50 protein-coding genes, 3 tRNA genes and 1 other RNA gene are annotated in these 54,155 nt (G+C 39.7%); 36 read left to right on the top strand and 18 right to left on the bottom strand.

All coding sequences use genetic code 11. The annotated features are described in order from the left end of the window. Nucleotides 1–259: 259 nt before the first annotated feature. From B3Y13_RS08130 to B3Y13_RS08115, 4 genes are all read right to left on the bottom strand, one after another. Nucleotides 260–607: a hypothetical protein gene (locus B3Y13_RS08130; protein ID WP_296666691.1), complete on the bottom strand. Its 348-nt coding sequence runs from the start codon at nt 605–607 to the stop codon at nt 260–262. A gap of 11 nt (nt 608–618) precedes the next feature. Then, nucleotides 619–957, bottom strand: coding sequence for a hypothetical protein (locus tag B3Y13_RS08125; protein ID WP_296693859.1), 339 nt, complete (start codon nt 955–957; stop codon nt 619–621). Then, nucleotides 944–1,699: a DUF4417 domain-containing protein gene (locus B3Y13_RS08120; RefSeq protein WP_296693856.1), complete on the bottom strand. Its 756-nt coding sequence runs from the start codon at nt 1,697–1,699 to the stop codon at nt 944–946. Before B3Y13_RS08120 ends, B3Y13_RS08125 begins: the two co-directional genes overlap by 14 nt. An 80-nt stretch (nt 1,700–1,779) precedes the next feature. After that, a complete protein-coding gene (locus B3Y13_RS08115; RefSeq protein WP_296666698.1) occupies nt 1,780–2,529 on the bottom strand; it encodes a DUF4469 domain-containing protein in 750 nt (249 codons plus the stop codon). A gap of 174 nt (nt 2,530–2,703) precedes the next feature. Between B3Y13_RS08115 and B3Y13_RS08110 the strand changes: the two genes are divergently transcribed. The 3 genes from B3Y13_RS08110 to B3Y13_RS08100 are packed head-to-tail and all read left to right on the top strand — an operon-like array spanning nt 2,704 to nt 5,728. Further along, nucleotides 2,704–3,858 carry an ABC-three component system protein gene (locus B3Y13_RS08110; RefSeq protein ID WP_296693852.1) on the top strand — a complete coding sequence of 385 codons (1,155 nt, stop codon included), beginning with the start codon at nt 2,704–2,706 and terminating at the stop codon, nt 3,856–3,858. Next, nucleotides 3,855–4,079, top strand: coding sequence for an ABC-three component system middle component 7 (locus B3Y13_RS08105; protein ID WP_296666701.1), 225 nt, complete (start codon nt 3,855–3,857; stop codon nt 4,077–4,079). The genes B3Y13_RS08110 and B3Y13_RS08105 overlap by 4 nt, the downstream gene beginning before the upstream one ends. Continuing rightward, nucleotides 4,073–5,728: a DUF2326 domain-containing protein gene (locus B3Y13_RS08100; RefSeq protein WP_296666703.1), complete on the top strand. Its 1,656-nt coding sequence runs from the start codon at nt 4,073–4,075 to the stop codon at nt 5,726–5,728. Before B3Y13_RS08105 ends, B3Y13_RS08100 begins: the two co-directional genes overlap by 7 nt. 121 nt (nt 5,729–5,849) lie before the next feature. Here B3Y13_RS08100 and B3Y13_RS08095 read toward each other — a convergent pair whose 3' ends face one another. Continuing rightward, the gene (locus tag B3Y13_RS08095; protein ID WP_296018885.1) at nt 5,850–6,173 is read right to left on the bottom strand and encodes a helix-turn-helix domain-containing protein; all 324 of its coding nucleotides are present in this window, start codon (nt 6,171–6,173) and stop codon (nt 5,850–5,852) included. 159 nt (nt 6,174–6,332) lie between these two features. Here B3Y13_RS08095 and B3Y13_RS08090 point away from each other — a divergent pair, with 159 nt between their 5' ends. The 7 genes from B3Y13_RS08090 to B3Y13_RS08060 all read left to right on the top strand — a co-directional run bounded on the left by B3Y13_RS08090 (nt 6,333) and on the right by B3Y13_RS08060 (nt 16,049). Continuing rightward, nucleotides 6,333–8,363, top strand: coding sequence for a site-specific DNA-methyltransferase (locus B3Y13_RS08090; RefSeq protein WP_296666706.1), 2,031 nt, complete (start codon nt 6,333–6,335; stop codon nt 8,361–8,363). A gap of 33 nt (nt 8,364–8,396) precedes the next feature. Further along, a complete protein-coding gene (locus tag B3Y13_RS08085; protein ID WP_296666709.1) occupies nt 8,397–8,636 on the top strand; it encodes a hypothetical protein in 240 nt (79 codons plus the stop codon). Then, nucleotides 8,636–9,031, top strand: a complete 396-nt coding sequence (locus B3Y13_RS08080; RefSeq protein ID WP_296666712.1) for a PIN domain-containing protein — start codon at nt 8,636–8,638, stop codon at nt 9,029–9,031. Before B3Y13_RS08085 ends, B3Y13_RS08080 begins: the two co-directional genes overlap by 1 nt. Nucleotides 9,032–9,034: 3 nt before the next feature. Beyond that, nucleotides 9,035–11,845: a DEAD/DEAH box helicase family protein gene (locus B3Y13_RS08075; RefSeq protein ID WP_296693848.1), complete on the top strand. Its 2,811-nt coding sequence runs from the start codon at nt 9,035–9,037 to the stop codon at nt 11,843–11,845. Nucleotides 11,846–11,924: 79 nt separating this feature from the next. After that, nucleotides 11,925–13,424, top strand: a complete 1,500-nt coding sequence (locus tag B3Y13_RS08070) for a flotillin family protein (RefSeq protein WP_296668068.1) — start codon at nt 11,925–11,927, stop codon at nt 13,422–13,424. A 581-nt stretch (nt 13,425–14,005) separates the two neighbouring features. Further along, nucleotides 14,006–14,470 (top strand): hypothetical protein, encoded by a 465-nt coding sequence (locus B3Y13_RS08065; RefSeq protein WP_296668066.1) that lies wholly within the window; start codon nt 14,006–14,008, stop codon nt 14,468–14,470. A 10-nt stretch (nt 14,471–14,480) separates the two neighbouring features. Further along, complete coding sequence (locus B3Y13_RS08060; RefSeq protein ID WP_296668070.1) at nt 14,481–16,049, top strand: Eco57I restriction-modification methylase domain-containing protein; 1,569 nt, start codon at nt 14,481–14,483, stop codon at nt 16,047–16,049. A 90-nt stretch (nt 16,050–16,139) separates the two neighbouring features. Here B3Y13_RS08060 and B3Y13_RS08055 read toward each other — a convergent pair whose 3' ends face one another. Further along, nucleotides 16,140–16,403: a hypothetical protein gene (locus tag B3Y13_RS08055; protein WP_296018804.1), complete on the bottom strand. Its 264-nt coding sequence runs from the start codon at nt 16,401–16,403 to the stop codon at nt 16,140–16,142. Between the two features lie 24 nt (nt 16,404–16,427). Then, the gene (locus tag B3Y13_RS08050) at nt 16,428–16,829 is read right to left on the bottom strand and encodes a hypothetical protein (protein ID WP_296668064.1); all 402 of its coding nucleotides are present in this window, start codon (nt 16,827–16,829) and stop codon (nt 16,428–16,430) included. Between the two features lie 300 nt (nt 16,830–17,129). On the opposite strand from B3Y13_RS08050, the gene B3Y13_RS08045 reads away from it, so the two are divergent. Next, nucleotides 17,130–17,717: a hypothetical protein gene (locus B3Y13_RS08045; RefSeq protein WP_296668062.1), complete on the top strand. Its 588-nt coding sequence runs from the start codon at nt 17,130–17,132 to the stop codon at nt 17,715–17,717. Nucleotides 17,718–17,867: 150 nt separating this feature from the next. Here the strand turns inward: B3Y13_RS08045 and B3Y13_RS08040 are convergent, their stop codons facing one another. The 5 genes from B3Y13_RS08040 to B3Y13_RS08020 all read right to left on the bottom strand — a co-directional run bounded on the left by B3Y13_RS08040 (nt 17,868) and on the right by B3Y13_RS08020 (nt 23,363). Beyond that, the gene (locus tag B3Y13_RS08040; RefSeq protein WP_296693845.1) at nt 17,868–19,283 is read right to left on the bottom strand and encodes an Ig-like domain-containing protein; all 1,416 of its coding nucleotides are present in this window, start codon (nt 19,281–19,283) and stop codon (nt 17,868–17,870) included. Nucleotides 19,284–19,447: 164 nt separating this feature from the next. Beyond that, the gene (locus tag B3Y13_RS08035; RefSeq protein WP_422664332.1) at nt 19,448–20,158 is read right to left on the bottom strand and encodes a pectinesterase family protein; all 711 of its coding nucleotides are present in this window, start codon (nt 20,156–20,158) and stop codon (nt 19,448–19,450) included. Nucleotides 20,159–20,218: 60 nt separating this feature from the next. After that, nucleotides 20,219–21,790, bottom strand: a complete 1,572-nt coding sequence (locus B3Y13_RS08030) for a tripartite tricarboxylate transporter permease (protein WP_296693838.1) — start codon at nt 21,788–21,790, stop codon at nt 20,219–20,221. 11 nt (nt 21,791–21,801) lie between these two features. Next, on the bottom strand, nt 21,802–22,269 hold the full coding sequence (locus tag B3Y13_RS08025; protein ID WP_296667772.1) for a tripartite tricarboxylate transporter TctB family protein: 468 nt from the start codon (nt 22,267–22,269) through the stop codon (nt 21,802–21,804). Nucleotides 22,270–22,403: 134 nt separating this feature from the next. Beyond that, nucleotides 22,404–23,363 carry a tripartite tricarboxylate transporter substrate binding protein gene (locus tag B3Y13_RS08020; protein ID WP_296667770.1) on the bottom strand — a complete coding sequence of 320 codons (960 nt, stop codon included), beginning with the start codon at nt 23,361–23,363 and terminating at the stop codon, nt 22,404–22,406. 376 nt (nt 23,364–23,739) lie between these two features. Here B3Y13_RS08020 and B3Y13_RS08015 point away from each other — a divergent pair, with 376 nt between their 5' ends. From B3Y13_RS08015 to B3Y13_RS08000, 4 genes are all read left to right on the top strand, one after another. Beyond that, nucleotides 23,740–23,874: a hypothetical protein gene (locus tag B3Y13_RS08015; protein ID WP_296018766.1), complete on the top strand. Its 135-nt coding sequence runs from the start codon at nt 23,740–23,742 to the stop codon at nt 23,872–23,874. Between the two features lie 158 nt (nt 23,875–24,032). Further along, nucleotides 24,033–24,953, top strand: coding sequence for an aspartate carbamoyltransferase (gene pyrB, locus B3Y13_RS08010; protein ID WP_296667768.1), 921 nt, complete (start codon nt 24,033–24,035; stop codon nt 24,951–24,953). Then, complete coding sequence (locus tag B3Y13_RS08005) at nt 24,953–25,387, top strand: aspartate carbamoyltransferase regulatory subunit (protein WP_296693835.1); 435 nt, start codon at nt 24,953–24,955, stop codon at nt 25,385–25,387. Before pyrB ends, B3Y13_RS08005 begins: the two co-directional genes overlap by 1 nt. A gap of 20 nt (nt 25,388–25,407) precedes the next feature. Further along, nucleotides 25,408–26,835: a dihydroorotase gene (locus tag B3Y13_RS08000; protein WP_296693832.1), complete on the top strand. Its 1,428-nt coding sequence runs from the start codon at nt 25,408–25,410 to the stop codon at nt 26,833–26,835. 71 nt (nt 26,836–26,906) lie between these two features. Here the strand turns inward: B3Y13_RS08000 and ffs are convergent. After that, an RNA gene (gene ffs, locus B3Y13_RS07995) (signal recognition particle sRNA small type) lies at nt 26,907–27,002 on the bottom strand. 189 nt (nt 27,003–27,191) lie between these two features. Here ffs and B3Y13_RS07990 point away from each other — a divergent pair. Beyond that, entirely contained in the window at nt 27,192–28,178 is a 987-nt protein-coding gene (locus tag B3Y13_RS07990) for a TRAP transporter substrate-binding protein (protein WP_296018730.1), read from the top strand. 89 nt (nt 28,179–28,267) lie between these two features. Here B3Y13_RS07990 and B3Y13_RS07985 read toward each other — a convergent pair whose 3' ends face one another. After that, entirely contained in the window at nt 28,268–30,340 is a 2,073-nt protein-coding gene (locus B3Y13_RS07985; RefSeq protein WP_296693829.1) for a methyl-accepting chemotaxis protein, read from the bottom strand. 190 nt (nt 30,341–30,530) lie between these two features. Between B3Y13_RS07985 and B3Y13_RS07980 the strand changes: the two genes are divergently transcribed. Genes B3Y13_RS07980 through B3Y13_RS07970 form a run of 3 tightly spaced genes read left to right on the top strand, consistent with a single transcriptional unit; the run spans nt 30,531 to nt 34,130 of the window. Further along, nucleotides 30,531–31,601: a DUF2804 domain-containing protein gene (locus B3Y13_RS07980; protein ID WP_296693827.1), complete on the top strand. Its 1,071-nt coding sequence runs from the start codon at nt 30,531–30,533 to the stop codon at nt 31,599–31,601. A gap of 2 nt (nt 31,602–31,603) precedes the next feature. Next, nucleotides 31,604–33,673 (top strand): hypothetical protein, encoded by a 2,070-nt coding sequence (locus tag B3Y13_RS07975; protein WP_296693825.1) that lies wholly within the window; start codon nt 31,604–31,606, stop codon nt 33,671–33,673. Between the two features lie 43 nt (nt 33,674–33,716). Continuing rightward, nucleotides 33,717–34,130 carry an EamA family transporter gene (locus B3Y13_RS07970; RefSeq protein ID WP_296018703.1) on the top strand — a complete coding sequence of 138 codons (414 nt, stop codon included), beginning with the start codon at nt 33,717–33,719 and terminating at the stop codon, nt 34,128–34,130. A gap of 108 nt (nt 34,131–34,238) precedes the next feature. Here B3Y13_RS07970 and B3Y13_RS07965 read toward each other — a convergent pair whose 3' ends face one another. After that, nucleotides 34,239–34,844 carry a DUF308 domain-containing protein gene (locus B3Y13_RS07965; protein ID WP_296667761.1) on the bottom strand — a complete coding sequence of 202 codons (606 nt, stop codon included), beginning with the start codon at nt 34,842–34,844 and terminating at the stop codon, nt 34,239–34,241. A 211-nt stretch (nt 34,845–35,055) separates the two neighbouring features. Between B3Y13_RS07965 and B3Y13_RS07960 the strand changes: the two genes are divergently transcribed. The 6 genes from B3Y13_RS07960 (at nt 35,056) to B3Y13_RS07935 (ending at nt 38,027) form a co-directional block, all read left to right on the top strand. Continuing rightward, nucleotides 35,056–35,140, top strand: a tRNA-Ser gene (locus B3Y13_RS07960). 18 nt (nt 35,141–35,158) lie between these two features. Further along, a tRNA-Ser gene (locus B3Y13_RS07955) sits at nt 35,159–35,243 on the top strand. A 39-nt stretch (nt 35,244–35,282) separates the two neighbouring features. Beyond that, a tRNA-Arg gene (locus B3Y13_RS07950) sits at nt 35,283–35,357 on the top strand. A gap of 150 nt (nt 35,358–35,507) precedes the next feature. Beyond that, entirely contained in the window at nt 35,508–36,209 is a 702-nt protein-coding gene (locus tag B3Y13_RS07945; RefSeq protein WP_296667759.1) for a YkgJ family cysteine cluster protein, read from the top strand. A gap of 157 nt (nt 36,210–36,366) precedes the next feature. After that, nucleotides 36,367–36,609 carry a DUF5348 domain-containing protein gene (locus B3Y13_RS07940; protein ID WP_296018682.1) on the top strand — a complete coding sequence of 81 codons (243 nt, stop codon included), beginning with the start codon at nt 36,367–36,369 and terminating at the stop codon, nt 36,607–36,609. A gap of 35 nt (nt 36,610–36,644) precedes the next feature. Next, complete coding sequence (locus B3Y13_RS07935) at nt 36,645–38,027, top strand: MATE family efflux transporter (RefSeq protein WP_296018672.1); 1,383 nt, start codon at nt 36,645–36,647, stop codon at nt 38,025–38,027. 1 nt (nt 38,028) lies between these two features. On the opposite strand, the gene B3Y13_RS07930 is transcribed toward B3Y13_RS07935, so the two are convergent. After that, complete coding sequence (locus B3Y13_RS07930) at nt 38,029–38,370, bottom strand: phenylpyruvate tautomerase MIF-related protein (RefSeq protein WP_273066361.1); 342 nt, start codon at nt 38,368–38,370, stop codon at nt 38,029–38,031. Between the two features lie 134 nt (nt 38,371–38,504). Between B3Y13_RS07930 and udp the strand changes: the two genes are divergently transcribed. From udp to B3Y13_RS07915, 3 genes are all read left to right on the top strand, one after another. Next, on the top strand, nt 38,505–39,293 hold the full coding sequence (gene udp / locus B3Y13_RS07925; RefSeq protein WP_296667757.1) for a uridine phosphorylase: 789 nt from the start codon (nt 38,505–38,507) through the stop codon (nt 39,291–39,293). Next, nucleotides 39,294–40,085: a tRNA1(Val) (adenine(37)-N6)-methyltransferase gene (locus B3Y13_RS07920; protein WP_296667755.1), complete on the top strand. Its 792-nt coding sequence runs from the start codon at nt 39,294–39,296 to the stop codon at nt 40,083–40,085. A gap of 154 nt (nt 40,086–40,239) precedes the next feature. Further along, complete coding sequence (locus B3Y13_RS07915; RefSeq protein ID WP_296667753.1) at nt 40,240–41,961, top strand: GGDEF domain-containing phosphodiesterase; 1,722 nt, start codon at nt 40,240–40,242, stop codon at nt 41,959–41,961. A gap of 69 nt (nt 41,962–42,030) precedes the next feature. Here B3Y13_RS07915 and B3Y13_RS07910 read toward each other — a convergent pair whose 3' ends face one another. Continuing rightward, the gene (locus tag B3Y13_RS07910; RefSeq protein ID WP_296693823.1) at nt 42,031–43,260 is read right to left on the bottom strand and encodes a dicarboxylate/amino acid:cation symporter; all 1,230 of its coding nucleotides are present in this window, start codon (nt 43,258–43,260) and stop codon (nt 42,031–42,033) included. A 70-nt stretch (nt 43,261–43,330) separates the two neighbouring features. Between B3Y13_RS07910 and B3Y13_RS07905 the strand changes: the two genes are divergently transcribed. The 7 genes from B3Y13_RS07905 to B3Y13_RS07875 all read left to right on the top strand — a co-directional run bounded on the left by B3Y13_RS07905 (nt 43,331) and on the right by B3Y13_RS07875 (nt 52,056). Further along, nucleotides 43,331–44,086, top strand: coding sequence for a hypothetical protein (locus B3Y13_RS07905; RefSeq protein WP_296667749.1), 756 nt, complete (start codon nt 43,331–43,333; stop codon nt 44,084–44,086). 43 nt (nt 44,087–44,129) lie between these two features. Beyond that, entirely contained in the window at nt 44,130–44,792 is a 663-nt protein-coding gene (locus tag B3Y13_RS07900) for an MgtC/SapB family protein (RefSeq protein WP_296667748.1), read from the top strand. Nucleotides 44,793–44,858: 66 nt separating this feature from the next. Further along, complete coding sequence (locus tag B3Y13_RS07895; protein WP_296667746.1) at nt 44,859–46,676, top strand: DNA repair helicase XPB; 1,818 nt, start codon at nt 44,859–44,861, stop codon at nt 46,674–46,676. A gap of 77 nt (nt 46,677–46,753) precedes the next feature. Then, entirely contained in the window at nt 46,754–48,958 is a 2,205-nt protein-coding gene (locus B3Y13_RS07890) for a helicase-associated domain-containing protein (RefSeq protein WP_296693820.1), read from the top strand. Between the two features lie 238 nt (nt 48,959–49,196). Continuing rightward, on the top strand, nt 49,197–50,102 hold the full coding sequence (locus tag B3Y13_RS07885) for an ABC transporter permease (protein ID WP_296693816.1): 906 nt from the start codon (nt 49,197–49,199) through the stop codon (nt 50,100–50,102). Nucleotides 50,103–50,165: 63 nt separating this feature from the next. Beyond that, entirely contained in the window at nt 50,166–50,960 is a 795-nt protein-coding gene (locus tag B3Y13_RS07880; protein ID WP_296018595.1) for an ABC transporter ATP-binding protein, read from the top strand. Between the two features lie 91 nt (nt 50,961–51,051). Further along, complete coding sequence (locus B3Y13_RS07875; RefSeq protein WP_296018586.1) at nt 51,052–52,056, top strand: ABC transporter substrate-binding protein; 1,005 nt, start codon at nt 51,052–51,054, stop codon at nt 52,054–52,056. 182 nt (nt 52,057–52,238) lie between these two features. On the opposite strand, the gene B3Y13_RS07870 is transcribed toward B3Y13_RS07875, so the two are convergent. Further along, a complete protein-coding gene (locus tag B3Y13_RS07870) occupies nt 52,239–53,501 on the bottom strand; it encodes a class I SAM-dependent methyltransferase (RefSeq protein WP_296667054.1) in 1,263 nt (420 codons plus the stop codon). Between the two features lie 198 nt (nt 53,502–53,699). Between B3Y13_RS07870 and B3Y13_RS07865 the strand changes: the two genes are divergently transcribed. Continuing rightward, a partial coding sequence (locus B3Y13_RS07865) for a ParA family protein (protein WP_296693814.1) occupies nt 53,700–54,155 on the top strand: 456 nt, incomplete at its 3' end.

The raw sequence follows: 54,155 nt of genomic DNA, 5'->3' as shown, positions 1-54,155 counted from the left end.
AGGGAAAACTCGGTAAGCAAGACGCAAAGCGGATTGCGACACTTGCATATCACGATTTTCTGACCCGGAAAAATAAAATGTTATAAAACAAAGGGGCTGGCTAATAAGTTCTAAATGTCATTGCCGTACTTGATACTGCGATGTTTCTGAAAAAAACTTGATTAGCAATCTGTTGAAAATTTTCAATAGATTATCGGGGCAAGCCCGATAATGACATAAAAGTTTCTTTTTGGTCATCTCCTTTGTTTTGGAGGAAGAATTAGTTTTTTCCGCCTTTGTGCGGTTCGGAAAGATATTTTTTTGCAATTTTTATAAAATCATCTTTTGAAGTCATTAAAAAATATTTTTCCAAACTTGAATAATACCCATCATTTGTCTTTATGAATTGTGCAATTAAAGAATAGCCAAAATCGTCGCCAATTTTTTTATTTTTCATAAAATCATTGAATTCTGAAAAATATGCCGGATCAGCAGAATCTTCTGTTTTCCAAATAAAGGGATTTAAATCACTCACATAATCTGTAAGCAATTCATTTGCCCTGCCGTGTCTTTCGTTTTCTTTGTCTAATATAATGTACATCAATGTAAATAATTCAAAATTTGTCATTTTTATCTTCCTTATTTTTTGTTAGGATTTTTACATAATCCTGTTGTTTCATCCCATTCTTTAGGAGAGCGGTTATATCCGCCGTTGCTTAAATTGCCGTTTTTTACTTTTGCCCAATATTGAGCGCCATTTTTCGCAATTTTTATATACCATTTACAGCCGTCTTTATCTGTTCCCGCATAACAAGACTCGTCATTTATCAAGTCTAGCAAAGTTTTCCTGTTTTTTAAATTGTCTGTAAGATGTCCTTTGCTTTTTCTGAAAATATGCTTTATCTGCGCAGGATTTTTTGGAAGCCTGTTTCTGCCTCCCCGTGTTCCGCTGTACAGTCCGCTTCTACCGCTTCCCATTTTTCACCTCCGGTTTCTTATGCTGGGATTTAGTCCAGTTGTCATATTGGAAAAACTGGACTCCGCAATTTTTGAACTCATCAAAAATTTTTCCCGGCATTGCTCCGTAAACAAGAATGATTTTTGGCTCAATTTCCTTTATAAAAGAGCGCAGTCCTTCTTTTAAATGAAATTTGTATTCAGAAGATTTGCAGCAGCCGTAAGTTCCTATTGAATAAATTCCGTGTTTTTCAAGCCCCAAAAAGGCGAATGGCGGTTCGTCAGGAATAATGCGTTTGTATGTGCGCTCATCGCCAAAACGAACATTTGGAATTACATAAATTCCTTGCTCTTGAAGGTAATGACCGATTTGATGATTCAGGTAAAGATTTGTCATCTGCAGAACAAGCGGCATATCGTAATAAAGAGAGCAGTCGGGAGATATGGCTCCGGAAAATTTCTTGATTTTTTCAAGATTTTCTTTTGTTGAAGTCAAAATGTCTCGGAATTTTAAATCGTTTTCATAGAAGCAGACAAATTCGTTGAGAGTTTCACTTCTGTTCATTTTGCTGAACGGAATCATCGTCTTTGGAATTAAAATTTCTTTAGGATTTCTGATAAGCGGAATCTCAAGCAAGCCGTCAAAAATTGCATTTTTAACAAGTTCAGCATTGAATCCGTCATCAATCAGATTTTTCTTTAGCTTTTCTTTTTTGCAAAAGTCCAAATCATCGAATAGATATGGTTGAAAAATATTCTCCATCTTATTATTCCTTTCAAAAATCAGTCTTCCGCGCCGATTATCTTTTTAGAAAAACCGACACGGAAAACTGAATGGATTTCTTATTCAGCGACTTTCAGGTTTTCACTGAATCCGACTGAATATGTGCCGTCTGCCGTAGGCCTTGTTTTTATGGCAACCGCATACTTTTCACCGGGCGTAAGATTATCTGGAACGTAGGCTTCCAGTGTTTTTGGAAGATTCCTTGTTAAAACGCACTTGAGCCATTTTGTCTCATCCGCCTCTGCTTCGCCGTCTTCATCGACAGGGCAGAAATATAAGCCGCATTCCGCACCTTCAAGCTTTAGCCTGCTTCCTGTAATGCTCACAAGTTTTCCGGGCTTTACAGCTTTTTCTTCAACTCCGTCCCAAAGACACTTTACACTGCTTATAAGTGGAGCTGAATCTGTATAAACAATTTTATCTATCTCGATTTTTCCTACAGATTCAGTCAAAGTTTTTGAAGGTGTAAATTTCACTGTAAGAGAAGAAATCTCGCTTGCTGTCTTTGGGGCGATTTTCATTCCGCCTGAAAGCGCGATGTAAAGCGTTCCCAAGTCCAGCAGGTTTACAGATTTTGCGTTTGACAGATTTGAAAGAATTCCTGCTTTTAAATCCTTTGCGAATTTTTTAAGCTCATACTCATTGTAGGCGGGATTTCTTTCGCAAATCTCCATTATAAGATTGTCAATGTTCACTGTATTCCGTGAAACACGACCCACGAATGTTTCAGTTTCCTCATAGACAAGCTTGCGGATTGAAACACTGATTTTGTTTGTGGAGTTCTTGAACTCCGAAGCAATAGTAGCCATAGCCACCTCACAAACCACACTTTCTAATAAAGTTCAAAAAAGTATGGTATAATTATTAAAAAGACTGCAACGCAGCCTGCAAGACATTTTGTGTTTGTCTTACAGGAACTAAGATACAGTCCATTTGAAAAAGAAGTTGGCCGTCACTGGCCGTCGTTGTCCACCATTGGCCAAATGAATGAAAAAGGGGAGCAGTTGGAATTTTCTGATTTTTCTAGAATTTTATATTCTTATATTGGTTTAGGAGATGAGCATCCTAAATTTGTGCTGGAGCTTTTGAGTCTTGTGTATTTGGGTGATGATGGATTTTTTTGCAATCAAAATAATCCATTCTTGAAAATGAACACAAGTACATTAAATGGATATTTTCGCGGTTCGAAAAAAATAAGCGAGAAAAACGCAGTCTTTATAAAGTCAAATTTTGATTCAACAGAATTTATCGACAAGATAGATTCCTTGTCAGTTGACCTGAAAACAAATTTGGCAAATGAGCTAGGAGTTGAAGACACTGATATAAAAGCGCTTCCTGAAAAATGTGCGGATGTATTTCTTCAAATCATCTCAGATATTGCATCAGGAAAAAAACAGGAGAAAGTTTTATTAAATACAAACTCCGGGCAAAAAGACTTGGAGCAAAAATACGGACTGAGCCTTTTGCAGGAATGCAACAGTTTGTGTCCGCTGCCGGAGTGCTCAAAGCCTCTCTATGTCAAAAAAGAGGAAGACAAGCAGCCGTATTTTCAGATAATCCAGATAAATCCGCAGAAACCTTACGACAGGATTTATAATTTGCTTGCAGTCTGTCCGGAATGTGCCGCAAAGCTCAATATGCAAAAAACGGAGCATGATATTTTAAGGCTTTGTGAAATCAAGAGGCGTATGCAGAAAAATGAAGAGGTTTCGGAATTTGCAGCTGAAGAAAAAATAGAGCAGGACATAACAGCTTTAATAGAGAAAATCACAAATGCCGATGGTTCAGAACTCAGCGAACTCAATTACAGCCCGGTTGAGCTTAAGAAAAAATTTCTTCCGTCAGAACATTTTTTGGAAGATGAGATAAAGCCGCGCGTTGTAAAGTATTTTAACTTCATAAACGGACTTCTAAAGCAGAAAGTTGAAAAAGAAAATTTCAATGAAGCAAAATTCCGAAAGTCAGTAAAGCATATCTATGAAAACCTGGAAGCTGAAAAAATTGAAAAAACTCAAATCTTTGAGGCGATTTCAGGACGTTTTCATAATATGTCAAAAACCAGCTATATCGCCAGCCAGATTCTTGCAAGCTATTTTGTCCAGTCCTGCGAAATTTTCAGGGAGGCGGCGCAACAATGAAACTTCCTTCAAAAATATTCACATATAAAGAAAGCTGCCTTTCAAAACTTGCGCCGGTTCTAAAATTCTTAGAAGAAAAGGATTGCAGCCCAGCTGAAGTTTACAAGGCAAACAAAAAGATATTTAAAAATACAAGCGATTTTGCAGACTGCCTCACGGTTCTTTTTGCGCTTGGAAAAATAAAATTTGACCAAAAATCGGAGAGAATAGAATTATGCTGAAATTCATTGAATGTGAAAAATTTATAGAAAACGGAAGTCCGCGCGGAAAGATTGAATTTTTCCCGGGACTGAATATTTGTCTTGGCGAGGACAATGCGGAAAATTCAATCGGAAAAAGCACTTTTCTGTTTGCTGTTGATTTTTGCTTCGGCGGAGACAGTTATTGTTCTCAAAAGGAGCTGCTAGAAGAAGTCGGAAACCATAAAATAAATTTCTGCCTTGAATTTGACAACGAGACATATTATTTTTCACGCTCAACAGAAAATCCTAAAGAAGTTGCAGTCTGCGATGAGCATTTTAATATAACGAAAAAAATAAGCGATGTTGACTTTAAGAAATTCCTGCTTGAAAAATATAATCTAGCAGAAACAGGCTTGTCGTTCAGGCAGGCCGTAACATCATCTGTTCGGATTTTTGGAAAGGATTCCAGCGAAATCAAAAATATAGTCGGCGTTGAAAATCATAACGGCGGAAAAACAGGAATCTTGCGGAATCTTATAAAACTGTTTGAAGAATATGATGAAATAAAAACTCTTGAAGAAAAATCAGCTGCAATTCAATCAGAAAAAGAAGAGTTTTCCTCTGTTGAAAAATCAAAAATCGTAAAAAACGGAAAGATAAAAAGTCTCTCCCAGCTGAAAGAGTCAGAAATCAGGCTTGACCAGTTAAATGAAGAGCTAGCACAAATTGCAGAGTCAAACAAAATTCAGACAGAAACTGTTGATGCAAAGCGGGCGGCACAGGCGGCAGAGCTTGAAAAGCAAATCACGGTTTTAAGAAGAAATAGGACAAGACTTCTGAATGAAAAATCAATTATGGAAGCTAATCTTGGTTCTGGAACAAAAATTCAAAAAGAAAATTTTGAAGAGCTAAAATCATTTTTCCCTTATGTAAATATTCCGCATCTTGAAGAAATTCAGAATTTCCATAAGCAGATTACAAAAATCCTAAAAGAAGAAACAGAGGAAGAGCTTTTAAAACTTGAAGACAAAATATCCGGAAACGAAAAGAATTTAATAGAAGCAACGCAAAAACTTACTGAGCTTAGCGTTCCTGTTTCAATTCCAAAAAAAATTCTTGAGCAATACGCCGCAGTTTCAATTCAGAAAAACGAGCTTGAAGGGCAAATTGCTTTTTATAAAAATTCCGAGCAGATTTCAAGACAGCTAAAAGAAACGAAAATTGAGCTTGACGGTAAAAAAAATTTAATACTTGAAGAAATTGTTTTAAAAATCAATAAAAAGCTCGAAGTGCTTAGCGTTAATGTAAATGGAAATAACAGTTATGCGCCCCGCCTTAATTTAAATTCCGCGTCTAGTTACAGTTTTTATGCTCCTAAGGACAGCGGAACCGGAACCGCCTATGTTAACATGATTTTGTATGACATTGCGCTTCTTGAGCTTACAAGACTTCCGTTTGTGATTCACGACTCAATTCTGTTCAAAAATTTGAGCGATAACCGTGTCATAAAAATTTTTGAGGAATATGAAAAGTCTGAAAAGCAGATTTTTGTCTCGTTTGACAAGAAAAATTCATACGAAAGCGATGAGCTAAAGAAAACAATCGAAAATCATACGGCAATAGAACTTTACGCCGGTGGCGGCGAGCTGTTCGGACGCTCCTGGGCAAAAAAGAAAAGCTCCAACTGATGTGCGGCAAAGTTACCCAGATACTTGAGTCGTATTTACCATGGAAGTTGCGGCGCAACTAGCTAGGAAACTGCGATGCAAGTATCTAGGTAGTTGAGATGCAAGTTCTAAAAAAATAGTATTATTTCTTCAAAAATTCTTCCATTGTGTCAACAAGCTCGCTGAAATTTGAGCGCAGGCGTTTCATAAGCTCCTGGGTGCGTTTTGTGTCGTAGGAAACGTTTGTTTTTGGCGGAAGCAGCAGCTCGTAAGGCTCAACTTCAAGCGCGTTTGCAATGGAAACTAAGGTTTCAAAAGAACCCCATTTCTTGCCGTTTTCGATGTCGCTGATAAACGGACTGCTTAAATTTGAAAGCTCTGCAAGTTTTTCTTGGCTTAATTTTTTTTCTGTTCTGATTCTTTTTATATTTTCAATATAAAGTTTATTCAATTCATCCTTATTCATTTTGTCAGTTTAAATTCGCTGAAAGTTAGAATGAATAAACGAAGTGATAGTAAATTTAATTAAAGCGGCAACTTTTATAACCGATAGTTAAATCATATAGCGAATTTTATAATTATTTAGCTAAATAATTTCGCTTTTAGTTACCTTTCGGAGCGTAAAATGCCATTCACTGATTCACTGGAAACAAACGCGCTAAAATCAAAAATTGAAGAAATATTAAAGACTGTTCCTGATTTTGTAACTCAGGGCGGAGAGCTGAAGCTCAACATAATAAAAAATGCGGCGGAAAACGGAGATGAAAAACTTCTTGCGCCTCTGCTGAAAAATGCCGCCACAAAAAAGGTTTTCTTCAAGCCTGTTCTGGACAGTTTTGTTTTTGAGAGCGCAAAATTCAAGGAGATTTTGGAATATTCAAGCGGCTGCAACTCGTATTCAAAATATCTTGGGCAGAAAATCGGGCTTTACTTTGGAGATTCCGCGTTTACAGACAGAAGCGAAGTCGTGCTGAATTTTCCGTTCAAGGACTGCGTGCTTGAAGGCGGACAGAGCAAAGAGGACGGTCTTGACGCATATTTTGAATGGGACGAAAAACTCCAGGATTTTACAGAAAAGAAATCAAAACGACGCGAAGTTTTTTACAACGAGATTCTGGCCCAGGACGAAATCGACAATCTTTTTAGCCCGAAGGCATTCTGCAAAGCAAAACGATTTGAGCGTAATTCAAATGAAGCAGTTGAGCCTGCCGAAACCTCGCATCTTAAGCGCAATGCCGAAATAAACAGAAAGCGCGGACTTAGCGACGACACAATCACCGACAACCTGATAATAAAAGGAAACAACCTGCTTGCGCTGCACTCGCTCAAAAAGGGATTCGCCGGAAAAATCAAGCTGATTTATATTGACCCTCCGTATAACACGGGAAACGACGGCTTTGCCTACAACGACAACTTCAATCATTCAAGCTGGCTCACGTTCATGAAAAACCGTCTGGAAGTTGCGAGGGAACTGCTGAAGGAAGATGGAGTGATTTTTGTACAAATTGATAATTCTCCAAGTGATTTACAAAATTCACCTGAGTTTGGCTATTTATTGGTTTTGATGGATATGATTTTTAAGAGAACTAATTATCTTACAACACTGACATGGAGAAAAAAAGGAAACGCTAGCAATACACAAGATGGAATTGGAACAATAACAGAATCAATTCTAATGTATGCAAAGAATATAAATGAAGTATCCATAAATATTTTAGATTTTAAACGTCGTTATGATTATTCTGATGAGAATGGAGGGTATAATTTAGAAGTTCCAATTAAAACAAATGATGGTGATTATGAACGAAAGACCATGAAATTTGAAATAAAAACTCCAGAAGGAACTTTTTTACCGCCAGAAGGAAAAAGATGGACTTTAGGAAGAGAAACAATGGAAGACATCGTAAAATTAAAAAAATATGAAATTAAAAATGGAATATTTAAAGTGAAAAAATATAGAGAAGATTATAAAAAAGGCGATGGAAAACTTTTTAATAATTTGTTGCTTGAACAAGGCTCATTAAAATCTGCGAAAACAGAATTAGAAAAACTTGGATTTAGAAGAGAAAATTTTAATAGTCCAAAGCCAGAATCTTTAATTAAGCAACTTCTTCAAATCTCCACTTCTCCTTCCGACATCGTGCTTGATTACCATTTGGGCAGTGGAACAACCGCCGCAGTCGCGCATAAAATGAGCCGCCAGTATATCGGTGTTGAGCAGATGGACTACATCGAAAGTGTTGCTGTTGAGCGGCTTAAAAAAGTAATCTGCGGAGAACAAGGCGGAATCTCAAAATCCGTGGGCTGGCAAGGCGGCGGCTCGTTTGTCTATATGGAGCTTGCAAAGAAAAACGAGCGTGCGGCAAAGCTTATTTCCTCATGCAAAAATCTTTGTGAGCTAGTAAAAATATTCGACACGTTGAGCAAAAAATATTTTCTTCATTACAACGTTCGCGTAAAGGAATTCAGAAACGAGGTAGTGACCAGTGGGAAATTTGCTTCTCTCCCGCTTGAACGCCAAAAAGAAATGTTCATCCGCATGCTGGACTTAAATCAGCTTTATTTGAATGTCTCCGACCGCCACGACACCACAGCTGGACTTGCCCAAAACGATATCGCATTCACCGAAGATTTTTACAGATTGAAGAACGACTAAAATGATGTATAATCAACTTTAGGAGGCGGACTCATGGAAACTTTGACGTTAAAAAAAGAAGCGATTGACATTATAAATGAACTTCCTGACAGCAAAATTCAGGCTGTCGTGCAATTCGCGCAGTTTATCTTGAAATATGACAACCCGGCTTTTCAGATGGAAGAAAACAAGAGGAATACGCTAGCGACTTTATGCGGCTCAATAGATGACAGCTCTTTTGTGAGACCTTCTCAGCCTCTGCTTTCCGATGATGCAGAAAGGAAGATTATATAATGTATTTTCTTGACACAAATACTTGCATAGATTTTCTTCGGAATCTTTCGGAAAGTGTGCGGAGTCGTTTTCTGTCAATTCCTCTAAATGAAATAAAAATTCCTGTTGTTGTAAAAGCGGAACTTTTGCTCGGAGCATACAAAAGTACTAAAACAGAAACTCTTGAGCGGACAAAACAATTTTTAGAACTGTTTGAAGTGATTCCTTTTGCAGATGAGATGTCCTATACCTACGCGAAAATCAGAAAAGAACTTGAAGTGAAAGGAAACAAAATTGGTGCAAATGATTTATTTATCGCGGCGGCAGCTTTAAATAAAGGCGCAGTTCTTGTTACGCATAATACACGTGAATTTATCCGTATTGACGGACTGCAACTGGACGACTGGAATATTTAAACAATGCTTTACGAAATAATTGAAAATCAGAAAGACACGCTATATCCCGAAGATTACGAAATTCCTTCATACATAACGGACAACCTGAAATTTCCGCTTTATGAGTGGCAGAAAACCGCGCTGGAAAATTTTCTTATAAACGAAAGAACGCGCTCAATCAAGACAAAAAAAGGAGCCGTGTTGCCGCCGAACCATCTTATGTTCAATATGGCGACAGGAAGCGGAAAAACGCTGATTATGGCGGCTCTGATTCTTTACTATTACAAGCAGGGCTTCCGCAATTTTATTTTCTTTGTGAACCAGAATGCGATTCTTGGAAAAACTCAGGCGAATTTTATAGACAAAAACCACAGCAAATATCTTTTTAAGGAAAATGTTGTGATTGACGGTGTGCCGCTGAATTTCAAGGAAGTCGAGATGTTCAGCAGTTCCTGCGATGCGCAGACTGTCCAGATAAAATTCACGACAATCCAGAAACTTCACAACGACATCTACAAGGAAAGTGAGAATTCCCTTCTGCTTTCGGATTTGCAAAAGCGCGACATTGTTTTGCTTGGCGATGAGGCTCATCACCTGAATGCGGCGACACTGAAAAAGAATTCTGCCGTTTCCGCTTCTTATGCAAGCGAGGAAAACGGAACTTTTTCCGACATCTCTTTTTTGGGCGAGTTGAAAGACAGTTCAAAAGATGAGGACGTTGAACGCTCCTGGGAAACGACAGTTTGTCATTACATTCTGAACAAGGGCGGAAAATCTGCTGGGCAGAATAAAAATGTGCTTCTGGAATTCACCGCGACGATTCCGGAGACCGAAGCCGCTCAGAAAAAATATGAAGACAAGATAATCACAAAATTCGCGCTCAAAGAATTTGTTGAAGCCGGATGCACAAAGCATATCCGTCTTGTTCGCTCAAATCTTGAGACAAAAGAGCGCATTTTGCAGGCGTTGCTTTTAAATTGGTACAGATATTCAATCGCGCTTAAATACGGAATTGCAAATTTTAAGCCAGTAATCTTGTTTCGCAGCAAGACGATTGATGAGTCAAAGTCCGACTATCAGAAATTCCTTGAACTGTGCAAAAATGTAACTGCTGACGATTTTGATTTTATAAAGAGAATTTCTTCGGCTCAAAAGATGAATCCATTCGAGCCGGGAACGGACGATATTTCTGATGCATACAACCTGGATGGAAAAATCTTTGAGCGCATAAACGGTTATATGAACAAAAATCAATTTTCCTATGGCACGGTGGCGCAGTTTATAAAGGAAAATTTCGGCGAGCGAAATGTAATCATAACGAACAGCAAGTCCAACAAGACAAAAAAAGAAAAGACCGACGGCGAAACTGACCGCCTGTTGAACAGCCTTGAGGATTCGGCAAACCACATAAGGGCGATTTTTACAGTTCAGCGGCTTACGGAAGGCTGGGACGTTCTGAACCTTTACGATATTGTGCGTCTGTATTCCGGGCGCGACACGGATTTTAAAAGCAAAAAAGCCGGAAGCAGCACAACAAGCGAAGTTCAGCTTATCGGGCGCGGCGTGCGGTATTTTCCTTTTGAATATGAAGGCAAGGAAAAGAGCCGCCGCAAGTTTGACAATGATTTGCAGAACGAGCTTAGAATTCTAGAGGAATTTTATTTCCATAGCGACGATGATGTTAAATATATAAGCGAGCTTTCGCAGGAACTTAAGCGCACTGGAATTATAAGCGACACAAGAACGCAGAAAACTTTCCGCATAAAGGAGAATTCAAGAAAAGAACTTGAAAAACTTTATCTTTTTGTGAACGAGCGGAAGGAAAATCCAGAACGAAGATTGCGAACTTTGCCCGATGACTTCAAGAATATTCCGCCTTTTGAACACGACCTGACGACTTCACTGTATTCAAATATCCGAGCCGTAAATTTTCAAGGCGGTGACGAAGAGTTTTTGGCTGCGGACTCTCAGAATATTTTTACAGAAACTTTTACATTTGCAGATTTTATAGACGGTTACAGAAATATCTACACAAAGGCAATGCACGTTTTGAACACGAATCCCGCGTCATATTTCAGCTTTGAGAATCTCCGCAATAAATTCAATATCTGCAGCACGGAAGATTTTTTTAGCTTTATAAAGGACATAAAAATCACTTTGAAACGCGACGCGGAATTTTCCGACATTCCGAACAAAAAAATTTTGGAAATGTTTGAAGAATTCTTCTTGTATTGCCAGAAAAATCTTGAAAGCTACGACAATCCGTTTGTGGGAAGCGATTTTAAGCTCGTTCCGTTTTCAGAATGTTTTGCGGCGGAAAAAGAAAAACTTATAAATATTGACGGAAAAAATACTGAAACTTTGGAAAACAATATTCTTGAAAAAGAAATCTGCTCACAAGAATGTAAATGGTACGCGCTCGACAATTTCTGGGGAACAGGCGAGGAGCGGAATCTTGTCCAGTTTGTAAAGGAAAATCTTGGAAATCTCTATAAAAAATACGACAGAATCTGCCTTTTGCGGAACGAGGAAGTTTACAAAATTTTCGCCTTTAAGGACGGACAGGGATTTCAGCCGGATTTTCTACTGCTTTTGCACGGAAAAAACGACGAGAACGCATATTTTCAGGTTTTTATAGAGCCGAAAGGAAAACATCTTGCCGAAAAAGACAGTTGGAAAGAAGAATTCTTGGAAGAAATTTCAAGCCGGTACGGATTTTCAAAGCCAGTGCGAAAAGAAACTGAGAAATATTGTCTTTTGGGGCTTACGTTCTTTAACGCAGGCGACAAGGCGATGAAAGAAAAATTCCGTGAACGGTTTGAAGAGATTGTGTGAAGGGAAAAGCAAGAAATAACGGACTTGCAATTAAGTGTTTATGCTTTAGACTGAATTTATATTCTTTTTGGAGGCGAAAATGAGTGAGTTTTCTGTTTTCTTTGTTATCGCGGTGGTTTTTCTGCTGGTGATTTTTTTCTGTTCCTACAAGAAAGTTCCTAAGAACAAAATTGGAATCCGTGTCGGGCCGTTCGGAAACAAGACGGTTACAGGAAAGGCGGTTTTTGTGGTTCCGTTTCTTCAGCGCATTGACTACATGACGCTTGAGAACATTCAGGTTGATTTTGTAAGCAAGGAGTCTATTCCGACCCAGGACGCCATAAACATCAAGGTTGACGCTATTGCGAACATCGCGATTTCCCAGGACAACGAGATTATGAAGAAGGCGGCGGCGAAATTCATCGGCTACACGACCGGAAACATCGCCGACATTGTAAAGCCGGTTCTTGAGGGAAATATCCGCGAGATTATAAGCCAGATTAAACTGAAGGATTTGATTCAGGGCGACAAGAAGGTTCTTGCCGAGCAGATTGCGCAGAACGTAAAGCCGAATCTTGAGGACTTGGGGCTTGAGCTTACTACTTTCAATATTCAGAATTTTAAGGATGACAACGGCGTAATCAACAATCTTGGTATCGAGAACACCGTGAGCATTTCAAAGGACGCGGCAAAGGCGAAGGCGGCGGCCGAGGCTGAAATCAAGATTGCGCAGGCGCAGGCCGACAAGGACGCAAACGATGCGCGCGTCGCGGCCGAGCTTGAGATTGCCCAGAAACAGAACGATTTGGCGATAAAGAAAGCCGCGCTCAAGCTCCAGGCGGACACTGAGGCTGCAAAGGCCGAGGCCGCAATGGGAATCGAGACGGAAAACCAGCGCAAGGTTCTTGAAATCAAGGCGGCGGACGCGAACATCGCAAAGCAGGAAAAGCAGATTGAAATTCAGGAAAAGGAAGTCGCAATCAAGGAGAAGGCTCTTGACGCAGATATAAAGAAGACTGCCGAGGCGGACAAATTCGCGGCGGAGCAGAAAGCCGACGCGGAGCTTTACACAAGGCAGCGCAAGGCCGAGGCAGAGGCGTTCGAGCTTCAAAAGCAGGCGGAAGCCGAGGCCTACCAGAAGCAGAAAAAAGCCGAGGCTGAAAAGCTTGCGATGGAAAACGAGGCGGCAGGAAAGAAATCTCTTGCGGAGGCGATTCAGGCGCAGGGCGAGGCGGAAGCCGAGGCAATAAAGGCCAAGCTCGTTGCGGAAGCGGAAGGTATGCGTGAAAAGGCTGAGGCGATGAAGCTTTACGGAGACGCGGCGCGCCAGCAGATGGAGCTTGACGCCCTTAAAGTTTACTTTGAGCAGCTTCCGAAAATTGCGGAGGCTGCAGGAAAGTCTTACCAGAACGTTGATAAAATCTATATGTACGGCGGAGACTCGTCAAAGCTGCAGGCTGACATAATGAAGAACGTTACACAGATAAGCGAGGGCTTGGGCGAGTCGCTCGGAATCGATATGAAGTCTCTTCTTGCTGGATTCATCGGCGGAAAGGCCGCCGGAAACAAAAATGATAAAAAGAATTCCGAAAAAGAGTAGTCTTTTAGCTGAATAAAAACTTCGGAAGAAACATTTTTGAGGTGTGTTCTAAAAATTTGAAATGATCTTTAGTAACACACCTCAAAACTTTTCCTTTTTATCTATTATAGAAAAAATACTATATTTATGTTACATTTTGACCATGGATTATCCAAAAACAAAGAGCGGATATATTGACTTGCTCAGAAATGAAGCGGAGAAAATTTATTCGGATTTATTGAAAACTAAATTCGACTTAAAAAAGAAAGCTTCGGAAATGAACAAGCGGATAAAAACCGCAAAAGACTTTCAATCCTCAAAAATACTTGAAACTGCAAAAAACAGCAGCTGGAAAAATAAAAAACTGCTGAATGAACTGCTTTTATTAACCTATTCCTCATATATTGTCATGCTTGAATATCGGAATGAAATCTGGCCGTATGAATATATGACTTTTTCCCGCAGAATCGGGGAACTTTGGGGAACCTTTCTGCAAGCTCCCTTTCTTTTATCCAGTAAATGAATTAAAAATTATTGATGTTCCTGCATTTCAAGAAATTCAGGATAAAATTCAAAAAGACGCAATAACTTTTATAGAATCTTTGGCGCTTGATGAAAAAACGAAAAAAGAGCTGAAAGAAAAATATGAAATTCCTTGGACTATGGTTGACAGCGGCGGAATCAATTTGAATCTTGATTTGCATTTTGAACAAAACAAAATTCATTATAATTGCGACTTCAAGAGCGGCTTCAGTTCAAATGAAAAAGGAAATACAAACAGGCTTCTACTTGTTGCAAGCATTTTTAAATCTCTAGGTCAGAATGAGAAGCAGATGATCTTTGTCAGGCAGCAGGAAAAGGAAAACAATCATTATTTGCAGACTTTGAAAAATTCCAAACTTTGGGATATTTACTGTGCAGATGAATGTTACAATGCCATAAAAAATTTCACAGGATTCAATATAAGAGAATGGCTTGATAAAAATGCGGACTGGAAATGCGACATAAGCGGCACGTTCAAGAAACATCTTGAAGAAAACGATTTGCTGAAATACTTAACTTGGTAAAGTGAAAAATATGCACGACAGACTTTGCTCATATTATACAGACTCAAAAGAAATCACATCTTATATGGCTTCAATGCTGGATATTAAAGACAATGATATTGTGCTTGAACCGTCGGCAGGAAGCGGACTTTTTATAGACGAACTATTGACTGCAAATAAAAATATTCATATAGACGCGCTTGATATAGATAAAAAAGCAATCTTAATCTTAAAGGAAAAATATAAAAATGAAAGCCGTGTGAATGTCAGGGAAACTGACACATTGTTCGATTCTGAACTGGATTCTTTTCAGGATGCGGCTTTATGGCTGAAAAACACAGACACATTGTTTGATGAAAATTTGGACTTGTTTGAAAAAACATGCGGACATTACACAAAAATAATCGGGAATCCGCCTTACGGAGCATGGCAAGATTACGAAAAACGTGATTTGCTGAAGAAAAAATATCCTGGGCAATATGTAAAGGAGACTTATTCTCTTTTTCTTTTGCGTTGTATATCGGTATTAAAATTCGGCGGAAAACTTTCATTTATCATTCCTGACACTTTTATGTTTTTGAACCTTCATCAGAAATTAAGGAATTTTCTTTTGTCAAAAACAAAAATTTCAGAAATTCTTATCTTTCCGTCAAATTTCTTTCCGGGCGTAAGTTTCGGATACTCAAATCTCTCTATAATTACTCTGGAACGAAGCGACGAACAGTCATCGCTAAAAAATGAAATTTCAGTCTATAAAGGCTTCAAAAATCCTGCGGAATTTTCTTTAATTCATAGCAAACAGGCAGAATTGCCCAATTGTATAGAAAAATTCACTCTAAATCAGGGGGATATTTTCAATTCAGCAGGGCAAAGATTTATTCTTACAGAAAAATCAGAGAACTTTATTTTTAATTCTTCTAAAACTGTCGGAGATGTCGCTGATGTTGTAACAGGCTTTTATTCCGGCGACAACACAAAATTTATACGCGTAAAAGACAAATCGGTAAAAGGCTCTAAGAATTATGAAGTTGTAAATCCAAATAAAGTCATAATCAGCGATTCTATTTGCGGAATTGAAAATTCAGATGAGGCTTATATTCCTTACATAAAAAGCTCTTCAAAGACAAAGTACATAAAGGAAAATGATGAATGGTTTGTCCGCTGGGATAAGAAGACTGTCGAGTATTACAACAGCAATAAAAAATCTCGTTTTCAGAATTCCTCGTTTTATTTCAAGAAAGGCATCGGGCTTCCGATGGTAAAATCAAGCCGCATAAACGCCTTTGTAATGGAAAACAGAGTTTTCGACCAGTCAATCGTAGGAATTTTTCCGAAAGATGAAAGCAAATTTCTGTATCTTCTAGGCCTAATGAACAGCGAGATTGCAAATAAAATTATCCACTTAATAAACCCGACCGCAAACAACTCTTCAAACTACATAAAACAGATTCCGTACAAAGAGCCTGACAAAAAGACTTTTGAAAATGTTTGCAATTTAGTTTCCGTTGCATTGAATTCTGCCGAAAACAACGAAACGGAAAAAAAACTTGCTGTTCAAAGAGAACTGGATTCTATTTTCAATATGATTTACGCCACATAAAAGACAAAAATGCCTTTTGCCTTTTTATTCCATCGACTCCGAGCCGAATCCTAGCGCAGGCTCAACGAGCTTTTTGTTGTCAATATTTTTCTATTTTGTGTTTATTTTGATTTTTGTTGCAATAACCTGAGCTTTTTCATCGCGTAAAATGTATTCAACATCTATATTTTCTTCAGAGATATTTGCTTTTTCTTTTGCCTCTTTTATGATGAGATCTTTTATTTCTTCATCATTTGCTTTGAGCAAAGTTTTCATTGAAGTATTATTGTCAAGGGTAAGAGGCTTTTTTGCGCAGGAAACTGCAAGCGTTGATACTGCAAAACATATTGTCAAAAATTTAAAAAATCTACCCATTCTTGTTTTCTCCTTTTTGCTATGTTAGAAATCAAAGCCGCTATTTATTGCGCTGTTTATACTTTCCGCTGAAGAAAAAAGCGTGTAGTTATAGCCACCGTCAAAAAAAATTAGTTCTATGGCAGTATCTTTTGAGCCAAGAACAACAATGTTCTCTTTTTTATTTTCGATTTTAAAAAGCAGGTCATCTATTAGGTCATCCATATCGTTAACATCGAAAAAACCTTCATTAAATATGTTCAGGTCTGTCCATGATTTTATGGAACTTGTTTCGTCATATACTTTGTCGCCATAAATAGAAATGTAATTGTTTACAACTTTTTCACCATCTTCATTGCATGTTACTACTGAAAGAACTTCATCGCAGCCCGTAAATAGCAATGCCAATAAACATGAAAAAAGCAAAATAGCAAATTTCTTTTTCATAAAAACTCCAATAAAAAGCAAGGTTAAAAACTTCAGTTTTTAGGTTGACTTTTTAAGTTGCTTCGCAACGAAGTGGGAAACAGCCGGTGCCTCCAAAATTGAAGTTTATAAAAATATTAAACCATCTGTTAAATAAATACTAGCAGGCTTAAAAGTTTGTTTTGTTATTTCTTTTCTGCCGTCTCTGGTCGCCGGTAAAATTGCCGGCGGCCAGAAAAAATTGCGGCACAGCCTTTTTGCTTGACAAAGTGCGGGGTGGGGGGGGTAAACTGTTAAATCAATTTTATTTTTGGAGATACTATGAAAAAAATGAATAAAATTTTTGGCTTTGCGGCTGTTTTGCTTTGCGGATTGTTTTTTGAAGGTTGCTCGGAAGAAGATTCAAAGGCTTTGGACGATTTGACAGGGCCTTCTGATACTTGGTGCACCATGCCTGTAACTTATGCTTCTGAAAACGGCTCCTCCAGCACAGTTTTGAATGTCAGCTTTTATTATGCTTCTAAAGAAGTTAAGCCGAATGATTCTTCGACAGGATTGCGTTCTGATATTGAATCGATTCCTGAGGACTCTATTTCTGTTCTTGTAACTCTTGGTTCCGGCGAAACAAATTCTCTTCTTACGACGCTTACTAGCACTCAGTATCTTTTTAAGAGCTTTGGTTCTGTTGACGACTTAACTTCTACGTCTGAAACTTCTTATTCGTATTCGAATATGAAACTTTTTTGGAAAGCGATTTATCTTAAAAACCGTGAGGCATTAAGCAAAGACCAAAATATTCCTCTGCAGCTGCAAAAATCAACACAAAATCGTTATGCAAGTATTTCTGATTTGGAAAATTTTAACTGGAAAAGGCTTCTTGCGACTTATCTTTTGAATAACTTGGAATAGTTTACAAAAAGACTGTTTTTTGTTTGGTTTGAACAGAATTCTTAGCCCAGGCTGTAGCCCCGTAGTCTCAGGCTTTTTGCCTGAGATGGAGCTGTGCGGAAGGGCGAAAGGCTGGAGGAGTGCGGAGATGCGCTCCTCTTTTTTTGCGAATTACTTTGCAGCCCGGCCGTTTATGATTACGGTTCCGATTGTCGGCGATTTTCCTGTCGGAATTGGAATGTCGCCTGTGCCGTTGAGTCCGTAAAGAATTACGCGGATTGTTACGGTTTCGCCTTTTTCGGCTATTACTGTCGGGTAAGCGCGGTAGCTTTTCTTTGTGTTGCGTACCTGACGGTCGGTGTCGTCGGCTATGTTGCCTTTGTTTCCGTTTTTGAGCCACATTATCTGGCAGGCCATGTTGCTTGTTCCGTGGTTTCCGTAAGAAACTTCGATATTTGTTATTTCAATTTTTCTGTTTGCTGTAATCGGGAAGTCGATGTAAACTTTGTCGCGTCCTGTAATAGGTTCGCTGTAACCGCTAAAACTGAGCGCGCCTTTTGCAATGTCAGATGTGATTTTGCCTGAATTGTAAGCCCAGTTTCCTTTTGAAGGAATTGCTTTTGAAACGCTTGCAACTGAAGTGTCGTCGCTTTTTCCTTCGAGTGTTGTTGATGCAGCTTCGCTGTTGAGCCAGATTGCCGAGAATGCGCCTTCTTCCGGTTTTAAGATTTTAAGGTCTGCTTCGCCTTTTACGCCGTTCTGGTCTTTTGAAGTTGCAATTACTTTGATTACGCAGTCTTCTTTTACAGATTTTGCTGTCAGGTAGCCGTTTGGATCGATTTCGGCTGCGTCGGGGTCAGAAACTGACCAGGTGTATTCGTCGTTTGTCGGATTCTGCGGTGTTAGAACTGCGCTCATCTGCATTGTTTTTTTGCCCTGCAGCTGTTTGCGGTTTTTGTAGGTATTTACCTTGATTGCTGTTACCGGGCGGAATGTCAAACTTTCGTCTGGCAGTATTTCGATTTTTGTTATGTAGGTTTTTGTGTCTGCCGTTATTGAAAGCTCGCTGTTATTTTCGTAAACAACGTAGGATTTTGAAAGAGTTGAATCGGTTGTGCCGTTGCTAAAGTAGTAAGAAACAGGCCCCTGTTTTCCGGCTTTGACTGTTCCTGTTCCAAGGTAGTAGCCTGTAACTTTTACAATTGCCTTTGTAGAAAGTGGAATTGTAATTGAATCTCCGGCATTTCCTTCAGCATGAGATTTGCCTTCTTCTTTTGCAAATCCGTTGAGTTTTAGAGCGGAATTGTCTGTTGTGCCGTCAAATGTGTAAACTGTTTTTTTGTCCTGTTCGCCTTTTGCAAGCGCGGAAGACTTGTCTTTTGAAACTTTCCAGCCAGATTTTGCGGCAAGCGAATTGAGATTCCATTCTGTGTCGCTGTCTTTTCTGTATTTGTTGCTCAAAATATCAAAATAGCGGTTTACGATTGCATTGCGTCCGTTAAATTCGTTTTTAACATCTGCCTCTGGAATAATATCGGCGCGATTTTTTGTATTGAGCTTAAGGTTTTTTGCAGTTTTGCTGTCCATCTTCCAGCCGATTATATTCTGCGGAACTCCTGGAGCGGTCAAAGGCTGGTCAAGCCAGATTTCTTTTTCGATTCCGTCCGCCTTTGTGTTGATGTAGGCAATCTGGTTGTAATAGCCTGCTCTCCACGGTGTGCGTCCTAAATATGTTTTTTGGCGAGAGTCTGTTATGAGCTNNTTGAATTGTAAATTACAAGGCCTTTGCCTGCTGCAGGCCCAATTTCCATGCGAGGCGCTCCAACATAGGCAATTTTTGTTGTGTGCTTTTCGTCGTAAATTGCGTTGATTTCACATTCTTCAAAAAGGGCGACTTTTCCTGTTGTTTCCATCCAGATAAAGTCGGTGTCGCCTTCGACATAGCAGTTGTAGAACCATGTTTTTCCGGTCGTGCGCAATGTGTCCTGATGAGAAAGGAACGAGCAGTTATAAGCTGCGACAAATCCGCTTCCGTCGTAGCCGAGGGTTTCCGCCTGTGTGTTTGAGCCTTTTACAGAGCCGCGTTCAAAAGTGTTCTGAACGGTAAGATTTTCGAGAATAAGGTTTCCAGTTCCTTCAAATTCAATAATGCAGCGTTTTTTTTGCGCGCTGTCTGCGCGTTTGTTAAGACAGATGTCGCCGTCATTTGATTCGGCAATGATTACGTCCTTTCCGTATTTTTCCGTTGTCTGGCCGGACAGTTTGATTGTTGCCGGTCCGTTGTAATAAAGAACTTCGTTGTAAGTTCCTTTTGGCAGGCTGATTGTGTATTCACCGTCGTCTTTTACAGAATCAATTGCCGCCTGAATTGTGTCGAAAGAAGCATTTGCTCCTTTTCCGGAAATTGTTACTTTAGGAGCGGCGTTTGCAGCAAAGAATGCTCCTGCAGTAAGCAATGCCATAGTCAATTTTTTTAACATGAATTCCTCCGTTTTCAAAAAAATTGTAATTCCACTTCTAATTTAAACATTTGCGCCGTTTGTGTCATCAGACTGAGAAGATTCAACTCGTTTTGCAATTTTTCTTTGGTTCAAAACCGCTGCAATAATTGAGAAAACTGCGAGCACAAAGAAAATAATACAGATTGGGCGGGTAAAAATCTTCATAAAGTTTCCATCGACAATCTGCATATAGCGCCTGATGTTTGATTCTGACATTGGTCCCAAAATAAGGGCAAGGAGAATCGGAGACAGGTTGAATTCATATTTTTGCATAAGGTAACCGATTACGCCCATTGCAATTGCAAAATAAACATCGAACATGCTCTGGTTGATTGAGTAAGAACCAACAAGAGAAAGAACGAGAATACAAGGGATTAAAATGTAACGCTGGATATTGATTACTTTAGAAAAGAGGTTTACACCCAGCATTCCGATTATAAGGAAGGCAACGTTTGCTGCTATCAAAGCACCAAAAACTGCATAAACGACATCGAGATGTTCAACATACATCATCGGTCCCGGCTGGAATCCGTGCATAATAAATGCGCCCATCAAAACTGCCGTATTCGAGTCTCCTGGAACACCGAGCGCAAGCATTGGAATCATTGCACCGCCAGAACAACCGTTGTTTGCAGATTCAGCAGCCGCGATTCCTTCAGGTGCTCCGTGTCCGAATTTTTCAGGATGTTTAGAACATCTTTTTGCTTCGCTGTACGAAACAAATGCCGAAATATCGCCGCCTGCGCCAGGAATTGCACCGATAAAAGTTCCGATTAAACCGCCTTTGAGCATGTGCGGCCAGATTACCTTAAAGTCTTCTTTGCTTGGAACTACATTTTTTATTACAGAACGCAGATAATTTCCGATTGCATTGCCGGTCTTGTAAGCGTTTATATTTTTGGGAGCCGGGTTGCCTTTTAGAAGATGCTCAAAATTGGCAAGAACTTCGCTGATTGCAAAAAGTCCGATTAAGGCAGGAATAAATGGAATTCCATCGTAGAATCCAGGAAGGTTTATAAAGCGAATGTAACCGCAAGTTTTGTCGATTCCAACGCAGCAGATTAAAAGTCCAAAAATTGCCGTAATCAAGCCTTTTAAAATCGATTTTCCAGAAATTGAAACAATAACGCTCAAACCAAAGACTGCCAATGCAAAGAATTCTGCCGGTCCAAACCTTAAGGCCATTTTAGAAATTGTCGGAGAAAGGAAAGTCATAATGACTGCGCCGATAATTCCACCGCAGAAAGAAGAAAAAAGCGAAAGCGTTAAAGCGCGTGCGCTCTGACCTTTTTGGCTCATTGGAAAGCCTTCGAGAACCGTTGCCGCGGCAGAAGGAGTTCCCGGAGTGTGAATCAAGATTGCCGAAATTGAACCGCCGTACATTCCGCCGCAGAAAATTCCCAAAAGCATTGCAACGCCAGGTATAAATTCAACTCCGTAAGTAAACGGAACAAGAAGCGCAATTCCCATAGTTGCGGTAAGACCCGGAATACAGCCGATTAAAATTCCGCCGGCCGCACCTAAAAAAGTATATAGTATAGTAGAAAGCGAGAAAACTTGTCCAAACGCCGAAGAAATTAAAGAAAAATCCATCTTTCCACCTCCTAGAATAATCCGTCAAGAAAGCCCATAGGCATTTCAATCTGAAGAAGAAATTTGAATGCGCAGAAAATCACAAGGTCTGCACAGACAGCGATAATCGCCATAGTAAGATAGTTTCTCTGCCCAAGAATCAGCATCATAGCAAAAAGTGCGAGCGGTGTGGCAAGCAAAAAGCCGATTACGTTCCAAAGCAGTGCATAAACTACAATTACTGCAAGCGCAAGAATACATTTTTGCATATCTTTGTTAAGCGGACTGATTGTAGGAGCTTTTTTGCCGTCATCTTTTTTCAGAATGTTTGTAATGAGAAGAATCAGACAGCAGATAAAAAGCGCAATGCAAAGAAAACGCGGAAAAAATTCCGGGCCGACAGGAACGTTAATAAATTTTTTGAATGTAAGAGTTTTGAGGAATGCGGCCAAAGAGAAGAGCATTCCAATTATTGCCGAAACAATGTTGGCTATTCTCATTTTTTTTGTCTCCAGTAAAAAAAAGGCTATCCAAAAGCAGTTGTCGCAACAAAATCTTCTGCCGCAAATATTTTGACAGAAAATCTTACTGCTTGTTCAAACTTTTTGGACAGCCCAAAATATTTAGTTAGAAGCTAGTTTGCAAGTCCAAGCTGCTTCATTGTGGCGCCAGTGCCTTCGTAGTTGTTTTTAAGATAAGTTGCAAAAACTTCAGAATCCATATAAGTAACGTTCTGGTTCAGGTTTTTAGCTGTTTTGATGAAGTTTTCATCTTTCATAGCCTTTGTGAAAGCGTCAAAAAGAACAGCTCTGATTTCTGCTGGAACTCCCTTTGGAAGTCCAATTCCACGCCAAGTACCAAATTCAACGTCATAACCACATTCTTTCATTGTTGGAATATTTGGATAAGCTTCTGGACGTTTTGAATCCATAATTGCAAGAACTTTTACGTTTCCAGCATCGAGCTGAGATTTTACTTCTGCAAGAGAAACAGAAACGGCTTCGATATGACCGCCGGCAACAGCTGTTACAGCACCAGCAGCGCCTTCAAAAGGAACGTGTTTTACGTCGATTCCTGCTTCAGAGGCAAAAAGTCCGGCAGCAATGTGCCATACAGAGCCTGGGGCAGAGTTTCCGATATTTACTTTTCCAGGATGAGCTTTGCAGTAGTCAACAAATTCTGCAAGAGTGTTGTATGGGGCATCAGCTTTTACAGTGATTGTTGCAGCATCAGTGTTTACCATAACGAGCGGATCATAAGCTTCGTAAGTAAAATCCTGAAGTCCCTGCCATGGGTTTGAATTCAATTCAAAAGTAATCATGCCGAGAGTGTAGCCGTCCGGTTTTGCATCTTTGATTGCGCGATAACCGATAGAGCCAGCGCCGCCAGTTTTATTTTCAACAGTTATTGTCGTTCCAAGATATTTTTCGGCAGTAGAACAAACAGCGCGAAGAATTGCGTCAGTTCCTCCACCAGCACCCCATGGACAAATCATAGTAATGCCTTTTTTGGGGTAAGCGGTGTTTTTTTCTTTACAACCTGTAGCGCCAAACAGAACCAATGCTGCTGTTGCAGCAAGCAAAATTTTTTTCATCTGCATATTCCTCCTCAAGAACAAATCAATATTTAGATGATTTTTAAATGATATATGAGGATTTTTTACAAGTCAAAATTTTAATCCGTAACTTTTAGTTATTGGAAAGTCTACTATAAATGCGGACGGAATTTTTTCGTCTAACCAGCTTTTCGCAGTTCCGCTTTTGCTCCATCCGCCAAAGGCGGACGCTTCGCGCTGCTTCAATCTGGCGTAGGATTTATGTTAAAATAAATAATAAAACGTTATATTTACACAAAAAAGTTCGGTTTTTTTATGTTTTTTTACGGATTAGTGCTAAAATATATTTATAAGAGTTAAAAAAGTTTTCGAGAGTGTTAACAAAAAATCAAAAGCGCGGGAGGAATCGCTCTTTATGGAACCTTTTGTAACGGTAGAAAACATTTCTGAATCGGATTTTTTAAAGCTGCAAAGCAGAGGTTGGGTTCTTGTCAGCGTAGACAATGCCCCGTCAGATAAATTGATTTACAGTTTTAAGAAGGAACGCTAACAAATAAAAAGTTTTAACATAAGCCTGATTTTGAGTTTTCAAAATCAGGCTTTTTTATGTGAGCACTGGAGAGGTTAAACAAAAACTTTATTTTAAAAATTTTTGCAAGAGATTTATTTTCTATTGGTAAAAATTTTTCATTGTGGTAAACTCAAGCCATGCTTAAAGGTCTAAGTTTAATTCAGCCAAATGATTTGACTGTTTCAGAAATTGACGAGATTTGTGCTCTCGCCGAACAGATTATTGTTGATCCATCTTCTTTTCAGGACGTGTGTCGCGGGAAAATTCTTGCGACACTTTTTTTTGAGCCAAGCACTAGAACGCGCTTGAGCTTTGAAGCGGCTATGCTTCATTTGGGCGGGACTGTCGAAGGTTTTAGCGACGCTTCCAATAGTTCAACTTCAAAAGGCGAAACTTTAGCGGACACAATTCGTGTTGTAAGCTCTTACGTTGATGTAATTGCAATGCGAAGCCCAAAAGAAGGCGCGGCTCTTCTGGCGAGCAAATTTTCAGAATGTCCGATTATCAATGCTGGCGACGGCGGCCATTATCATCCGACGCAAACTTTAACCGACCTTGTTACGATTCGTGCGTTAAAAGGCGGTTTTGAAGGCCACACAATCGGTTTTTGCGGAGACTTGAAATTTGGACGGACTGTTCATTCTCTGACAGAGGCAATGTGCCGTTACAAAAATGTAAGATTCGTTTTTATAAGCCCGGAAGAATTAAAAATTCCTGACTGGGTTTCTAATTTTTTGGACGAAGCTAATATTCCTTATTCGGCTGCAACCCGTCTGGAAGATGTAATCGGCGATCTTGATATTCTTTATATGACAAGGGTTCAAAAGGAGCGCTTTTTTAATGAGCAGGATTACCTGCGTTTGAAGGACAGTTATATTCTCGACAAGTCAAAAATGGAGCTTGCCCGAAAAGATATGATTGTTTTGCATCCGCTTCCTCGCGTAAACGAGATTTCTCCGGAAGTTGATTCTGATCCGCGCGCCGCCTACTTTAAGCAGGTAAAATATGGAATGTATGCGAGAATGGCTCTTATTGCAAAAATTCTGGGGGTTCTGTAATGCTTAATGTTGATACAATAAAAAACGGCCTTGTAATCGACCACATAAAGGCAGGCTGCGGCCCGCAAATTTTTCATTGGCTTGGACTTGATAAGGCAAGTTTTACAAGCGCGCTGATTATGAATGTTCCAAGCAAAAAAGCTGAGAGAAAGGACATAATTAAAATCGACAATATCATAAATATTGATTTTTCGGTTTTGGGTTTTGTAGATCCAAATATTTGCGTTAATATAATAAAAGACGAAAAAATAGTCCGCAAAATTAGAATGGAACTTCCAGACCGTGTAGAAAACGTTATAAAATGCAAAAATCCGCGCTGTATAACAATGACCGAGCATTATGTTCCTCAGGTTTTTATTCTTGCTGACAGAAAAAAGTCAACTTACCGCTGTGAATACTGCGATGCTTTCTATACTGCAGGAAAAATTGAATAAGTTTTAACAAGGAAAATAAAATGGACTCCAAAATACTGATTATTTACAATGCAATTTTAGTAGATTCTTCGATAGAAAATCCCGGACTTGTTGTTGTAAAAGACGGCAAAATCTGCGGAGTTTTTCTTGGCGAAATTAAAAATTCTGAAACGGCTCTTGTTATAGCTAGATCTGTTTTGCCGGAAGTTAAGGGAAATCCTGTTTTTTTTGATGCAAAAGGACTTGTTTTGATGCCGTCATTTGTTGATATGCACGTGCATTTTCGTTATCCAGGGCAGACTCAGAAAGAAGACCTTGATTCTGGTTTAAAGGCGGCGGCGGCAGGAGGCTTTGGAACAGTTGTTGCAATGCCGAATACTGCGCCTGTTGTTTCCAGCGCTAAGCTTGCCCGGCAGATAATGAGCGAGGCGTCAGAAAAAAAACTTGCGCGCGTTTTTCAGACTGTAAGCATTACAAAAAATTTTGAAGGCGAAGATGTTTCTGAAATTCAAAACCTTTCAGTTGAGGAATTTCCTGTAATCAGCGAGGACGGACACGAAGTTGCAAATTCTGCTGTTATGCTTGAAGGAATGAAATCTGCTGGAAAAAAAAGCATAATCGTTAGCTGCCATTGCGAAGATCCTTTTCTGGCCACTGCCGCAAGACCGTATCGTCAGCGTGCATTAAAGTTTATGGAAAATTACAATATCCCCGCCGGCAAAGTAAATGCAGTAACGCAGAATGTTCCAGATTCTGTAAATTTTGAAATTGACGGCTGTCTGACGGCGGCAAACCAGCTTTTGGCTCTTGCGGAAGATGCGGCGACAGAGCGGAATATCGAAATTGCAAAAACTGCCGGCTGCCATATTCATGTTTGCCATTGTTCTACAGCAATCAGCATGGACGCAGTGAGACGCGCAAAATTCCTCAAAAAAGAAGGAAAAACTTCAGCAGACTTTGAATGTACTGTCGAAGTAACGCCTCATCATATCGGACTGGTTGGCACTGATTCTCCATATCTTCGTGCGCTCGTAAATCCGCCTCTTAGAAGCGAAGAAGACCGTTCTGCCCTTATTGCCGCAATAAAAGATGGAACTGTTGATGTGATTTCGACAGACCATGCGCCTCATACTCAGCAGGACAAGGCCGCTGGAAGTCCAGGTTTTACCGGGCTTGAAACTTCGTTCGCTGTGTGCAATACGGTTCTTGTAAAACGAGAAGGCTTGAGCTTGTGCCGTCTGAGCCAGCTTATGTCCGAAAATCCTGCAAAACTTTTAAAGCTTAATTCAGGAAAACTCTCTCCAGGTTACGAAGCGAATCTTGTTCTCGTAGATCCAGATGAGCAGTGGACAGTCTGTTCAGAAAAATTCCAGAGCAAAGGAAAATCAACGCCGTTTGAAGGTCAAAGACTTACCGGACGTGTTCATAAGACTTTTTATCTGGGGAACCAGGTTTATTCACTGGACTAGAAAATTAGAAAAATTGGAGCATAGCTTTTTGTAAAAAAAAACAGTTTTTTGCTCCGTTTTTTTTGCATAAAAAAAGCCAGGGTGTCTATACACAAGACTGCAAAAAGTGTGCTGCTGGGTTCCCCCTCTGACACGGTGCTTAAAGCAGACTTTGCTAGATCCTGGCAATACAGAGAATCTATCATATCGGAATATAAAAATCAATACACAGTCTGTTTTATGTTTTATTCAATCTTGTATAGCAAAAGTTTTATGTCAAAAATTTGCTCTTAACGTTCGTATTTTTTTGTTTTTTTGTATATTTTCTTAAAATAGTGATATAATTTAATAATCTTAAAAGTATTAGGAGTACACGTATGAAGAAAACAATTCTTGCAGCTCTCATGGCTGGCTCGTTTATTGCAAGTGCTTTTTCTGCAACTGTAATAAAGCTAGGCTACTCGACAGGTTCATCTGATCCTCGCGCTGTAGCTTCAAAGTTGTTTAAGGAAGAAGTTGAAAAAAATTCAAAAGGGAGCATTACTGTTGAGCTTTATGACAGTTCAAAACTTGCATCAATTGGAATGAAAGCTTCGGACACAAACCTTATTGAAAGCATTATCAATAAGGGCCCTGTTGATATGACAGTATCAAGCGCTGGAAATTTTGGTATTTATGCTACAAACGTAGGCGTTTCGGCTTTGCCGTTTCTTTTTACAGATTTTGACAAGGCATGGAAATTCATGGACAGCGATATTGTAAAAGGCGTTAATAAAGAGCTCGAATCGTCTAACATTGTAGTTCTTGCTCATTATGACAATGGTTTCCGCTGTGTTACTACAACAAACCGCCCGGTAACAAAAGTTGCAGACATGAAAGGTCTTAAAATCAGAACCCCTGCAAACCAGATTGTAATGGAGACAATGACAGCTTTGGGCGCCCGTCCAGAACCTCTTGATTTTGGAAAATTGCCGGCCGCATTAAAAGCAGGACAGTTTGACTCTCAGGAAAATCCTATTCCTGTAATTTACAACAACAAGCTTTATCAGGTTCAGAAATATCTTGCAATTACAAACCATAGTTACGATGCAATGCCGCTCGTAATCAAAAAAGATGTTTGGAATAAACTTTCTGCTGCTGAAAAGAAAGTTGTTCAGGATGCGGCAATCAAAGCACAGAACCTTAACAGAAATCTTGTAAAAGAGCAGACAAACAGCCTTGTTGCAAGCCTTAAAAAAGAAGGAATGGTTGTAACAAGTCCAGATCTTGGAGAATTCAAAAAGGCTACACAGAGCGTATTTGAAATCTTCTCTGAAATTTACGGAAAAGACCTTATGGACAAGGTTATTGCATTTACGAAATAATAAATTGTAAAACTCGAAAATAAGGGTAAATAAAAAAAGAGCGGGCGTTGTTTTCAACGCCCGCTCTTTTTTTGCTGTTTATGATCTGCTTAAACTTTGAACTGTCCGAGCTGCCTGCTCATAGTGCCAATGTTGTCTTTTGTGCTTTCTGCAAGTGTAGAAACGTTTTGCGTAGCTTCGCCAATTTGCTGCATTCCAAGTGTCATTTCGTCCATGCTGCCGAGAATTGTCGCTGAGATTTGAGAAACATTGTTCATATCTCTTGAAACGTTTGCAATTCCTCCCTTCATATCGTCTGCTTTTTTATTTACTTCACCAGACTGATCTCTCATTCTTGCTAAAAATTCGAATATCTGTTTTGAAGCAGTCTGCTGTTCTCCCATTGCACCGTCAATTTCTTGAATTATCGAATCTGTTGAATTCAGTTTTGAAACAATTGCTTCAAAAGCTGTGCTGGATTCGTGGGAAAGTTCAACAACTTCCTGGATTGAAGTGGAAATTTCCTTTAATTCGGAAGAAATTGTCTTTGTTTGTGCGCTTGAAGTTTCTGCCAGTTTTCTGATTTCTTCTGCGACAACGCTAAAGCCTTTTCCTGCTTCTCCTGCGTGCGCAGCTTCAATTGCGGCGTTCATTGCAAGCAAGTTTGTTTCTGAGGCAATTTGAGAGATAATTCTGTTTGCCTGGATCAAAGTTTTTGACTGTTCTGCAATCTGTGTAACTTTTTTATCAACGCTTGCAAGCTTTGAGCTTCCATCGCCGACTGTCGTTGAGAGTTCTTCAAAACTGTCAGCCATTTTTCCTGCGGAAGTTGTTACTGTCGAAATGTTCCCGAGCATTTCTTCAATTGCGGCAGACGACTGTGCAATTCCAGCTGCCTGGCCTTCTATCAGTTCTGAAAGCTTGTCGACTGTTTCCGAAGAAGACTCCAAAACCGAAGATGTGTTTATAACAGAATCGGACTGATTTTTTGACTGTTTTCGTACGCTTTCAATATTTGCGAGAATTTCCGATGCGGCGGAAGCTGAACCCTGCGCGCTTTGTTCAAGACTTTCGCTTGCTTCGTTAAGCGCTTTTTGAGAAAGATTCAAATCCTGAATAATTTTTTGAAGCATTTCGACAAATTTGTTTACATCGGAAGCGAGTCCAGAGAATTCATCGTTTCCTTTAACAGGAATTCTTACTGTCAAATCGGCATCTCCAGAGGAAAGATTTCCGACTGCCTTTCTGACTTTTTCGAGAGGATTTATTATTTTTTTATAGATTGCAAATGAAAGAACTGCAAGAAGAAGCGCTGAGAATAAAACAATTGCTCCGATTAACGAGCGGAAAATTGAACTTGAAAGACTTTTTGCAATGTCCAAAGTTTTTCCGATAAAAAGTGTTGTTAAAAAGTTTCCATCATCGTCATAAAACGGAAAGTAATAAGAAACGTAGTGATGACCTTTAAAAACTGACTGCAAAATAACTGGTTTTCCGTTTTTTACAGATTCAAATAGCTCGTCGTCATCGAGAGTTGTTCCTGTCATATCGTTTAGCGAAGTTACGTAGCGAGTGTTTCCGTCAAAAATTGTAAAATCGCAGTCGCTGTATGAAGCTGCCTCTTTAACGACATCTTCGGTCGAAACTGGAGTCCTTATTTCAACAGCGCCAAAAATAGTATTTTCTGATTTTAGAGGAAGAATAACTGTTGCATAAATGTCTGCCCCGTCCTTTTCGAATTTTGCAACTTCTTTTCCAGTTAAAACTTCGCGGATAACGGCTGTTTTTGGTACGACACCATATTTTGGACTTGAAACCTGCATTCCAAAGCTGTTAAAAAATACAATATTTTTTGCGCCGTAATATTCTCTTGCGCCAATGGCAAAACTGTTCATGATTGTTCTGTCAAAGCCGTATTCTGGATATATTGTTGCGTATGCAAGCTGAATGTTTGCGGCTGTTGATTGCGCCTGCTCCAAAGTGTTGTTCATTTCTTTGGTAAGGATTTTTGATTGATCTTTGATTTCGCTGGCAAAATAAGAAACAATTCCGCTTGAAAGCCTGTTGTTTACGACAAAGACTACGATGGTTGCGTAAAGAACAACCCCGATTGCAAGTAGAATTGTGATAAATTTTGCAATAGATTTTTGTTTTGTAGCATTTTTCATAATAGAAGACCTCATTCGATCATTATAACTTGACTAGGCTTTATTCGCAAAGTCAAACAGAGTTCTTTTTTTTTATATTTGGTAAATAATATTGAAATTTATCGGTTTGCAATATTTAATTATTGATTTTTATTTTTTTGTAAAAAAATCTGTTTTTTTATGCTTCTATTTGCATTTATTCAATGTGCTGATATATAATTGTAGAATGTATTTTAGGCAAATGCTTGAACCGCCTCCCGCGCTTGTAAAAAACGGACACGCGCTTTTCGGAACTTTTGCGGGGCATGTTTCTCAGCTTGACATTCGTGGATTGCACTCGCCGTTCGGCGGAGTTCCTCTTCCTGTACTCATTTCAAATTTTCGTATAAAAAGTTCCATTCTTTTTAATTTTAATGCCGGACCTTACCAGGGATTAATCAGTTTTTTTGACAATAAAATGTTTGGGCTTGTAGAAATTGATTTATGGAATAAAGAAAACGGCCGCAAATATGTTTACAGAAATTTGATGGGACCAAGACATCGTTTTATTCCTCATAATCTTGAACAGGGATTTTGTGCAAGTTTTAATTCACGGCGTTATGTGCGAATCAGCTGGGATCACAAGCGTGATAGAATTTCGATAATTTTTAATCTAAAGGGAACTTCTGTAAGTCCTTCTGTCCAGGCGGCTTTAACTGGGCATTTTTCTGACCCTGCTTCTAACGAAGTTACGCAGTGCGTTCCTCTAAAATCAAGGCGGCGTTGCTGTGCGACTTATGTAACTTCGCAAAAATTGCGTGGAACACTTACGATCGGCAAAACAAAAAAATCTGCCGGACAGGTTATAGATGTGGAGAATGAAACATCTGTTTTTTCGATAAAACGTGCGTATTATGGTTACAGAACTCAGGAACAAAAAATTTTTGCTTCCGGGGATTTTAAAGGAAGAAGCATTTCTTTTGTGCTTAATAATTCTCTGGATTCTGTTTCTCTTCAAGAAGCTGTAAATCAGAATATTTTGATGGTCGATGGAAACTGCACGGCTCTTCCGCCTGTAAAGATGACGCAGCCTTTTGGCGTAAACAAAAAGTGGATAATTCAAGATACAGAAAACATGGTGGACTTGACTTTTGTTCCTGTTTCTAAAATTTACCGGGAACTGAGTCTTTTTGCTTTTAAAATCGTGGTATTAAACCTTTATGGAAAATTTGAAGGTGTTTTTAAGACAAAAGACGGAGAAGATATAACTGTAAGCGGTTTTGGCGGCGTTGCCAGAGAGCAGTTGTTGAGGGTTTGAAAATGAGCGATGAGTTTGGTCAAAAAAAAGTCGAACAGTCTTGGGAACCTGGGACTCTCGATGCAACAAGAAGAGCGATAGGTCCGATCGACAAGGAAGAAGCTATCAGAATGACAAAGCTTCTTGGCGGCGAAATTTTGCAGGAAAAATCGGCGCCGATTGATTATTCAGCATTCCCTCAAAAAGAAAGGCATTACTCGCACAGGGCAAATGGCCGTTCGGCGGCGGATGTTGCTTCTTTGTCGGAAAATGCAGCCCAGACAAAAAATTCAAATTCATCTTCAGAACAAAAAAAAGGCGACAAATACGGTTATGTTCCAAAAACGGCCCGAAAAAGAGAAGAAAACGGACTGCCAGAAATTTCTTCAAAAGAACGCAACTTAATGGACAAATTGATGATGAGCGAAGATTACAAAATCAAGCCGAATTTTGGAATTTTTAATTTTGTCCGCTATCTTAAAAAAAATGGAACTGAGCTTTTGCGTCCAAGCTACATTTCTTACGACTTGCAGAATCATCTTGAACACTACCAAAGTTTTTTAACGACAGTAAAATCTTTAATTCAAATAAGCCCGGAAACTTATAAATCAAAAATTGTCAGCAGCCAGGAGACAAAATTCAAGTTTTTGAGGACTGTCGGCGGCTGGACAATGAAAAATTTAAAGATTTTGATACTCGACGTTCAAGAGCATCCGGAAGAAGTTACAGTTGCAATGATGCAGCCGATTGTAAAGACTGTTTATAAGGATTTGCTTAAAATTTATTACATTGGCGAAAACACAATTCCGCGCTTTTTTAAGGAAATTTACAGCGATTTAATGAAATATCCAAATTCGGATCAAAAAAAGCTGATTATGCTTTCTAAGCAGGGAATTACCGACTGGCTTTATGTTTACACTCAGATTATAAAAGGAATGTATCCGCTTTTAATGCGGATGTGCAGTCCGAAATTTGAATATTTTCCGGCTTTTTTTACAGAAGAAACTGCAAATATTCTTTCTTTTCTCGGAATTTCTAAATTCGACATAATTCTTCCAGAAAAAAAAGAAGATGCAAAAGCGGCTCAGCAGAAGGCGGAGCAGGAACGCAGGCAAAAGGAAGAAGAACGCAAAAAAAACAATCCGGAACTTCAGCGCGGAAAGCATACAGAAATCGTGGACGCCGGAATAAAGCTTCTTGAAAGGCTTTTTCCAGATGCCGGCTTTTCGAGGCTTGATTCTATGCCGGACTTGTATCCGTATTTTCAGCCGATTTATGAATTCCGCGACGGTTATAATCTTTTGAATCCGCAAAACCCAATGCAGGTTGTTGTTACGCTTTTGAGAATTATCGAAGATTTGTTTCAAGGATGCCGAAATATTGTTTTTACGGAAGAAGATGATGGAACTCAATTCAAGTCAAAAAAAAAGACGGACAAGCTTTCAGTTGCCCTCAATGAATGGACAGTTTACCGCGAAGAGCTTTTTGAAAAAAAATACTGCGAGCAGCTTTGCGATTTTGTAAACCAGCAGTATTCTCAGGGCGATTTTAAAAATTCACTTTTTGGAAAAAAACTTTTAACTTCGATTTTGTGGCAGACAAAATATAATTTTTTGCCGCATTTTGAATTTGAACAGCTTTTGCTTGAAAAGCCTGCAAATGACGACAAATATATTCCGCTTTGTCTGCGCACTGATTTTCTGCGCCAGAATTTGACTTCACTTTCTAAAGAAATTGACAAACAGTCAGGAACGAAAGGGCTCGTTTTAGGAATTTCAAATCCTTGGGAAAAATACGAATTCGATATTCCAAACCCAGTTTCAAAAAGGCTTGATGTGCTTTTAGGCAGAAAATCTCAAGGCGAAAGCGCCGCGACAAATGCTAACCTGATAAAATATGCAATGTGCCTTGTGAGTGTTCTCGATTGGTGGATTAACAATGTTGAAAGTCCTGCATACTCTTGCAGTTCGGAAAACATCTACAGAATTTCTGAAAAAGACGGCGGTCCTGCTTTTAGCGTGCCTGTGCGTGATGACCAAAACAGGCTTTTTGCAGAAAGCATAAAAAATCTTCAAAAGGCAGCCAAAAACTGAGACAATTGAGCTAAAAAAATCAATTCAGTATATTATTTTTTATATGTGGATTTTATTTGCGGTTGGCTCGTCAGTTTTTGCAGCATTAACTTCGATTCTTGCAAAGGTTGGAATTGAAGGTGTAAATTCAAACCTTGCAACTGCCATAAGAACGTTTGTTGTGCTTTTGATGGCATGGGGAATGGTCTTTTTGACGCACTCTCAAAACGGCATTTTAAATATTGGAAGGCGCAGCTGGATTTTTTTGATTTTGTCTGGGCTTGCAACAGGAGCGTCTTGGCTTTGTTATTACAAGGCTTTGCAAATCGGAGAGGCATCGAAAGTTGTTCCAATCGATAAGATGAGCACGGTCTTGACTTTGATTCTCGCTTTTGTATTTTTACACGAACAGTTTACTTTAAAATCACTGCTTGGCTCGATTCTTCTTGCCGCCGGAACACTTGTAATGGTTTTGTAGATTTTTTCTTTTGTTTTATAAAGAATTGTGAACTGTAAAGATTTTTGAAAACAAAAAACAGTCCAAAGCGCCATTTTTTTTGTCAGCTCTGGACTGTTTTTTTTAGGGCTAGATATTTTTGTTGTTTTCGTTGGAATCGGTTTGTTCTGAATCGTCATGATTTTCGGTTACGACAGAATCAGGAACAACTGTAATTGGACGGTTTCTCCACTGCAAAATTGCGCTGAAAACGCCCGCAAAGATTAAGATTGCGCCGCAGATTCCCACGATTATGCCGCCTGCCGTTTTTGAAGGAATGATAAAAAGTGCGATTGCAAGAATTACAAGGACGATGGTTTCGATTAAAGACTGTTTTATCATAATGCCGTTGCGGTGAAGCTTTAAAATTCCATAAACTTCAAGTCCTGCAGAAACAAGCAGGTATCCGCCAAGCACGTAGGCCATAATTTTCCATATAACCGCCGCAGTTACAATAGGCAGAATAACAGCAACTGTTCCTACGGCAATGCTTAAAATTCCGCGTATAGTCATCATAAGGCGATAATCTGGATCTAAAACAAGGTTTCTGGTTGCAACCATTATAAAAACACCGTCAATAACAGAAGCAATTCCAAGCATAATTACTGCAAAGGCAATAAAGGTTTGCGGACTGAGCAACATTAAAAGTCCGATAACAGCAACTAAAACAGATAGTACAAATTTATTTTTATCCATATTTAAAATATAACCATACAGCCGGCTTTTAGTCTATAAAAAATCGGGTTAAACTAAAAATTGTTATTCTTATTTTGAAAAACAAGCTTTTGATTACAATTTTCTTTATTTTTGTCCAATATATCTCAACTTTTCTTAAAAAAACAAAAAAAAACACTTTTGTGTGCTTGACATAAATATTCAAAAAATATATCTTAATAGAGCATCAACTGGAGCGATGGCCGAGCGGTCGAAGGCGGCGGTCTTGAAAACCGTTATACAGCAATGTATCGGGGGTTCGAATCCCTCTCGCTCCGTTTTTTTTGATGACGCCTGGAGGTGTGGTAGAGCGGTAATACAACGGATTGCTAATCCGTCAGTTCCTTACGGGCTGGGCAGGTTCAACTCCTGTCGCCTCCGAGAAACGAACGCTTCCTTCAAAGTGTTGTTAAACTGTTTGAGATTGTAGCTCAGTTGGATTAGAGCGCCACCCTGCGGAGGTGGAGGTCGCACGTTCGAATCGTGTCAGTCTCACGAAAATTGCACCGGTCAAAAAGACCGGTTTTTTTATGCCCGTCATTGTTTTGTAATTTTTTTAATTTTTCCTTGAAAAACTCTTTTTATTTCGCTACTATTCCTGCATAAATTTATTTAATTTGGCAAAGAAGCCGTAAGAATCTTGTAATGAGCAGTTATTCTGCCTGTTACAACGTTTTTACGGCTTTTTTTATGGGTAAAAAAATGATGGTTGAAAAAATTTTAAATCAACTAAAAGGAACAAACGAAGCGGAAATTATTTTTCAGATGGAAAATGCTTATAATAAAATTTCTAATGAACAGAATAAATGGTACGAAAAATCTTGTTTTACCTGCGTAAGCGGCTGCGGTGAGTGCTGCCGGAATTTTGAGCCTGATTTGCTTGAATGTGAAGCTTTGTACATGGCGGCTTGGCTTATGGAAAATCAGCCGGAAACTGCAAATAAGATTGCAGAAGGAAAGTTTCCTTTTGAAAAAAACAAGGGCTGTCCGTTTTGGGATGAAAATGATTCATATCATTGCACAATTTACGGAGGCCGTTCCTGCATTTGCCGTCTGTTTGGCGGCTGTGGAAGCCGTTCTAAAAACGGCAAAGTTATGTTTAAACCATGCAAATTTTATCCGGCAGAAAAGTTGTCTCAGTTTAAAACTCCTCTTGCGCATAAAAATTATATGCAGGACGAAATTTTGGATATTTTTGGAACTGTTCCTCCTGTTATGAGTGATTTAATGGAAGAAGTTGAGAATTTAAATCCGCAGGTCAAACGGACAAAGCTGATTCGCGACAGTCTTCCTGAAACTGTCCGCCGTCTAAAATGGATTATTTCGATGAACGGGCAGGGGCAGTGACGTTTTTTTTGTTTCTTTGACTTTGAATTCAATTCATTTTTGTTTCTTCTCTTAATTATCCGTTTTAAGTTTGAGACAGGTTTGTTTTCTATTTCCAAAAACAGTTATTTTTAATATTCTGTAGGCAGTTGTTTAGAAAAAATATCTGGAGTTTTTTATGGAAAAAAAGGAAGGAATTCTGGTCTTTAACGAATTTGACGGAAAATTTGCAATTGCCAAGGATGAACAGAGTTTTCCTTTTACAAACATTGAATTCGGCGACAATTTTGAAGTAAAGATTGGCGATGAATGGATTCCGACAAGTTTGCAAATTTCAAACGATGAAAAAGGTAATCTGGTCTTTAAGTTTAAAGGAATAGATTACGAAGGCGACTTGACTGGTTTTGACGCCAGAATATAACATTCCGCTTTTTAGGTTTATTACATTTTTTAACTATGACACTTTTAAATTCTTCTAATTCTCTCAAAAAAAATCATCTTAAGGGCTTTTATAAAATTCTCTTTTCAATCGCAATTCCTATTATTTTGCAGAACCTTTTGCAGACTTTCGTCAATATGATGGATACTGTAATGGTCGGACGGCTTGGTTCTGTCGAAATTGCCGCTGTTGGACTTGGAAACCAAATTTTCTTTATTTTGAATATGGTTGTTTTTGGCGTTTCTTCCGGCTGTTCAATCTTTATTTCGCAGTTTTGGGGACAGGAAGATTTTAAAGGAATCCGCAAGACTTTTGGAATTATGCTGATTGTCTGCGTTTTTGTTTCGCTGGCTTTTACTGTTGCTGGAATTTTTAAGCCTGAATTTTTAATCGGACTTTATACAAAAGATTCTGTTGTTATCCAAAAAGCTTCTGAATATCTTAGAATTGTCGCTCTGAGTTATCCGCTCATGGCTGTTTCGTTTGCATGCCAAATGGCGTACCGCAGCACAGAGCATGTAATTCTTCCAATGACAACAACCGCAATTTCTTTTGTTTTGAACGTTGCCGGAAACGCAATTTTTATTTTTGGTGTTGAAAGCCTCGGAATTCCTCAGATGGGAGTTGCCGGCGCCGCTCTTGCAACTTTGATTTCCAGAACTGTTGAATTTTTTATTACGGTTTTTTACGGACGCATAAAGAAATTTGAGGCGATTGGTTCTTTTAAGGAGATGACTTCGTTCACAAAAGGTTTCCTGCTTAAACTTTTAAAAGTCGGTTTGCCTGTAATTTTTAGCGAAACTTTGTGGGGGCTTGGAATTTCAACTCAGAATTCAATTTTTGCCCATACTGGAACTGATTCTTTTGCGGCGTTCAGCATTACAAACACGATTAGCCAGTTAACCTGGGTTGTTTTTATTGGAATGGGAAATGCCGCGGCAATTATTCTTGGTAAAAAAATTGGCGCTGGCGAAAAAGAAAGCGTGCTTGCCTTTACGCACAGATTTTGCTGGTTTTTCCCGATTTTGGGCTTTGCAATCGGACTTTTTTTAATTCCGCTGAGTTATTTAATTCCTTTTATTTTTAACGTTGATGCGCATATTGTAAAAATTGCACAGTCCATGCTTTTTGCCCTCGTATTTTTGTATCCGTGGCGGGCGTTTAATATGCTTTTGATTGTCGGAATCTGCCGTTCGGGCGGAGATACGATTTTTGGAACTTTGATTGATAATGGCTGGATGTGGGCTTTTGCAATTCCTCTCGGTTACATTGCTTCGTTTAAACTTGGACTGCAGCCTTACCAGATTTTGCTTTGTCTGGAAACCGAACAGATTTTAAAAACTGTCTGCGGAATCTGGAGAATAAAATCCGGTAAGTGGCTGCATAAAATTACTGGCTAGTTTAGAAATTTCCGCCGTTCCATCCCCAGTTTTTGTAGCCGCTGTAGGTGATGTAGATTTTGTCGCCAGGAATTCCGAGCTCTTTTTCAAAAATTTCGCAAATTTTGCCGCTCATTTTTGAACTTGACTGAGAGTCTACATCGCCCAAAACTTCGACAGAAATAAATGCGCCTTTTTCGAGTTTTTTTCCGCCAAAATAAAGGTCATAATTGTCTTCAAAACCGAGCATAAGGTAGCTTTCTGGTTTTCCGAGAATTGCAACGGCTTTTCCGAGCTCTGCTTTTAAAATGTCGCGTTTTTCTTGCGGAAGAGAAACTGTCACTTTTGAATTTATCATTGGCATAAAATGCACCTCCAATTTTTTTGTTAGTACGCACATTGTATTTTAATTTTTGGCGAAAAATCAACTGAATATGTTATAATGTGAATGTTTATGCGGATTTTGCATGGCGATATTTATTTTTGAGAGGAAATTTTATGGTTGATTATGCTGAAGGTTCTGGAAAACAGTACCATACAGGCGTCGGACCTGAAGATATTGGAAAATATGTAATTTTGCCGGGCGACCCTAAGCGATGCGCAAAAATTGCCGCTCATTTTGACAATCCTCATCTTGTTGCAGATGTGCGTGAATTTACGACTTATACAGGAACACTTGAAGGTGTAAAGGTAAGTGTTACTTCGACGGGAATTGGGGGGCCTTCTGCCGCAATTGCAATTGAAGAGCTTTCAAAATGTGGAGCGTATACTTTTTTAAGAACAGGCACTTGCGGCGGAATGCAGGAAAATGTCTTGAGCGGCGATATTGTGATTGCAACTGGAGCAGTAAGAATGGAAGGCACAAGCCGCGAATTTGCTCCGATTGAGTACCCGGCAGTTCCGGACATTGAATGTGTAAATGCGCTGATTAAGGCTGCAAAGGACAAAAAAATTTCTTATCATGCAGGTGTTGTTCAGTGCAAGGATTCGTTTTTTGGACAGCATGAGCCGGAAGTTATGCCTGTAAGCTATGAACTTGAAAACAAATGGCAAGCCTGGCTTAGAATGGGCTGTCTTGCAAGCGAAATGGAAAGCGCCGCTCTCTTTATTGCAGGAAGTTTTTTGCATGTAAGAGTTGGCTCGTGCTTTCTTGTTGTAGCAAACCAGGAAAGGGCAAAAAAAGGTTTGCCAAATCCGCAGGTTCACGATACTGAGCTTTCTGTAAGCGTTGCTGTTGAAGGTTTACGGAATCTTATAAAGGAAGATTTGAAAAAAAACGGAAAATAAATGGCAGAGCGGCTGGATAAACTTCATTTGGACGGATATTCAATTTTTCAAAATAAAAAAAAGTTCTGTTATGGAATTGATGCTGTTCTTTTGGCGGATTTTGCCTTAAAAAATACAAAAAACAGAATTAAAAGTTTTGAGGCGGACAAGAATTTTTTGTTTATTGACCTTGGAACTGGAAACGGAATAATTCCAATTCTTCTTGCTGCAAAAACCGGACCGCATGTAAAAATTCAGGGAATTGAAATTCAGGCGGAAATTGCAGAAATGGCTCGCCGTTCTGTAAAAATAAATTCTCTTGAAGAGCGGATTGAAATTTCGGAAGATGATATAAAGAAAATTCCTCAAAATTTAAAAGGCGGTTTTGCGCAGGCTGTCGTTTCTAATCCGCCGTATATGGTTGTTTCTCAGGGGCGTCAGAGCGGCAATTTTGCAAAAATGGCTGCCCGCCAGGAAATTTTGTGCTGTCTTGAAGATGTTGTTCGTGCCGCAGAATTTTTGCTTGAAGGCGGCGGAAGTTTTTTTATGATTCATCGCGCTAAAAGACTGAAAGACGTTTTTTTTGCGCTTGAAAAATTCGGCTTTAAAAATATTTTTTGGCAGAACGTAAAATCTTTTAAGGAAAAAGACGCGGCAATGGTTTTGGTTATGGCAAAAAAAAGTCTGGCGAAAAAAAACAAAACTGAAATTTCTGATGATGATGAAAAAGTTCAGCTTGAAGATTTGATAATTTACGACGAAGACGGAAATTATACCCAAAAAATTTTAGAAATTTATGGCCGAAAACCTTAAAAACGCAATTAAAAATTGAAATTTATTGATTTTGGAGTTTTCCGTAAAAACTTTATAAAATTCTGTCAAAAAAAATACTAAAAAATAAACGCAAAATTAGCGAAAAAAAACAAATTATGATTTATAATAAATCTGTTATTTTTGGAGTCTTATTTTGGTTAAGAATTTTAAAGACATTTCATTCAGTTCTTTTGAAGCTCTTGTTGATATTTTGAGCGATTGCACGGATTCGTTTTTGTTTTTGCTTGATGTAAAAAATAATTCTGTTTTTATTTCTGAACAGGCCGGCGCAATCTTTGAGCTTCCCGGCAAAAAATTTCATCATGCGACCGATGTTTTGCTGAGGCTTGTCGCAGAAGAAGATCAAAGCCTTTTTTCTAAGGAACTGGATGATGTAATTTCCAGAAAAAAAGACAATTTTAATTTAAATTATCGCGCTTTAACAAAAAGCCATAATTCAACTTGGGTAAATTTGCGCGGAAAAATAGTTTGCTTTGGTGAAGAAAAAAAATCAATTTTGGTCGGAAGAATTGAAATTATCGACGATATTATTCAGCTTGACGATATTTCTAAACTTCCTACAGAAGTTCAGCTCAGAAAGGATTTTGACAAAGTCTACAAACAGGAAGAAAAGCTCAGCGGATTTATTATGAAAATCGATGTCGATAAAATGGGTGAGATAAATGAACGGCATGGAACTCGTGTCGGAGATTTTATTCTTTCTATGATTTCTGATTCTATTAAACGTAGCATAAAAAACTTTGGAGTTGCATACAAAATAAACAGCGATGAATTTATCTGCATGAACCTGAAAGGAGCTACTGCCGTTGATGCGGGCTTGTTCTATCAAGATTTAAAACGTTCCCTTGTAGAAGCTGAGCAGCGGATTGATTATGAAGAAGTTTTTACGGTTTCTGCTGGCGCAGTTGCGTTTTTTAAGGACAGTGTGCAGATTGACGATTTATTAAAAAAAGCGAATTTTACGGTTTCTGTGGCAAAAGAAAAGGGCGGAAACAACCTTGCCATGTTCAATGCTACAGATTATCTAAAACATCAGCGCAACTTAAAGCTTCAGGAAAAACTGCGTTTTGCAATTAAAAACAATTACGAAGGGTTTCAGATTTTTTATCAGCCTGTTGTGGACGCAAAGAACATTTATCTGGACAAAGACAAAACAATTACAAATGTGATTGGGGCTGAAGGGCTGATGCGCTATTCTTGTCCAGAATTCGGTGTTGTTTCTCCAGAAGAATTTATTCCGATTCTTGAAAAAACGGGGCTTATAATTCCTGTGAGCCGCTGGCTTTTTAAAACGGGATTTAAGCAGTGCTGCGAATGGAATAAAGTTCAAAAAGATTTTCATTTGAGCTTAAACCTTTCATATATTCAGGTAAAAAAAAGCGATGTTTTGACAGATGTTCAAATGGCTTTGCTGGATTCTGGCGTAAAACCGGAAAATATTACGCTTGAACTGACAGAAAGCGGTTACATGGACGATATTCATGGACTGGAAAATTTGGTTCACAGGTTCAATAAACTTGGATTAAGAGTTGACATCGATGATTTTGGAACTGGTTATTCAAATTTGCGCTATTTGCAGTATCTTAACGCTTATACCTTGAAACTTGACTATTCATTTGTACACAAGGCGACAGGAGGAGATCAGGGCGACAGCTACGTTATAAAGCACATTACGCAGATGGCGCATGAATTGAACCTGAAAGTTTGTATGGAAGGAATTGAAGTTGCCGAAGATATTGATAAATTGAAAGTTTACAATCCTGATAAGTTCCAGGGATTTTATTTTGGACGGCCTTGTACGGCTAATCAGTTCCGGGAAAAATATATTCGCTCGGATATTCGTTTTGACAGATAATAAAAAAAACTTGCGGAAAATGAAGTTTTGTGGGGAAAGACTTCATTTTCCGCAAAAATCGCATATTTTTTAGATAAAGTGCTTTAATTCTACGTGTTCAAACTGTCTTGTTTTTACAGCCACGACATAGCTTCCGAAAATCGCAGAAACTGCATCGAATGCTGCGGCAAAGCTGCAAAAAACAGGAGCGGCTGGACGCAAAAGAAGATAGGCAGATTCAAAACCACGGCTGTATATCGTGCAGAGAATTGTAAGCGCTACAAAAGTTCCTCCGGTTGGAAGAGAAGAAAGTGCAAAACTTATTGCAAGCGATGCGCCAAAAATCCACAGAATATCAAAAAAGGCGAATCCCAAACTTGAATATGAACGCAAAATCATAACAAAACAGATTGTTGTGACTAAAGACGAGCCTCCGCGCGCAAAAATTGAAAACAGCGGAATTGTAACGTCAGAAGACGGCTGGTGAACTCCCAGGCTTTCGCGGGCATGGCGAAGATTTACCTGAAGAGAAAGGTTTGAGTCGCCGGAAAAAAATGCTGTGATTATTGGAGTAATGCAGGCGTAAATTACGTGATACGGATGCTGGTCGTTGCACAAAAAATAAAGAATAAGCGGATAAATCAATCCAAGCACGAGAACAAAATCAGCCAAAAGCATTATAAAAAGAGGAGTGTATGTTCCAGAAGCAAAAACCTGGCGCGCAGAAACCATCCACCAGGCAGAAATTGCAATCATGCCGACAGAAAGCCATTCGATAAAAAATGACATAATTGAATAGCAGAGTTTTGCCGCAGAATCCAAAAATGAGATTACAGGTTTTGAAGCGCTTTGATCGGTCGTACAGCCAGCTCCTGCCAATCCTGCAAAAATAAAGCAAGGCAGGAGATATGCTCCGTGCAGCAGCGCTTCAAATCCGGAATACGGAAAAAGCTGCATTGTGAGCGTTTTAAGGTCGATCGTCGGAAGAGAAGCCATTTTTTCGCCAGTAATCGGAATTCTAGGAAGTTTTACAATTAAAATAGAAAGAAGACCGAGAAGCGCAAGAATCAGCGTTGTTCCAAAAACTGCAATTATTGTCCAAAGCGCTGTTTTTCCGAGAAGCTTTGTGCTCCTTAATTTAAAGACAGCAGTTGAAACTCCAAAAAAAAGCAGAGGAAGAAGTGTGTATCTTCCAAATCTGACAGAAAATTCACTCAGAGAAGCAACAACAGACGCTATTGCGGGGCTGTTTGTCGGAAGAATAAAAGCAGCTCCAAGTCCAAGAGCTATTGCAATCAAGTATTTTATCCAAAGTTTCATAATGAATAAAATTATATTAAAAAAATCCGCCCTTTGCCATATATAACCGGTAATGATATAATTTCTATCTATGGACAAGACAATTCTTATTGCTGGAAAAGAAGTTCCGGCCGGAAAAGATTTAGCTTCTTCTGCTGTTTTGCATGAAAGAACTGTTTTTATTACTGCCGAAAGCGATGCGGCGGATACTGGTTTGGCAGACGGTTCAAATCCTGTCGCATGGAATAAAGGTTCTGCGCTTTCTTCGCGTTCTCTTTTAATTTCTGCATCGAACAAAAACGGTCATCTTGACGAAGCGGTCTTGATTTTTGATGAAGAATATTTTGCTCCAAAATTTGGAGTTCCCGGTCCTGCCGAAAGCACACGTGCCTGCGACGAATTGGTTTTGGGCTATCAATATTTGGCTGCGGAACTTTTATTGCGCTTTAATCAGCGAAAAATTGCCGGCTTAGAAAAAAATCCCGGAAAAATTGTTTTTGTCTATAAGCCAAACGTGAATGAAGCGGATGCCGTAAAAAATCCAAATCTCCGTCTTGAAAACCGGATTCTTTCTAAAACTCTTGTTGCTTCGGCTTCGGCGGCATTTAGAGCGTTTGCTGAAAATTTTGCGGCTTCAGTTTGCGAATCGGACGACGTTATTCCAATTTTGGTTGAATGTGATTCTTCTAACGAGCTTTCAAAAAACGACAGTTCTTTTATGGCCTGGCTTTGCGAATATCTTTCTAAAATTGACGGCTTAAAAAAGGAACTTTCTGCAAAACAGAAAGTGAGCTGGATAAAGGCAGGAGCAAAAGTTCCCGGGGGATTTGGAATTTTTAAAAAATAGGGAAGTTCAAAAAAAATAACTGCCTGAGTTGCTTGGATTTTTTATGAGTGATTTTTTTATTTCTTGTGTGTTTAAAATTATTTTGTCGTTTATTGCAGGCTTTATTTTTGGCCTGGAACGAAAATTTCGCCAGCAGGTTGTTGGAATGCGCACTTTAATTTTAATCTGCTGTTCTTCGTCTATGCTTTCGATTTTGTCTGAATGGATTTCAATTCAAAGTGGAGCGGCGGACACTGCGCGTATTGCTGCCGGTGTAATCAGCGGAATTGGTTTTTTAGGCGCCGGCGTAATTATGAAAACCGGACTCAACGTAAAAGGTTTGACTTCGGCGGCTGTTATTTGGGCGGACTCGACAATCGGGCTTTGTATTGGAGAAGGTCTTTATATTCCTTCGTTTTTTCTTTTGGCTGTTTTTATTCTGTCGCTGGTCTTGCTCGAAAAGATTGAAAAAAGATGGTTTCCGGCAGGACGCTCAAAATCGCTTCATCTTACTTTTAATGTCGGAAAAATGGACATGGCGCATTTGCGGAAAGTTGTTGTTGAAACAGGTTTTGTGATTAACGATGTGAATATTACACAGCTGCTCGAAACAGAGCAGACAATTGTCCATTATTCTGTGAGCGCTCCAAAAATCAACGACTATTCAAAATTTATTGATGAATTGAATAAGGTTGCGCCTCTTTTGGAAGTTTCGATTACAGGTTGATAAATGCGAATTAAAGCAATTGCGAATGATTGAATAAACTTTTTTAATCGCCTAGAATAATCTGTTATGCAATTTGATAATCCGTTAATTGTTCAAAGTGACAGAACTCTGCTTCTTGATGTACATGCTCCGCGCGCAGCCGAATGCCGCAATGCGCTGATTCCCTTTGCCGAACTTGAACGGTCTCCCGAACATTTGCATACTTACCGTTTAACTGCGCTTTCTTTGTGGAATGCCTCCGGCGCAGGCTTTAAACCAGAACAGGCGATTGGTGTTCTTAAAGAATTTTCCCGTTACGATGTGCCGCAGTCTGTCGAGCAGTGGATTTTGGAAACTGCCGGCCGTTTTGGAAAACTTCGTCTTGTTCAAGGTCCGAAAATTGAAGTTCCTTTGACTGCGGCTAACCCTGAAGGCAAAAAAGACCCTAAACAGATTACGGAAGAATATTTGTATTTGGTGACGGAAAGTTCTCTTGTTTACCGCGAAATTGCCGCCTGCAGCGTTGGAAAAAAAATGCTGACTGAGTGTCAGTACGAAGAGCCTTCCGGAATAAGCGAAGATAAAAAAGTAAAGGTTTCCGAAAACGAAAAACACAACTGCTTTATGCTGCATTTGACCGACCGTGGAACTGTAAAACAGGACTTGCTGAGACTTGGCTGGCCTGTAAAAGACGACGTTCCTCTGGCAGAAGGCGAACCATTGGAAGTGAACCTTCGGAAAGTGACGAATTCTGGGCGCCCTTTCGAACTTCGCAATTACCAAAAAGAAGCGGCTGTGGCTCTTGTTGGCGACAAAGGTCCTGGAACCGGGTTTGGCACTATTGTTCTTCCTTGCGGGGCAGGAAAAACAGTTGTCGGCATGACGGTAATGGATTTATTAAAGACCAGCACGCTGATTATTACGACAAATATTTCTGCTGTGCACCAGTGGATTGAAGAACTTGTCGATAAAACCGACCTTCCGCGCGATATGATTGCAGAATATACTGGAGAAAACAAAGTTATAAAGCCTGTTACCGTTGCAACTTATCAAATTTTAACATGGCGGCCGGAAAAAGACGGACCTTATCCGCATTTTGCGCTTTTTAGGCAGCGCAATTGGGGGCTTATAATTTACGACGAAGTGCACATGCTTCCGGCTCCTGTTTTTCGCGTGACGGCAGAAATTCAGGCGATTCGTCGTGTAGGACTTACTGCGACTTTGGTGCGCGAAGACGGATGTGAAGGAAACGTTTTTAGCCTTGTTGGTCCAAAACGCTACGATGTTCCGTGGAAAGACCTTGAAGCTACGGGCTGGATTGCTTCTGCCGAATGTATTGAGTTGCGTCTGGATTTGAGCAGCGAAAAAGAGCTTGAATATGCAGTTTCTCCTCTAAGAAAAAAACATCGGATTGCAAGCGAAAATCCCGAAAAATATAAAATTGTTGAAAAACTCGTAAAAGAGAATCCCGAAGACAAAATTCTGATTATTGGGCAGTATCTGGAACAGCTTGGCGAAATTGCAAAAATGCTGAAAGTGCCTGTCATAACTGGAAAAACTCAAAATGAAGAGCGCGATCAGATTTATGCGAAATTCCGGTCTGGTGAAATTCGTGTTCTGGTTGTTTCAAAAGTTGCAAATTTTGCAATTGATTTGCCAGACGCAAGCATGGCAATTCAAGTGAGCGGAACTTTTGGAAGCCGTCAGGAAGAAGCGCAGCGTCTTGGCAGAATTCTGCGTCCGAAAGAGCGAAAAAGCCGTTTTTTTACGCTGATTACGCGGAATACGGTCGAGGAAGACTTTGGTTCTAATCGTCAGAAATTTCTGGCGGAACAAGGATATGCTTACCGCGTCGTGAGAGTTTCCAATTCAACAGAACTGGTGCTTTCAGATTGCTGTAATTAAAAAATGCGGTTGTTGAGCTGAACGGATTTATGCCGTCAGAAACATCAAAAAAAACATACTTTTTGAGGGGGAATAAAATGATAAAAGTTGATCCTAAGGTTCAGAGAATAATTGACTGGAGAGAAAGTTTTATTACTTTGCCGGATAATCACTTTTTTGAGCTTATTAGAATGTATTTGGGCGAAATTCATTCCCCGTTCAACAAACAAAAGCTTATTGAACAGCTCGGCGCATTTTTGAGAAAAGAAGAAAACCGCCGCACAATCATAAATTTGCTGTCTGAAAGCGATATTTTAATTCTTGCCGCTGTTTATTATATTCCAAATGCGACAACCGAAAAACTTTCCAATTTTTTTGACAAAACAATCAATTTTGCAAAACTTTATGAAAGGCTTTTGAATCTTGAAGAAAGGCTCTTGATTTACCGCCACGGCGACAAAAATACGCGCAAAACCCTGATTTCGTTAAATCCTATGCTCGAAGATGAAATTCTTCCGCTTCTCAGCAAAAAAATTCTCTTGCCATTGCCTGTTCTCGAAACTCGAAACGAAGAAGTTCCTCCATCGCTTACGCCGGAAAAGCTTGCTGCCTTTGTAAATTTTGTCTGCACAAATCCAGGACTTTGCAAGGCGGACGGAACTATAAAAAAACGCGATTGCGAAAAACTTGAAGAAATCTTCGGTTCTGGAACTGCGCCTGTTTTTCAGCATATTTTTACTGCTTTTATAAATCTTTCGCTCGTAAAAGAAGATTTGAACGGTTATGAAATCGACAGTGCAAGGCTAAAATCTTTTGCCGGGCTTGACGAAAAACTTCAGTACGCTTATTTATGCGTTGCTGGAATTGGACGCTTTAGCCGCACCTCTCTTATGAGCCAGGCAAAACTTCTTCTCGAAACCGCAAATTCTCTGCCGGCGACAGGTTTTGCGCGCACCAGCGTTTTAAGAACGGCATTTTTGCTTTTTGAAAAAGAACCTTCTGCATTTTCTTCGTCGGAACGTGCTTTTGGAGGAGGTCGTTTTAATTCGATTTTGGCACGCGCTCAGGGAGAAGATGAAAATTCCTCTTCAAATTCGATTTTGGAAAATCCGTCTGCGGTTATGGACAGACTCTGCGACAGCGCCGCAATGTTTGGAATTTTGCAGGAATACGGAAAGGACGAAAACGGCGAAACTGTTTTTGTAAAAGGCGGAATTCTTTTTAAGAAGACAGTTTCTGGCGCAGGAATTGGAGCTGAGCCTGAGCTTCCTAAAGTTTTGAATATTGATCCAGCCTTTAATGTTACGGTTTTTCCGGGGCTTCCTCTGAAAGAGCTTTTACCGCTTATGAGAATTATGGACTTAAAGCAGTTTGATACTGCCGCGGTTTTTGAAATTACCAGAAAATCCATAATGCGCGCTTTGGACAGCGGTTTTGGCGAAAAAGAAATTTTAGAAATTATAAAGAAATTCTGCGCTTATGAACTTCCGGAAAATCTTCTTGTGAGCATTGAGGACTGGAGCAATTCATATTCTTCTGCGAATTTGTACAAAGGCTATGTTCTAAAAGTTGATGAAAAAAGCACAGTCTTGGTTCAGAACAATCCTTCGATCTCTCCAAAAATTTCTAAAATTATTGCACCCGGCGCATTTTTGCTGAATGTTGCTTCGGACGAAGAAGCGCAAAACCTGATAAAAGAGAGCGGACTGGACTTTATCGGAAGCATTCAGACGCCAAAAAGCGAATTTTCCGGACCGGCTTTTCCTGTTTTTGAAATAAACAGAACAGCCGGCAGCGCGCTTTTGGGCGGCGGAACAGCACAGCTTAGGAGCGGAGCAATTTCTGAAAGCGATGGAAGCGACAGTTACGGAGTTATAACTACGGACGAGGAAAGAAAAGAGCATTTTGATATGCTCCGCGGACTTTTGGACAAAATGGCGATTACTCCGGAGCAGAGGGAAGGGCTTTTGCTCAGAATAAACAGAAAAATTATTTTGACTCCCCAGCAGCTCAATGCAGACAGCGTAAAACTCGAACAAATTGAAGCGAACGGAATGGATTATCAGGGAAAAGTTCATGTTGCGGAAAGCGCGATTACTCAGAATATGATGCTTGAACTTGAATACGACGACAAAAAAATGCCGGACGGACTGGCAGTAATTGTCGGAACTCCAGTTTCTGTAGAAAAAAATCCGGTGGACAGCGTTGTTCATCTTGTCGTTGAGCCTGAACACGAAGAAAGAGCTTTTTCTCTCGGACAGGCACGCAACGTAAAGCGGATCCGCGGTTCGGTTTTAAGATAAATTGAAAAATTGTCCGTACGGCAAAATAAAAAAATGTTTTTTTTGTGCGGAGATTTTTTGTTTGACCGGAAAACTTAGCCCGGATCGCCACGGAAAGACCGGACGAGCGGAGCGAAGGAGGACTTGCAGTAAGAGCCGGATAAGACGGAAAATTGCGCTCCAAAATAAAAACTGACAAAATTTCAAAAATCTGTTACTCTTTATAAGAACAAAATTTTACTGAAAACGGACACAAAAAATGATTTCTGGAATTTTAATCGAAGGTTTTATTTACGGCATTATGGTTTTGGGCGTTTTTATGACTTTTCGCGTCCTTAACTTTTGCGACATGACGGTTGACGGTTCTTTTCCGATGGGCGCGTGTATTCTTGCTGCATGCCTTACTCACGGGATTTCGCCTTCTTGCGCGCTTGTGATTGCTTTTTGTGGCGGCGCGGCTGCCGGTCTTTTTACCACTTTGATTTATTCAAAACTGCGGATTCCTGATCTTTTAGCCGGAATTCTGGTTATGACAATGCTTTATTCCGTGAACTTGCGGATTATGTCGAACCAGGCAAATGTTTCTTTGTTGCGGCTCAATACGATTTTTAAAAGTCTTTCCAGGGCTTTTCCTGCTGCCGGCGACTGGTCAATCGTGATTTTTGTTGCGGTTTTTGTCGCAATCCTTACTTTTTTGCTCAACACTTTTTTTTCTACAGATTTTGGCTTGACGATGGGCGCTTTAGGTTCTAATCCGCAGATGGTGATTAGCCAGGGAGTTGATCCGCGTTTTGTGCGTGCTGTTGGGATTTGCCTTGGAGACGCAATGGCCGCTCTTTCTGGAGCGATGTTTGCAATGTATCAGGGATTTGCCGATGTTGGAAGCGGAACTGGAGTTGTGGTTTCGGGGCTTGCTTCTCTTATGCTTGGTGAATTTTTGATTCGTTCAAACAAAATCGGCTGGCAGACTTTCCGCGTAATTCTCGGTTCAATTTTGTACCGCGCGCTTATGTACGTTGCCCGGCGTTATGGAAGCGCTGTTGGACTTGGTCCGAACGACTTAAAGCTTATTACCGGACTTTTAATAATAGTCTGCCTGATAATTTCAAAAACGAATATTAGCGCATATTTTAAAGAACACTTAAAAAGGCCTTCTGTAAGCTGAAAATTGGGAGAAACATTAAAGGCCAATAAAAACTTTGCCTAAACTTCATTATGGGAGAAAACGATGCTTGAATTAAAAGATATTGGAATTACATTTAATGCGCATTCGCCGGACGAAAACAAAGCTTTGTCGGGAATAAATTTAAAAATTAACCGCGGAGATTTTATAACTGTAATTGGTTCAAACGGAGCCGGAAAATCAACTCTTTACAATATAATTGCAGGAACTTTAAAGCCGACCACCGGGAAAATTTTTCTTGAACAGAACGGCGCTGTCCGTGATATAACCGGTGATCCTGAATACAAGCGCGCCCGCTACATTGGACGCATTTTTCAAAATCCTCTTTTGGGAACAGCCGGAAAAATGAAGCTTGAAGACAATATGGTGATTTCCAGCAAAAAAGGAAACAAAGGCTTAAAAATTTCGCTGAATAACCGTCTTCGCGAGCAGTTCCGCGAACAGCTTAAAGAGCTCAATATGGGACTCGAAAACCGCCTAAACGACAATGTTGAACAGTTTTCCGGCGGCCAGAGACAGGCTCTTACGCTTTTGATGGCGGTTATGAGCAAGCCGGATCTGCTTTTGCTTGATGAGCATACTGCCGCCCTCGACCCGGCAAATGCCGACCTTGTAATGCAGCTTACTCTCAAATTTACACGCGAAATGGGACTTACAACGATGATGGTTACTCATAATATGCAGCACGCGCTCGATTACGGAAACCGCCTCATCATGATGCACAAAGGGCAGATAATTCTGGACATAAACGGCGAGCAGAAAAAAAATCTTACAATGGAAGACTTAATCGCCCAGTTTAAAAAAATACAGGTTTCAAACGACGCATTGATGCTTCAGTAAAATTAAAAAAAACGCAAAAAAAAATTCTTCTTGACATAATGTTTCTATTTATAGTAACATTGTGGAGTAATCACTTTTTTGGAGGAATTTTATGAAACTCGTAAATAAGATTGTTTTTTCTGCAATTGCTGCGGCCTTGCTTTTTGGAACTCTTTCATGCTCAAAAAAATCAGCAAAGTCTGAGAAAAAAGTAAAGATTGGAATTGCAAAAATCGTTCAGCACGTTGCTTTGGATTCTGTTGAACAGGGCATTATCGATTATTTAAAAGATAACGGAGTTGATGCGGAATACGACTTGCAGAATGCAAACGGCGATGTAAACACAGCCGCACAGATTGCGCTCAAATACAAGGACGAAAATGTGGATGTTGCCGTAGGAATTGCAACTCCTGTAGCGCTCGCCCTTGCAAATTCAATAAAAGATATTCCTGTAGTATTTGGAACAATTACAGATCCTCTCGGCGCTGGACTTGTAACAACTCTTGACCACGGCGAAGGAAACGTTACCGGCATGAGCGACGCGATTCCGACAGAACAGCACATTGCGCTTTTTAAGGAAATTGCCGGAATCAAGACACTTGGCTACATCTACACATCGAGCGAGGCAAATTCCGTTTCTTCCCTCGAACTTGTAAAAAATGCCTGCCAGAAACTCGGACTTAACCTTGTGACTCAGTCAATTACAAATTCAAGCGAAGTAAAACAGGCGGCAGAAACAATCGTAGACCGCGTTGACGGAATTTATCTTACAACAGACAATACCGTTTTTAGCGCCCTTTCCAGCCTTATTCAGGTTTTTGAAAAGGCAAAAAAGCCGATTTTCTCCGGGGACGTGACTGGCGCAATGAACGGCGGATGTGTAATCGCTTCCGGATTTAACTATTACAAGGCTGGCCGTGCAACCGGCGAAATGGTTCTTCAGATTTTGAACGGCAAAAAACCGTCAGAACTTCCAGTCCGCTTTATGACAGAGCCAGAAGATTTTGACCTTTTGTTTGACCTGGATGCGGCAAAAAACTGCGGAATCGAAATTCCTAAAAAATATCTCGACACAGCAAGCATGATTTTTGAAAACGGAAAGCTTATCCAAAAGTAAAAAATCTGCAAAAAGCTAATTAGCCCAAATGTCGAGTTTTGATAAGAACAGTAATTTAAGTGTCATTCCCGTGCTACGACACTGCGATGTTTACGCAGTAAACTCGGTCAGGAATCTGTTGGAAATTTTCAATTGATTATCGGATCAAGCCCGATAATGACATTAAATTATAAAACTCGAAATTAAGGGTAATTAAGAAGATTTTCTAAAGTCTGATTTACACCAAGTTCCTGTAAAATTTTGCAGGAACTTTTTTTTGCGCCGGCTTCCTCTTCAAAGCCGGATTTTTTTATTGCGCGGATCATAAGGTTTTTTGGAGTGCCTTCGTCGTCAATAAATTCAACCATCTGCACTTTGTATCCGGAATTTTCCAAAAGCTCGCCACGGACAGCATCCGTAACAAGCGCAGAAAAACGCTCTTTTATAAGCCCGTATCTTAAAAGAGGTTCAAAAATCGAATTTTCACCGGCTTTATTTTTTTTAAGCTGCAAATTTATTTCGTGCTGGCAGCAAGGCACAGAAAGAATCGCAGACGCGCCTTTTTTTATTGCGTAGCTTAAGGCGTAGTCGGTCGCAGTGTCGCAGGCGTGCAGGGTGATTATAATGTCCGGTTTTTTGTCCTCTCCAAATTCAGCAATGTCGCCGACCGCAAAGCTCAAATTTTTAAGGCCAAGCTCGTCCGAAAGTCTTGAGCAGTATTCAATTACGTCTTTTTTTAAATCCAGCCCGAAAATTTTGCACGGAACTTTTAAAATTTCAGTCAAAAAATACTGAACTGCAAACGTCAGATAGCTTTTTCCAGAGCCAAAATCAACGACGCTCAGTTCTCCGCCAGCTTTTTTTGCCAAAACTTCGAGAGCCGCGTCCTTAAAAATTTCCAAAAAACGGTTAATTTGCCGGAATTTGTCGTATTTTGCCGCAATAACCCTGCCTTCCGCCGTCATAATTCCGAGCCGCGCCAAAAACGGAACAGGTTTTCCCTCCGGAAGAATGTAATTTTTCTTTTTGTTAAAAGATTTTCCGGTTAAAAGATTTTTGTATGGAATTGGGCGTTCCCCTGCCGGGTCGGGTGTTCCACCGTTGTCATTGCCTTCGGCAACGCCTTGCGGCGCGGTTCCACCCCCTAACGCATTTTTGTCTTTTATTTTTTTTACAAGACGGGTAACTTCGCCTTTTTTGTTTGCAAGAAGCGTAATTTCTTCGGTTTCTGTGCGTTCAATGCAGTTTTTAAAATTTGCAGGAACGTTTTTTTTGATAAATTCTATAGCTTCCTCGGCGTTCATTTTTTTATGAAAAACCTGGGTTTTTGTGTAAAATTCGGCAAGATAGAGATTTTGCGCCAGTTTCGAAGAAACAGAAAGTTTAATTTTTACCCGGATATAAGAATTTTCCGGGTTGTCATTTGTTTTTTTTGCAGGTTTAGAAAGTGTCGCGGATAAAAGCATAGCTTGTATTTTATCCAAAAAGCGTCAGCGATGATAGCAGCGCGAAGCGTTCCTGAGGGCGTAGCGCTCAGGAATGGAGGCGAAAGCCGGAACTGCGGCCGTAGCGACCCGCAAGGCGGGGGACGCCCAAAACTGAGAAACAAAAAATGTTTCTCAAAGGACTGTATTTTTAATGTCGTTTTGCGGTATAGTATTTATATGGGAAAAATTATTGTTTTTGTTAATCAGAAGGGTGGCGTTGGCAAAACAACTTCTGCCATAAACATTGGAGCGTATATTGCAAAGGCAGGAAAAAAAGTTCTGCTTGTTGATTTTGACTCTCAGGGAAATATGTCCAGTGGCGTTGGCGCAAAAAAAGATAAACCTACGATTTATGAGCTTCTTGCCGGTCAATGTGCTTGTGAGCAGGCTGTAAAAAATACTCCGGTTGAAAATCTCGACGCAATCACCGCAGATACAGACCTTTCTGGCGCTGCAATCGAGCTTGTTGATGAAGAAAACCGTGAATTTTTCTTAAAAAAGGCGCTTGAGCCGCTTAGAGAAAAATATGACTTTATTCTTATCGACTGTCCTCCGTCGCTCGGAATTTTAACTCTTAACGGACTTGCCGCCGCAGATTCTGTAATTGTTCCTATGCAGTGCGAATATTTTGCT

This window comes from Treponema sp. UBA7567 (genome assembly GCF_002476655.1).
Taxonomy (GTDB): Bacteria; Spirochaetota; Spirochaetia; order Treponematales; family Treponemataceae; genus Treponema_D.
The sequence above is the reverse complement of the archived record's forward strand: the minus strand, read 5'-3'. Positions and strand labels throughout refer to the sequence as shown.

Coding starts and splice junctions, on each gene's coding strand:
- B3Y13_RS08130 (WP_296666691.1), bottom strand. CDS start 607: ATGACAAATTTTGAATTATTTACATTGATGTACATTATATTAGACAAA.
- B3Y13_RS08125 (WP_296693859.1), bottom strand. CDS start 957: ATGGGAAGCGGTAGAAGCGGACTGTACAGCGGAACACGGGGAGGCAGA.
- B3Y13_RS08120 (WP_296693856.1), bottom strand. CDS start 1,699: ATGGAGAATATTTTTCAACCATATCTATTCGATGATTTGGACTTTTGC.
- B3Y13_RS08115 (WP_296666698.1), bottom strand. CDS start 2,529: ATGGCTACTATTGCTTCGGAGTTCAAGAACTCCACAAACAAAATCAGT.
- B3Y13_RS08110 (WP_296693852.1), top strand. CDS start 2,704: ATGAATGAAAAAGGGGAGCAGTTGGAATTTTCTGATTTTTCTAGAATT.
- B3Y13_RS08105 (WP_296666701.1), top strand. CDS start 3,855: ATGAAACTTCCTTCAAAAATATTCACATATAAAGAAAGCTGCCTTTCA.
- B3Y13_RS08100 (WP_296666703.1), top strand. CDS start 4,073: ATGCTGAAATTCATTGAATGTGAAAAATTTATAGAAAACGGAAGTCCG.
- B3Y13_RS08095 (WP_296018885.1), bottom strand. CDS start 6,173: ATGAATAAGGATGAATTGAATAAACTTTATATTGAAAATATAAAAAGA.
- B3Y13_RS08090 (WP_296666706.1), top strand. CDS start 6,333: ATGCCATTCACTGATTCACTGGAAACAAACGCGCTAAAATCAAAAATT.
- B3Y13_RS08085 (WP_296666709.1), top strand. CDS start 8,397: ATGGAAACTTTGACGTTAAAAAAAGAAGCGATTGACATTATAAATGAA.
- B3Y13_RS08080 (WP_296666712.1), top strand. CDS start 8,636: ATGTATTTTCTTGACACAAATACTTGCATAGATTTTCTTCGGAATCTT.
- B3Y13_RS08075 (WP_296693848.1), top strand. CDS start 9,035: ATGCTTTACGAAATAATTGAAAATCAGAAAGACACGCTATATCCCGAA.
- B3Y13_RS08070 (WP_296668068.1), top strand. CDS start 11,925: ATGAGTGAGTTTTCTGTTTTCTTTGTTATCGCGGTGGTTTTTCTGCTG.
- B3Y13_RS08060 (WP_296668070.1), top strand. CDS start 14,481: ATGCACGACAGACTTTGCTCATATTATACAGACTCAAAAGAAATCACA.
- B3Y13_RS08055 (WP_296018804.1), bottom strand. CDS start 16,403: ATGGGTAGATTTTTTAAATTTTTGACAATATGTTTTGCAGTATCAACG.
- B3Y13_RS08050 (WP_296668064.1), bottom strand. CDS start 16,829: ATGAAAAAGAAATTTGCTATTTTGCTTTTTTCATGTTTATTGGCATTG.
- B3Y13_RS08045 (WP_296668062.1), top strand. CDS start 17,130: ATGAAAAAAATGAATAAAATTTTTGGCTTTGCGGCTGTTTTGCTTTGC.
- B3Y13_RS08040 (WP_296693845.1), bottom strand. CDS start 19,283: ATGGACAGCAAAACTGCAAAAAACCTTAAGCTCAATACAAAAAATCGC.
- B3Y13_RS08030 (WP_296693838.1), bottom strand. CDS start 21,790: ATGGATTTTTCTTTAATTTCTTCGGCGTTTGGACAAGTTTTCTCGCTT.
- B3Y13_RS08025 (WP_296667772.1), bottom strand. CDS start 22,269: ATGAGAATAGCCAACATTGTTTCGGCAATAATTGGAATGCTCTTCTCT.
- B3Y13_RS08020 (WP_296667770.1), bottom strand. CDS start 23,363: ATGAAAAAAATTTTGCTTGCTGCAACAGCAGCATTGGTTCTGTTTGGC.
- B3Y13_RS08015 (WP_296018766.1), top strand. CDS start 23,740: ATGGAACCTTTTGTAACGGTAGAAAACATTTCTGAATCGGATTTTTTA.
- pyrB (WP_296667768.1), top strand. CDS start 24,033: ATGCTTAAAGGTCTAAGTTTAATTCAGCCAAATGATTTGACTGTTTCA.
- B3Y13_RS08005 (WP_296693835.1), top strand. CDS start 24,953: ATGCTTAATGTTGATACAATAAAAAACGGCCTTGTAATCGACCACATA.
- B3Y13_RS08000 (WP_296693832.1), top strand. CDS start 25,408: ATGGACTCCAAAATACTGATTATTTACAATGCAATTTTAGTAGATTCT.
- B3Y13_RS07990 (WP_296018730.1), top strand. CDS start 27,192: ATGAAGAAAACAATTCTTGCAGCTCTCATGGCTGGCTCGTTTATTGCA.
- B3Y13_RS07985 (WP_296693829.1), bottom strand. CDS start 30,340: ATGAGGTCTTCTATTATGAAAAATGCTACAAAACAAAAATCTATTGCA.
- B3Y13_RS07980 (WP_296693827.1), top strand. CDS start 30,531: ATGTATTTTAGGCAAATGCTTGAACCGCCTCCCGCGCTTGTAAAAAAC.
- B3Y13_RS07975 (WP_296693825.1), top strand. CDS start 31,604: ATGAGCGATGAGTTTGGTCAAAAAAAAGTCGAACAGTCTTGGGAACCT.
- B3Y13_RS07970 (WP_296018703.1), top strand. CDS start 33,717: ATGTGGATTTTATTTGCGGTTGGCTCGTCAGTTTTTGCAGCATTAACT.
- B3Y13_RS07965 (WP_296667761.1), bottom strand. CDS start 34,844: ATGGATAAAAATAAATTTGTACTATCTGTTTTAGTTGCTGTTATCGGA.
- B3Y13_RS07945 (WP_296667759.1), top strand. CDS start 35,508: ATGAGCAGTTATTCTGCCTGTTACAACGTTTTTACGGCTTTTTTTATG.
- B3Y13_RS07940 (WP_296018682.1), top strand. CDS start 36,367: ATGGAAAAAAAGGAAGGAATTCTGGTCTTTAACGAATTTGACGGAAAA.
- B3Y13_RS07935 (WP_296018672.1), top strand. CDS start 36,645: ATGACACTTTTAAATTCTTCTAATTCTCTCAAAAAAAATCATCTTAAG.
- B3Y13_RS07930 (WP_273066361.1), bottom strand. CDS start 38,370: ATGCCAATGATAAATTCAAAAGTGACAGTTTCTCTTCCGCAAGAAAAA.
- udp (WP_296667757.1), top strand. CDS start 38,505: ATGGTTGATTATGCTGAAGGTTCTGGAAAACAGTACCATACAGGCGTC.
- B3Y13_RS07920 (WP_296667755.1), top strand. CDS start 39,294: ATGGCAGAGCGGCTGGATAAACTTCATTTGGACGGATATTCAATTTTT.
- B3Y13_RS07910 (WP_296693823.1), bottom strand. CDS start 43,260: ATGAAACTTTGGATAAAATACTTGATTGCAATAGCTCTTGGACTTGGA.
- B3Y13_RS07905 (WP_296667749.1), top strand. CDS start 43,331: ATGGACAAGACAATTCTTATTGCTGGAAAAGAAGTTCCGGCCGGAAAA.
- B3Y13_RS07900 (WP_296667748.1), top strand. CDS start 44,130: ATGAGTGATTTTTTTATTTCTTGTGTGTTTAAAATTATTTTGTCGTTT.
- B3Y13_RS07895 (WP_296667746.1), top strand. CDS start 44,859: ATGCAATTTGATAATCCGTTAATTGTTCAAAGTGACAGAACTCTGCTT.
- B3Y13_RS07890 (WP_296693820.1), top strand. CDS start 46,754: ATGATAAAAGTTGATCCTAAGGTTCAGAGAATAATTGACTGGAGAGAA.
- B3Y13_RS07885 (WP_296693816.1), top strand. CDS start 49,197: ATGATTTCTGGAATTTTAATCGAAGGTTTTATTTACGGCATTATGGTT.
- B3Y13_RS07880 (WP_296018595.1), top strand. CDS start 50,166: ATGCTTGAATTAAAAGATATTGGAATTACATTTAATGCGCATTCGCCG.
- B3Y13_RS07875 (WP_296018586.1), top strand. CDS start 51,052: ATGAAACTCGTAAATAAGATTGTTTTTTCTGCAATTGCTGCGGCCTTG.
- B3Y13_RS07870 (WP_296667054.1), bottom strand. CDS start 53,501: ATGCTTTTATCCGCGACACTTTCTAAACCTGCAAAAAAAACAAATGAC.